Origin of the sequence: Isoptericola sp. NPDC056134 (assembly GCF_042264825.1) — a bacterium.
Lineage (GTDB): Bacteria > Actinomycetota > Actinomycetes > Actinomycetales > Cellulomonadaceae > Isoptericola > Isoptericola nanjingensis.
The window spans coordinates 1-56,090 of record NZ_JBHJVM010000019.1 but is presented as its reverse complement, the minus strand read 5'-3'; the positions used below and the strand labels follow the sequence as shown (position 1 = coordinate 56,090).

Here is a 56,090-nt window from a genome sequence, read left to right as displayed (position 1 = left end):
GGCCGTCCGGTGCGCTCATCCGAGGGTGAGCAGGTCGTGGGCGAGGCGCTCGCGGCCGGCGGCCCCGCCCATGATCGTGTCGGTGACGAGCACCTCGACCCCCAGCTCGCGGATCGGGCCGGCCAGGTCGGCGTCGGCGTCGTCCACGACCATGACGTCGACCAGGTCCGCGTACAGCCGGGCCACCCCCAGCGCGGACACCTCGTGCCCCAGCGTCTCGAGGATCTGCGCCGCCGGGCCCTTGATCGCCTGCCCGCCGACGATCGGGCTCACGGCCACGCGCCGTGCGGGCGAGGCCAGGACGGCGTCGCGCACCCCGGGCACGGCCAGCACCGGCTCCACCGACAGGAACGGGTTGGACGGCGCGACCACGAGCAGGTCGGCGCGCGCGATCGCGTCGAGCACCCCGGGCGCGGGCCTGGCTGTGGCGACGCCGTCGAGCTCGATCCCCAGCACCGCGTCGGCGTGCTGCCGCCGCACGAAGTACTCCTGGAACGCGACCCGGCCGGACGGCGTGTCGACGAGCGTGCGCAGCCGGTCGTCGGTCACCGGCAGCAGGCGGGCGTGCACGCCCAGCGACGCCGCGAGCCGGGCCGTGACGGCGTGCAGCGGCTGCCCCTCGCGCAGCGCGGCCGTGCGCACCACGTGCGTGGCGAGGTCCCGGTCGCCCAGCGTGAACCACGTGTCCTCGCCGAGCCGGGCGAGCTGGTCGAGCGTCGTGTACGTCTCGTCGGTCAGCCCCCAGCCGCGGGTCTCGTCGTTCAGGCCGGCGAGCGTGTACATGACCGTGTCGAGGTCGGGGGAGACGAGCAGGCCGTGCCGCTCGGTGTCGTCGCCGACGTTCACGACGACGGTGAGGCCGCCGTCGGGCGCCGGGGCGCCGTCGTCGGGCAGGGCGAGGGCGAGGCCGTGCGCCAGGCGGGCGCCGCCGACCCCGCCGGCGAGAAGGGTGACGCGTGTGCTCACCCGACGAGCCTACGGTCCTCGTGGACCGACGTGGGCGGAGGTGGACGTGCAGGATGGGGGCATGGCCGTCTTCGCTTTCTCCGTCGCCCCGCTCGGCGCGGGCGAGTCCGTCGCGGACTCCGTCGCCGCCGCCGTCCGCATCGTCCGCGAGTCCGGGCTCCCCACCCGCACCACCGCGATGTTCACCGAGATCGAGGGGGACTGGGACGAGGTGATGCCGGTGATCCAGCGCGCCACGGAGGCGGTGGGCGCGGGCGGGCACCGGGTGTCGCTGGTGCTCAAGGCGGACATCCGGCCCGGGTACACCGGGCAGCTGGACGCGAAGGTCGCGCGCGTCGAGGAGCGGCTCGCCGACGACGGCGGCACCGGGCACGCGTAGCCCCGCGGCACGTCGCCGGACCTCTCCGCGGGCGGCCTGTTGCGCCGACGCGCGCCTGGGAGCCCGCTGTGGTACACGCCACGCCGCAAGGGCCTTAGGCTTGCCCCGGGATCCGGCCGCCGGGGTCGGGTCCGATCCAGGAGTGGTGTGCAATGCCCCTGTTCGAGGTCGATGCCCAGAGGCCCCTCCTCGTCCAGTCCGACCGGTCGCCCGCAGCAAGCGCGCAGGGGGTCGGGACCACCGCCCACCGGGTGGTGGACAGCCATATCGACGGCCTGCTCGGCGAGCAGATCTTCCCGGTGAGTCCCGGCGTCGGCCCGGACGAGCCGCACCTGCTCGCCCTCGACGCGACCGGCTCGCCCGTCGTCGTCGAGCTCGTCGCCGACCTCGACCGCGCCGCCCTCACCCGCGCGCTGGACCACGCCGGAGCCGCCGGCCGACTGACGCGCGGCGCCCTCGCCGAGCGGTACCACGGCGGGCCGTCGGCGTTCCACCGCGACGTCGCGGCGTTCTACGACAGCGTGCCCATCACCCGGTCGCAGCCGGGCCGCAGCAGCGCGCGGCTCATCGTCATCTGCCAGGAGGCGAGCGAGGAGATCCTCAACGCCGTCGACTTCCTGCGTCAGCCCACCATGCCCGTCGAGGTGCTGAAGATGGGCGTGGTGCACAGCGCGGACGGGCGCCGCTTCGTGGACGTCTCGCCGCTGGTGATCCACCCCGCGTCCGCGCCGTCGGCCCCGAGCCTGTCCGCGCCCGCCGCCCCGGCGGCGCCGACGGACACCGTCGCCGCGTCCGACGACGACGCCGCGCGGGCGTCCGACGCGCCCGACCGCGTCGACCCCGAGACCTTCGCCGAGGGCGTGGCCGTCGGGCTCGCGCTGGGCGGGAAGATGCCCGCCACGGTGCAGGCGCCTCGCGACAGGGCGGAGTCGGCGGCCCCGCCGTCGCGGACCCGCCGCCGGGCCGCGCGCCCGCGGTCGGCCGAGGCCGGCCCGTCGGATGCCGCGCTCCCCGGAGGCCCGCTACCCGTCCCGGCCGCCGAGCCCCTGCCGCCCGTGCCGGCCCCGCACGCTCCCGTGCCTCCGCCGTCCTCGTCGCCGATCCCGGCGCCCGCCCCGAGCCGCGCAACGGGTCTCGACGACGACCGCGACATCACCCGCGAGCGGCCGCCGCTCCCCGACGGGGCCCCGCGCCGCCGCTCGCGCTCGGACCGCTTCACGTCGCGACCGGAGCTCGACGTGCCGTCGCCGGACCTCGGTCGGCAGGACTTCGGTCGGCAGGACGTCGGTCGGCAGGACTTCGGTCAGGCGTTCGCGGAGGTCGCCGCTCCCGCGTTCGACCTGCCGGTGCCGGAGCCGCGCTGGTCCGGCGTCGAGGACGACCTCCCCCGCCTGCAGGTGCCGCCGCTCGAGCCGCCGCGTCTGCGCACGCCGCCGTCGGACCCGTTGGAGCTCGGCTGGACGCCCGCGCCGCACGACCACGGCTACGACCCGCTCACGTCGCCCGTCCCGCCGCCGCCGGAGCCGCTCGCGGCGTCCGGGTCGTGGGCGCCGCCCGCCGCGGGCGACGACGAGGTGGACCCGGACCTCGTCGCCCTGGCCGGCACGCTGGTGCACCCGACGACGATCGTCTGGTCGCGCCCGCGACGCCGCCAGTACTTCGAGGCCGTGCTGCACCAGGACGGCGCCATCCAGCTCGCCGACGGCTCACGCTACTGGCACCCGGACCACGCGGCGTCCGCCGCCTCGGGCTCGCCCACCGCCGACGGGTGGAGCGTCTGGCGCCTCGGCGCCGAGGGCCCGACCCTGATGGACGCCTTCCGGCACCGCTTCGCCTGAGCCTGGGGGCTGTTGTGAGCGTGACGTTGGCCCTGTTTCGGTTGCGAAACAGGGCCAAGATCACGCTCACAACAGGGCGGGGTCAGGGCAGGACGACGATCTTGCCGGTCTGCTCGCCGGCCGCGAGACGCGCCAGCCCCTCGCCGACCCGCGCGAGCGGCACCACGGAGTCGATGACGGGCCGCACGCCGGTGCGGGCGACGAACCGGGTCAGCGCGGCCAGGTCGTCGCGCGAACCCATCGTCACGCCCTGCACCCGGATCTCGTTGAAGAAGACGCGGGTCAGCTCGGCGGGCGGGGCGTCGCCCGACGTCGCGCCGCAGACGACGATCGTGCCGCCCGGCCGCACGGAGCGCACCGAGTGCGCCCAGGTGGCCTGACCGACGGACTCGATCACCGCGTCCACACGGGCCGGCACGCGGGCGCCCGTCTCGACGGCGTGCGCCGCGCCCAGCTCCAGCGCGCGCTCCCGGCGCTCCGCGGAGCGCGAGGTCACCGTCACCTCCAGGCCGGCCGCGGCGCCGAGCACGATCGCCGCGGAGGCGACGCCGCCGCCCGCCCCCTGCACCAGCACCCGGTCGCCGGGGGCGAGGCCGGCGGCGCCGAACAGCATCCGGTAGGCGGTGAGCCAGGCGGTCGGGAGGCACGCGGCCTCCTCCGACGACAGGTCGTCGGGGAGGGGCACCAGGTTGTGGGTCGGCACCGCGACGTACTCCGCCAGCGTGCCCGGGTAGTGCTCCGACAGCAGCGTGCGTCGCTCGGTGGGCCCGACGCCGTGCCCGTCGGCCCCGATCACGCCGTGCAGGAGCACCGGCGTGCCGTCCGCGGCCGTGCCCGCGGCGTCGGTGCCGAGGATCATCGGGAGCTGCTCGGGCCGCAGGCCCACGCCGCGCAGCGACCACAGGTCGTGGTGATTGAGCGTCGCGGCGCGCACCCGCACGGTGGTCCAGTTCTCCCGCGGCTCGGGCTCGGGGCGTTCACCCACCTCGAGGCCGTCGAGGGGGGAGTCGGGCGAGAACCGGGCGACGGTGGCGGCGAGCATGCGTCCCAACCTACTGTCCCGCCCTCCTGGTGGTCGGCCCGCGCGGACCGACCTGGAGGTCGGGGCCGGAGATGCCCTAGGTTGTCCGCCATGCCTACCGGTGGGGTCGAGGAAGAGCTGGCCGCGGCGCGCGCGGCCGTCGTCGAGCACGCGCAGCAGTCGGCGCGGCGTCAGGTCGCGGGCCGGGAGCTCGCCGCGGCGGAGGAGGCTCTGGCGGACGCGCGGGCCTCGCTCGCCGACGAGGCGGCCGACGTCGCGCGGCTGGAGTCCCTGAGCCTCGCGCGCGTGTGGGCGGGGCTGCGCGGCGACCGCGCGCAGCGCCTCGACGCCGAGCGCGCCGAGCAGCAGGCCGCGGAGTACGTCGCCGCGACGGCGGAGGCGCGGCGGGACGCCGCGGAGCGCGAGGTGCGCGCCGTCGACGCCGGTCTGGCGGCGCTCGGCGACGTGCGGGCCCGGTGGCGCACCGCGCTCGCGGCGAAGGAGGAGTGGGTGCACGGCGCGGGCGGCCCCGGGGCGGCCGAGCTGGCCGCGGTGGCCGAGCAGGTGGGCGGGTGGCGTGCCCAGCAGGTCGAGATCGATCAGGCCCAGGCGGCCGCCGAGCGGGCCGCGCGGGCGCTGGCCGCGGCGGAGGTCGAGCTCCGCGGCGCCGACGGCTGGTCCACCTACGACACGTTCTTCGACGGCGGCATGCTCGCGAGCATGGTCAAGCACGACAAGATGGACCGCGCCGCGGGCCTGCTGCGTGAGGCGGACGGGGCGCTGCGGCACCTCACCGTCGAGCTGGGCGACCTCGGCGAGCAGGGGGTCGGCGGGGTCGGCGTCGACGGGCTCACCCGCACGCTCGACGTCTGGTTCGACAACATCTTCACCGACTGGTCGGTGCGGAACCGGATCGCCGAGGCGCGCGACCGCGTCGCGGCGGCGAGCCGCGCCGTCCACGGGGTCCGGCAGCGCCTCGCCGAGCGGTCCGCGGCAGCCGAGGCGGAGATCGCGGCGCTCGCCGCCCGGCGGGAGAGCCTGCTCGTCGCGTGACGGTCGCCGTCAGGGGGCGCCGACGTCGAACATCCAGGTGATGCCGTACCGGTCGGTCACCTGGCCGTAGAAGTCGCCCCACGGCGCCTTGTCGAACGGCATCGCGTCGCTGCCGCCCTCGGCCAGCTTCGCGTACGCGCCCGCGACGTAGTCGTAGTCCTCCGGCCCGCCGGTCAGCGCGACGGTGACGCCGCTGGTGGGTGCGACGTACGGCATCATCGAGCCGGTGTCGGCGGCCATGAGCGTGAGGCCGGACGGCGTCTCGAGCTGGCCGTGCATGACGAGGTCCTTGTCGGAGTCCGCGATCGGCATGCCCGAGTCGGCCGGCATCCCGCCGAACGTGCTGACGTCGAGCTCGCCGCCGAGCACCGACCGGTAGAACTCGAGGGCCTCGCGGGCCTGGTTCTTGAAGCTGAGATACGGGTTGAGCCGGACCATGGGGGCCTCCAGCAGCGCTGCGGGGTGGCTGGCCGCGCGGGTCGGCGGCCGGTCACCACGCTAGGCACGGCCCCTGACACACGCGCGGGCGGCGGGCACCGCGGGCCGGCGGCGGGTCCCCTCAGAGCATGTCGAGCGGCACGGGGCCGCTGGGCGGCGGGAAGGCGGCGTCGAGCTCGGCGAGGTCCTCGGCCCCGAGGCGAAGGTCGCGAGCCGCGGCGTTCTCGCGCACGTGCGCGGCGGACCCGGACCGCGGGATCGCGACGACGCCCTCTCCCGCCAGCACCCACGCGAGCGCGACCTGCGCCGGGGTGGCGCCGTGCCGCCGGGCGACCTTCCGCAGCGCGGGGTCGCCGAGGATGCGCCCCTGCTCCACCGGCGAGTAGGCCATGGCCGCGAGGCCGCGCTCCCGGAGGATGGGGAGCAGGTCGTGCTCCGGCCCACGCCGGGACAGGTTGTAGAGCACCTGGTCGGTCTGGCACGCGCTGCCCAGCCCGCCGGCGACGCCGTCGAGCTCGCGCAGGTCGTCGACGTCGAGGTTGCTGACGCCCCAGCCGAGCACGTCGCCCGCCTGCACCAGCGCGTCGAGGGCGGCCGCCGTCTCCGCCAGCGGCACCCCGCCGCGCCAGTGCAGCAGGTAGAGGTCGAGCCGGTCGGTGCCGAGGCGGCGCAGGCTGGCCCGGCACGCCGCGACCGTGCCGCGGGCGTCGGCGTTCCACGGGTACACCTTGCTGACCAGGACGACGTCGTCGCGTCGTCCGGCGACGGCCTCGCCCACCAGCTCCTCGGCCGCGCCCTCGCCGTACATCTCGGCCGTGTCGATCAGGGTGAGGCCCAGATCGAGGCCGGTGCGCAGCGCGGCCAGCTCGTCGGCGCGGCGGGACGGCGTCTCGCCGAGGAACCAGGTGCCCTGGCCCAGCGCGGGGACCGCGCGACCGTCGGGCAGCGTGACGGTGGTGGTCATACGCCGATCATGCCCCGGCCTCGTCCTCCTCGACGCTCGCGCCGGCGAGGAAGTCGGCGACGATGGGCCCGAGCTGGTCGAACTCGATGAGGAAGCCGTCGTGGCCGAAGTCGGACGTGACGATGCGCAGCGGTTCCGCCCCCGGCACCCAGGCGGCGATGCGGCCCGCCTGCTCCGGCGGGAACAGCCGGTCGGAGTCCACCGCCACGACCAGCGCGCGGGCCGTGATCTGCGACAGCGCCGACTCGACGCCGCCGCGGTCGCGGCCCAGGTCGTGGCTCAGCATCGACTCGGTGAGCACGAGGTAGGAGTTGGCGTCGAAGCGCCGGGCGAGCTTGTCCCCGTGGTGGTCGAGGTACGACTGCACGGCGTACCGGCCGTCCTCGAGCGGGTCCTCGCCGCCCTGGGGCAGCCGCCCGAACCGGACGTCGAGCTCGGCCGCCGTCCGGTACGTCGTGTGCGCGATCTGACGGGCGATGGCGAGCCCGGTGTCCGGGCCGTCGCCGTCGGCGGCGTCGTAGTAGTCGCCGCCGCGCCAGCGCGGGTCCGCCCGGATCGCGCCGAGCTGCGGGTGCGCCCACGCGATCTGGTCGCCCGACGTCTGCGCCGTCGTCGCGATGGCGGCGATGCCGTCCACCGCGATCCCGGCCTCGGGGCCGAGCAGCGCCCACTCCAGCACGCGGAGCCCGCCCATCGACGCCCCGACGACCAGCGACCAGCGCTCGACGCCGAGCTGCCGGGCGAGCTCGATCTCCGCGGCCACCTGGTCGCGCGTGGTGATGCGGGGGAAGCGCCCGCCCCACGGCCGCCCGTCGGGGGCGGTGGACGCCGGCCCCGTGGTGCCCTGGCAGCCGCCCAGCACGTTGGGCGCGACGACGAAGTACCGGTCGGTGTCGATGGGCGCGCCGGGGCCGATCATGTCGGCCCACCAGCCGGCGGTCGGCTGCCCCGGCCCGGCGGGGCCGGTGACGTGCGCGTCGCCGGTCAGCGCGTGCAGCACGAGGACGGCGTTGGTGCCGTCGGGGGCCAGCTCGCCCCACGTCTCGTAGGCCACCCGCACGTCGGGCAGCACGCCGCCCGCCTCGAGCTCGACCGCGCCGACGTCGACGAACGCCCGGTCGGCGGCCGGGTCGCCCTCGCGCCACGCGCCGGTGGCCGGCACCGGCGGCTTGACGCGGTCCCGCGAGACCGGCGTGGGGCGGACGGTGGGGGCGGCCTGGTGGCGGCCGCCCACCGACGGCACGGTGGCGGCGACGCCGCCGCCGCACCGCGCGGACGGGCCGGGCACCGCGGTCACGCGGCGGCCTCGTCGTCCGACGTCGTGCCGCCCGCGACCACGTCCGCCGCCGCGGCGAAGCCGAGCTCGAGGTCGGCGAGGATGTCCTGGATCCCCTCGAGGCCGACCGCGAGCCGCACCAGGGCCGGCGTCACGCCGGACTGCGCCTGCGCCTCCGGGGTGAGCTGCGCGTGGGTGGTCGACGCCGGGTGGATGACCAGCGACCGCACGTCGCCGATGTTCGCGACGTGCGAGTGCAGCTGCAGCGCCGAGACGAACGCGCGGCCCGCGGCGTTCGCGAGCTCCGGGTCGGCGACGTCGAGCTCGAACGCGATCACCGCGCCGGCGCCCTTCGGCGCGTACTTCCGGGCGTTCTCGTGCCACGGCGACGAGGGGAGGCCGGCGTAGTGCACGAGGCGCACGTCGGCGCGCCCCTCGAGCCACTCGGCCACGGTCTGCGCGTTGGCGACGTGCCGCTCCACGCGCAGCGACAGGGTCTCGAGGCCCTGCGCGAGCAGGAAGGCGTTGAACGGGGCGACGGCGGGGCCGAGGTCGCGCAGCAGCTGGACGCGCGCCTTGAGCACGAACGCGAGGTTGGCGCCGAGCGCGGAGCCCACGCCGAGGTCGCGGGCGTAGACGAGGCCGTGGTAGCTCTCGTCCGGCTGGTTGAAGCCGGGGAAGCGCTCGGGCTGCGCGGCGTAGTCGAAGGTGCCTCCGTCGACGATGACGCCGCCGATGGCCGCGCCGTGCCCGCCGAGGTACTTCGTGGCCGAGTGCACGACGACGTCCGCGCCGTGCTCGATCGGGCGCACCAGGTACGGGGTGGCGATCGTGTTGTCCACGATGAGCGGCACGCCCACCTCGTGGGCGACGGTCGAGACGGCGGCGATGTCCAGCACGTCCGCGCGCGGGTTGGGGATGGTCTCGGCGAAGAAGGCCTTGGTGGTCGGCCGGGCCGCCGCGCGCCAGGACTCGGGGTCGTGCGGGTCGTCGACGAACGTCGTCTCGATGCCGAGCCTCGGCAGCGTGTGGCGCAGCAGGTTGTAGGTGCCGCCGTACAGGCTGGGGCTGGCGACGACGTGGTCGCCGGCCTGCGCGACGTTGAGGATCGCGAGCGTCTCGGCGGCCTGCCCGGACGCGACGAGCAGCGCGCCGACGCCGCCCTCGAGGTCGGCGATGCGTGCCTCGACGGCCTCCTGCGTGGGGTTGCCGATGCGGGTGTAGATGGGGCCGAGGTCGGCGAGCGCGAAGCGGTCGGCGGCGACGTCGGCGCTGGGGAACTCGAACGAGGTGGTCTGGTAGATCGGCAGCGCGCGGGCCCCGGTGACGGGGTCCGGGGTCTGGCCGGCGTGGATCTGGCGGGTCTCGAAGGTCCAGCTGGAGGTCATGACGTGCTCCTGGGCGGTGTCGGGCGCGGTTCGGGCTCGGTCGGCGGTGATCGGGCCGCGGCGGGAACCAGGAGGCCTGCGCGTCTGGGGCGGGCCGCGGCGGTCGGCTGCGCACGCGGAGCGGATGGCTGGGTCGACGAGCGGCCGCAGGCAGGCGAACGTGCGCGGTGGTCAGCGGCACATTCGACGGGTCATGCGGACGACCGTAGCCCGGCGGCGTAGCGCGCGGCACCCGTGTCTCGCCATTCGGGACCAGAATATGGACGGCGTGTCGGCTTGCCTGGCGTGTCCTGCGCGCACTCTCCGGTGGCGCTCCTGGCCGGCCGGGGTGAGTCTGGGCGAGGTTGCCCGGAGCGCGCCCGCCGGCGCGTCAGCCCACGGAGGAGCAGACCATGCCTCGCACCCGCCGTGCCGCCAGGGTCACGTCGTGGACCGTCGTCGTGCTGCTCGCCTGCACGCCCGTCGTCGCCGGCGGGGTCGCGTGGGCGGAGCCCCCGTCCGACGACGACGTCGCGGCCGCGCACGCCGCGGCGGACGCCGCCGCCCTCGACGTCACCGGCGCCCAGGCGCGGCTGGACGCGATCCGCGCCGAGCTCGGGCGGGCCGAGGCGGCGGTCCAGACCGCCGCCGAGGACTACGCGGAGGCCCGCGAGGCGCTCGCCGCCGCGAAGCGCGGGACGGCGGAGGCGCGCGAGCGGGCCGACCGCGCCCAGCAGGCCGAGGACGATGCCCGGGGGACGCTCGCGGAGGCGTACCGCACCACGGCGCGCGCGAACGAGAACGGTCTCGGGCCGCTCGACGTCGTCACCGGGGCGCGCGAGGTCGGCGACGTCGTGTCGACCGAGGCCGCGCAGCGCGCGGTGGACCGGAAGGTCGCGGGCGCGCTCGCCCGGCAGGCGGACGTGCGTTCCGCGGCGCGCAACGCCGACGCCCGCTGGCAGGCCGCCCGCGACGCGCAGCAGGAGGCCAGCGCGGCGGCCGAGGCCGCCTTCGCCACCGCGCGGCGCGCGGCCGACGACCTCACCGCCCGCACCGCCGCGGCCGAGGGCGAGCGCGACCGCCTGTTCACGCGGCTGGCCGACCTGCGCAGCACCAGCGTGGAGCTCGAGCGGCAGCGCGAGGCCGACCGTCAGGAGAAGGTCGTCGCCGCGCGCGAGGCCGCCGCGCGGGACCGTGCCGAGGACGCCTCGTCGTCGGGCGGTTCGTCGGGCGCGTCCGACGGGACCGCCGACCGGGCGGACGCCGCCGGGCAGGCCGGACCGGAACCCGAGCGCCCGCGGTCCGGGGGCACGGACGGCGCGCGGGCCGACGCCGAGCGGGCGCCCGAGCCCGACCCGCAGCCGACGCGCACCCGCGAGCCCGCCCCGGACCCGGCGCCGCGGCCCGACCCGAAGCCGGACCCGAGGCCCGAGCCCCCGCCGGTCAGCGGCGTCGGCCAGGGCAGCGCCGCGCAGGGCCGCGAAGCGCTGGCGTGGGCACGCTCGAAGATCGGCACGGCCTACCAGTGGGGCGGCGACGGCAACCCGGGCTACGACTGCTCCGGCCTGACGTCGGGCGCGTGGAACGCGGCGGGCGTGTGGATCACCCGCACGTCGCGGTCGCAGTACCTCACGGTCGGCAAGGTCTCCTACGACCGGATGCGCCCCGGCGACCTGATCTTCTACGCCAACGACACGTCCGACCCGTCGACCATCCGGCACGTGGCGATCTACGCCGGCGGCGGGATGATGGTCGAGGCCCCGCGCCCCGGCATCGACGTCCGCGAGACCCCGGTCCGCTGGGACGAGGTCATGCCGTATCCTGTCCTCCTGGGGTTGTTGGGAGCGTGCTTCTGCCCCCGCTTTTTCGAGGCTCGGGACAAAACCCCCCCCCACAACGGTGGGGGTCAGGGGCGCAGCAGCACCTTGGTGGCGCGGCGCTCGTCCATCGCGGCGTAGGCCTCGGCGACGTCGGCGAGCGGCAGCTCCAGGTCGAAGACCTTGCCGGGCACGATCGCCCCGGACAGGACCTCGGGCAGCAGCGTCTCCATGTAACGGCGGGCGGACGCCATACCGCCGCCGATGGTGACGTTGCGGTCGAACAGGCGCCGCACGCTCAGCTCGGGGCCGCCGTTCGGGACCCCGACGAAGCCGACGCGGCCGCCGCCGCGCACGACGTCGAGCGCGGTGTCCATCGACTGCTTGGTGCCGACGCACTCGAGCGCCGCGTCCGCCAGGTCGCCGCCGAGCAGGTCGCGGACGGCCGCGAGGCCCTCCTCGCCGCGCTCGGCGACGACGTCGGTGGCGCCGAACTCGCGGGCCAGGGCGGCCCGGTCGTCGTGGCGGCTCATGGCGACGATCCGCTCCGCGCCCAGGAGGCGCGCGCCGATCACGCCGGACAGCCCGACGGCGCCGTCGCCGACCACGACGACGGTGTCGCCCGCGGAGACGCCCGCGGAGAACGCCGCGTGGTACCCGGTGGACATGACGTCGGCGAGGGTGAGCAGGTGCGGCACCAGCCCCGCGGCCTCGAGCTCGGCCTCCGGCCGGCCCACGGGGAAGAGGGAGTGCTGCGCGAGCGGGATGCGCACGCGCTCGCCCTGGGCGCCGTCGACCGGGTTCCCCCAGCGGTCGGTGGAGCCGAAGCCGGTGACGAGGTCGCAGGCCGCGGGGTAGCCCGCCCGGCAGGCCTGGCACTCGCCGCAGCTCATGGTGAACGGCAGGATCACGAAGTCGCCGACCCGCGCCGACGTCACGTCGGCGCCGAGCTCCTCGACCACGCCCACCAGCTCGTGGCCGATGGGGCGCGGCCGCTTCACGGTCGTGACGCCGCGGTACGGCCACAGGTCGGAGCCGCACACGCAGGCGGCGACGACGCGGACCACCGCGTCGCCCGGGGTGAGGATCTTCGGGTCCGGGCGGTCCTCGACGCGGACGTCGCGGGGCCCGTGGATGACGGCTGCACGCATGGGTTCACGGTAGACGCCTCCGCACGGTCCGGGGACGACGACGGCGCCGCACCCCCGGTGGGGTGCGGCGCCGTCGCGGGGCCGGGCGGTCAGTGACCGTCGTAGTAGCCGGTGTCCTTGGCGCGCTGGAAGGAGCGCTCGATCTCGGCCTCGGCGTCGGCGCGGCCCACCCAGTGGGCGCCCTCGACGGACTTGCCGGGCTCGAGGTCCTTGTAGACCTCGAAGAAGTGCTGGATCTCCAGGCGGTGGAAGTCGGAGACGTCGTCGATGTCCTGCCGCCACGCGGCGCGCTGGTCACCGAGCGGCACGCAGAGCACCTTGTCGTCGCCGCCGGCCTCGTCGCGCATGCGGAACATGCCGAGGGCGCGGCAGCGGATCAGGCAGCCGGGGAACGTGGGCTCCTCCAGCAGCACGAGCGCGTCCAGCGGGTCGCCGTCCTCGCCGAGGGTGCCCTCGATGAACCCGTAGTCGTCCGGGTAGCGGGTCGAGGTGAAGAGCATGCGGTCGAGGCGGATGCGACCGGTCTCGTGGTCGACCTCGTACTTGTTCCGCTGGCCCTTCGGGATCTCGATCGTGACGTCGAACTCCACTGTTCCTCCATGCTCGGGACGTGCTCGGGGAGATGCTTCGGACATGCTCGCTGCGGGCATGCTCGGTGCGGACGCCCTGTCAAAGTGTGCCATGCGCGGGCACGCCCGCCCGGTCCGGTGCGGCGGCGTCGAACCGCGGACGGACGTGGGAAGATACGCACGGAGCGCGCCACGGGGTCCGGGCTGTGACGATGCTCACGGACGACTCACGGACGACTCACGGACGACTCACGGACGACTCACGGGGCGCGGGAGGACGACATGGGGTGGCGGGCCAGCGTCGGCGCCACCGTCACGACAGTGGTCGTGCTCTTCAGCGGCTATCTCGTGGCGGACGCCCTCGACGTCGTCCCGGGCATGCTCACCACGGCGCCCCCGCCCGCACCGGCGGCCCCCTTCCCGACGGCACCCGGCGCCACCACCGGCCCGACCCCCGAGCGCTCGCTGCCCGACCTGCCCTCCGACGCGCCGGAGCCCGCGGCGTCCGCCGTCGGCAAGCTCGTCACCGGGCTGACGAAGGACGACCGCCTGGGCAAGCGGGTCGGCGCCGTCGTCGTCGACGCCGCGTCCGGCGAGACGCTCGGCGCGGCCGCCCCGGACCGGCCGATGATCCCCGCCTCCACGCAGAAGCTCTTCACGGCCGTGGCCGCGCTCGCCGGCCCGGGCGGCGACACGACGCTCCCGACGACGGCGGTGCTCGACGACGAGACGCGCCTCGTGCTGGTGGGCGGCGGCGACATGATGCTCGCGGCCGGCTCCGGCGACCCCGACGCGGTGAACGGCCGTGCCGGCCTGGGCGACCTCGCGGACCAGGTGGCCGCGCAGGTGCTGGACGCCGGGCAGGACACGGTGACCCTCGGCCTGGACGACACGCTGTTCTCGGGCCCGGCCGTGCCCGCCGACGTGCCCGCCGCGGACGTCAGGGACGGCTACACCGCCCCGGTCGCCGCCCTCGCCGTCGACGTCGCACGCACCACGGACGAGGAGTACGCGCCGCGCGAGAAGGATCCGGCGATGGCGGCCGCACGCACGTTCGCGAAGGCGTTGGAGAAGCGGGGCGTCGCCGTGCGCGGCGAGGTCTCCCGCGAGGAGGCGCCGTCGTCGGCGCGCGAGGTCGGCCGGGTGGAGTCCGCGCCGCTGCGCGACGTCGTCGGCGACATGCTGCGCCGCTCGGACAACACCATCACGGAGGTCGTGGGCCGCATCGTGGCGCTCGACGCCGGCGAGCCCGGCACCGGCACGGCCGCGATCCAGGCCGTGACCGCGCAGGTCGAGGAGCTCGGCGTCGACATGGACGGCGCCAGGCTCGTGGACCTGTCCGGCCTGGGTCGCGGGTCGCGGGCGACGCCCAGCCAGCTCGCCGCGGTGCTGACGCTCGCCGTGGACCCCGACCACCCCGAGCTGCGCGACGTCGCCGACGGCCTCGCCGTCGCGGGCCTGAACGGCACCCTGCACGACCGCTACCCGACGTCGAACCCCGGCCGTGGCTACGTCAACGGCAAGACGGGGAGCCTGCCGAAGGTCACGGGCCTGGCCGGCACCGTCGTCACGGCCGACGACCGGCTCCTGGTGTTCGTGACGCTCGCGGACAAGGTGCCCGAGGGCGGTTCCGCCGGCGCGCGGGTGATCTTCGACGACTTCGCGGGGAAGCTCGCCGACTGCGGCTGCCGGTAGGCCCCGTCGACGCCGGCGGTACGCCCGGCGATGGTTACCGTGGTCCCGTGACCACGCCAGCCCCCGCCGCCGAGCCCCTGCTGGACTGGACGGCGGCGGCGCAGATCGCCGGGCGGCTCGCGCGCCCGGGCGCCACGGCCCCCCGCGACGACCTCGACGCCCTGGTCGCCGGGCTGCGCTCCGCGGCCGGGGACGCCGTCGGGCACGTGCTGGAGGTCACGGGCATGACGCCGGCGACGCCGCGCGCGGAGGGCGTGCTCGGCGACGTGCACGTGGTGGACCGGGCCGGCTGGGCCCGCGCCAACGCGCAGTCGATGCGGGCCATGACCGACCCCGTGATGGCGGTGCTGGCCGGGGAGATGCCGGCCACGTCGTCGGCGGCGCGGCTGGCCGGGGCGGCGGAGGTCGGAGGCCTGCTCGCGCTGCTGTCGGGCCGCGTGCTCGGGCAGTTCGACCCGTACGGTGCCGGCCACGCCCCCGGTCACGGCCGGCTGCTCCTCGTGGCGCCCAACGTGCTGCAGGTCGAGCGGGCGCTCGGGCTGCGCCCCGGGGACTTCCGCCTGTGGGTGTGCCTGCACGAGCAGACGCACGCCCTCCAGTTCGCCGCGGCGCCGTGGCTCGCCGACCACCTGGTGGGGCGCGTCGGCGACCTGATGAGCGGCGTCACCCGCGGCTCGGTCGCGATGGCGCACGCCCCGCTGCGGGAGAAGGCCGCGGTGGTCGGCCGCACCGTGCTGCGGGCGGTGCGCGGCGAGCTCGTCACGCCGCTCGACGGCATCCTCGGACCCGAGCAGCGGCGTGAGCTCGAGGAGATCACCGCCGTCATGGCCCTGCTCGAGGGGCACGCCGACGTGATGATGGACGCCGTCGGGCCGCGCGTCGTGCGCTCCGTGCGCACCATCCGCGCCCGGTTCGAGAAGCGGCGCGACGGCGAGGGGGCGCCCGCGCTGGACGTCGTGCTGCGGCGCGTGCTCGGCATGGACGCCAAGCTCGCGCAGTACCGCGACGGCGCCGCGTTCGTGCGGGCCGTCGAGGAGCGGGTCGGGCGGGACGGGCTCAACGCCGTCTGGTCGGGGCCCGGGTTCCTGCCGTCCGCCCGCGAGATCGCCGACCCGCGCGCCTGGGTGCGCCGCGTGCACGGCTGACGACGGGCGGACGACATGGCCCGCGTCGACCCGGCGCTCGCGGCGGCCCGCGCGGCCGTGCGGGCCGAGCTGGCGGACCTCGCGCGCGACGGCGGGCTGGCGGCGGGCGACCTGGTGCTCGTCGCGTGCTCCGGCGGCGCGGACAGCCTCGCGCTGGCGGCGGCCGCGGCGCTCGAGGCGCCGCGGGTGGGCCGGTCGGTGCGCTCGGCGGGGTTCGCGGTGCGGGTCGGGGCGGTCGTCGTGGACCACGGGATGCAGGAGGGCTCGGACGTGGTGGCGGCCACGGCGGCCGCGCGCTGCCGCGACCTCGGCCTCGACCCGGTGCTGGTGCGTCGGGTCCGGGTGGACGCCGGCCCGGGCGCGGACGGCCCGGAGGGTGCCGCCCGCGCCGCCCGGTACGCCGCGCTCGACGGCGTGGCCGACGAGACCGGGGCCGTCGCCGTCCTGCTCGGCCACACGCTCGACGACCAGGCGGAGTCCGTGCTGCTCGGGCTGGCGCGGGGGAGCGGGGCGCGGTCGCTGGCGGGGATGCCCCGGCGCCGGGGCCGCTACCGCCGGCCGTTCCTCGGCCTGCGCCGTGCGCAGACCGAGGCGGTGTGCGCCGCCGTCGGCGTCGACTTCTGGACCGACCCCACCAACCTGATGCCCGACGGCGCGGAGGGCGTCGACGGCGAGGGCGGTGCCGCCGTGCCCGCCCGCACGCGGGTGCGTGCCGCCGTCGTGCCGGTGCTGGAGGACGCGCTGGGGCCGGGCGTCGTCGAGTCGCTCGCGCGCACCGCCGGCCAGCTGCGCGCCGACGCCGACGCGCTCGACGCCCTGGCCGCCGACCTGCTCGCCGCGGCCACCCTCCCCACCGGCGAGCTGTCGGACGTCCAGCCCACCGGGGCGCACCAGGCCTCTGACCGCACCCTGGTGCTCGACGTCGGCCCCCTCGCGGAGGCGCACGCCGCGCTGCGTCGTCGTGCCCTGCGGTCGGCGGCGCTGGCCGTCGGCTGCCCACCCGGAGCGACGACGGCGCGGCACGTGGACGCGCTGGACGCGCTCGTCGTCTCGTGGCGTGGGCAGGGAGACGTCCACCTGCCGGGCGACGCCCGAGCGCTCCGCGCGTGTGGCAGGCTCTACCTGCGCCCCGCCGAGCCGCACCCCGCCGGGGCGGCGCACCCCCCAGCCCCAACCCCGCCCCTCGAGGAGTGACCGTGGACCAGTCGGACGTCGAAGGCGACCTCGCCAACATCCTGCTCACCGAGGAGCAGATCGGCAGCAAGCTCGACGAGATCGCCGCACGGATCGACGCGGAATACGCGGGCCAGGACCTGCTGCTCGTCGGCGTGCTCAAGGGCGCCGTCATGGTCATGGCGGACCTCGCGCGCCGCCTGCACCACCCGGTGCAGATGGACTGGATGGCGGTGTCCTCGTACGGGTCGGGCACCAAGTCGTCCGGCGTCGTGCGCATCCTCAAGGACCTCGACGCCGACCTCACGGGCCGCAACGTGCTCATCGTCGAGGACGTCATCGACTCCGGGCTCACGCTCTCGTGGCTCGTCGCGAACCTGCGGTCCCGCGGCCCGGCGTCGGTGGAGATCGCCACCATGCTCCGCAAGCCCGACGCCGCGAAGGTGGACGTCGACGTGCGCTACGTCGGCTTCGACATCCCGAACGAGTTCGTCGTCGGCTACGGCCTCGACTACGCCGAGAAGTACCGCAACCTGCCGTTCGTCGGCACGCTCGCGCCCCACGTCTACTCCTGACGAGCGCCGTCGCGCCCTGGGCGAACACCCACGGTTCGTCCACACTCGGCGTGTAGCGTCGTGAACCACACGTTGCCCGACGGAAGGGAAGCGGGGAACCGTCCCCGTCGCCGATGAACATCAAGAAGATCCTGAGCGGCCCGATCATCTGGATCGTGGTCGGCCTGCTGCTCGTCTCGCTGGCCTTCAGCGCGTTCAACACCGATCGGGTGTCGCGGATCGAGACCTCCCAGGGCCTCGAGCTGCTCGCCGGCGACACGGTCGACCACGCCCTCGTCGTGGACGGGGAGCAGCGCGTCGAGCTGGAGCTGAGCGAGAAGTACGTCACCGGCGCGGGCACCGAGAGCGAGCAGGACCACGGCACGAAGGTCGAGTTCTTCTACGTCGAGCCGCAGGGCGACACCGTCGCGACGGCCGTCGAGAAGGCGGACCCCCCGAAGGGCTTCGACTCCGAGAACCCGCAGCCCAGCTTCTGGAGCTCGATCCTCGGGTTCCTCATCCCGTTCCTGCTCATCGGCGTCGTGTTCTGGTTCATCCTGTCGAGGGCGCAGGGCGGCGGCCGCAACGGCGTCATGGGCTTCGGCAAGTCCAAGGCCAAGCTGATCAGCAAGGACATGCCGCAGGTGACCTTCGCCGACGTCGCGGGCGTGGACGAGGCGGTCGAGGAGCTCCACGAGATCAAGGAGTTCCTCGAGGACCCGGCGAAGTTCCAGGCCGTGGGCGCCAAGATCCCCAAGGGCGTGCTGCTGTACGGCCCGCCCGGAACCGGCAAGACCCTCCTCGCGCGCGCCGTCGCCGGCGAGGCCGGGGTGCCGTTCTACTCGATCTCCGGCTCGGACTTCGTCGAGATGTTCGTCGGCGTCGGCGCCTCCCGTGTGCGCGACCTGTTCGAGCAGGCGAAGAACAACTCGCCCGCGATCATCTTCGTCGACGAGATCGACGCCGTCGGCCGCCACCGCGGTGCCGGCATGGGCGGCGGGCACGACGAGCGCGAGCAGACCCTGAACCAGATGCTCGTCGAGATGGACGGCTTCGACGTCAAGACGAACGTCATCCTCATCGCCGCCACCAACCGGCCCGACATCCTCGACCCGGCGCTGCTGCGGCCCGGCCGCTTCGACCGCCAGGTGGCCGTCGAGGCCCCCGACCTCAAGGGCCGCGAGCACATCCTCAAGGTGCACGCGCAGGGCAAGCCGATGGTCGAGAGCATCGACCTGGCCGTCGTCGCGCGCCGCACGCCCGGCTTCACCGGTGCGGACCTGGCGAACGTCCTCAACGAGGCCGCGCTGCTCACCGCGCGCAGCGGCGCCCAGCTGATCGACGACCGTGCGCTGGACGAGGCCATCGACCGCGTCATCGCCGGCCCGCAGAAGCGCACCCGCGTGATGAAGGTCAAGGAGCAGAAGATCACCGCGTACCACGAGGGCGGGCACGCCCTGGTCGCGGCGGCGATGCGCTACACGGACCCCGTCACCAAGGTGACGATCCTGCCGCGCGGCCGGGCCCTCGGCTACACGATGGTGATGCCGATGGAGGACAAGTACTCCACCACCCGCAACGAGCTGCTCGACCAGCTCGCGTACGCGATGGGCGGCCGCGTGGCCGAGGAGATCGTCTTCCACGACCCGACCACGGGCGCGAGCAACGACATCGAGAAGGCCACGGCGACCGCGCGCAAGATGGTCACCGAGTACGGCATGAGCGAGAAGGTCGGCGCGATCAAGCTCGGCAGCGGGTCCGGCGAGCCGTTCCTGGGCCGCGACATGGGCCACCAGCGCGACTACTCCGAGGCCGTCGCCGGCACCGTCGACCACGAGGTGCGCAAGCTCGTCGAGGCGGCGCACGACGAGGCGTGGCAGGTGCTCACCCAGTACCGCGACGTGCTCGACGACCTGGTGCTGCGCCTGCTGGAGAAGGAGACGCTCAACCAGGCGGAGCTCGCCGAGGTCTTCGCCCCCGTCGTCAAGCGCGAGCCGCGCGACGTGTGGCTGTCCAGCGAGCAGCGCACGGTGCACACGCGCGGCCCGATCATGACGGACGCCGAGCGCGCCGCGTCCAACGGCAACGGTCAGGCCGTCGTGCCTCAGGACGAGGCCGCCATCGTGGGCAACGAGCACGACCTGCAGGAGGCCGGGCCCGGCCTCGGCAGCGACACCGAGCCGCCGGCGGCGGGGGACAACCGGTGACCGACCCGGTGACGGACCTGGGCATGCGGGCTCCCGTCGACGTGCCGCCGTACGACGCCGCCCGCGCGGAGGCCGCGGTCCGCGAGCTGCTGCTCGCGGTCGGCGAGGACCCGGACCGCGAGGGCCTCAAGGAGACGCCGGCCCGCGTGGCCCGCGCGTACCAGGAGATCTTCGCGGGGCTCCGCCAGGAGCCGGAGGACGTGCTCACCACGACCTTCGACATCGGCCACGAGGAGATGGTGCTGGTCCGCGACATCGAGGTGTACTCGACGTGCGAGCACCACCTCGTGCCGTTCCACGGCGTCGCGCACGTGGGCTACATCCCCAACACCGACGGTCGCATCACGGGTCTGTCGAAGCTGGCGCGCCTCGTCGAGGTGTACGCCCGCCGCCCGCAGGTGCAGGAGCGCCTGACGACGCAGGTGGCGGACGCGCTGGTGCGCATCCTCGAGCCGCGCGGCGTCCTCGTGGTGGTGGAGTGCGAGCACCTGTGCATGTCGATGCGCGGGGTGCGCAAGCCCGGCTCGCGGACCGTCACGTCGGCGGTGCGCGGCATCATGCAGAACGCGACCACGCGCGCCGAGGCCATGAGCCTCATCACGGGACGGTGACCCGGGCATGACGGCGCACCCGCGCGACGCGGTGGTCGCCGGGCTCCCGGAGCTGTCCGGCGTGGGCCGGTGCCTCGTCATGGGCGTCGTGAACATCACGCCCGACTCGTTCTCCGACGGCGGCCGGTGGTTCGACGCCGACGCGGGCGTGCAGCACGGCCTCGACCTGCTGGCGGACGGCGCCGAGATCCTGGACGTGGGCGGCGAGTCGACCCGGCCGGGCTCGGCCCGCGTGGACGAGGCGGAGGAGCTGCGCCGCGTGGTCCCCGTCATCGAGAGGCTGGCCGCGCACGGCGCCGTCGTGTCGGTGGACACGACCCGCGCGTCCGTCGCCGAGGCGGCCGTCGCGGCAGGGGCGCGGATCGTCAACGACGTGTCGGGCAGCTACGCGGACCCCCGCATGGGGCACGTCGTGGCGGAGACGGGCGTGGCGTACGTCGCGATGCACTGGCGCGGCCACGCGGACGTCATGGACAGCCTCGAGGTGTACGAGGACGTCGTCGCGGAGGTGCGCGACGAGCTCGCCGCGCGCATGGACTCGCTGGTCGCGGTGGGGGTGGACCCGGAGCAGCTCGTGCTCGACCCGGGCCTGGGCTTCTCGAAGGCCGGGGTGCTGAACTGGCCGATCCTCGCGCATCTGGACGCGCTGAGCTCCCTCGGTCGTCCGGTGCTGGTGGGCGCCTCGCGCAAGCGCTTCCTGGGGCACCTGCTGGAGGGCACGCGCGGCCTGTCCGCCGACGAGCCCGCGCCGCCCCTCGAGCGCGACGACGCCACCGCCGCGATCTCCGCGCTGTCCGCCGCCGCCGGCGCGTGGGCGGTGCGGGTGCACGCCGTGCGCGCCAGCGCCGACGCCGTCCGGGTCGCGGACGCCTGGACGTCGGCCTCCCGCGACGTGTTGGATGCCGGGATGACCGCACCGGTACACCCCACCCACGCCGTGGGCGGAGCAGGAACCGCCGCTGATGAGGAGGGCCCCTCGTGACGTTCGCCGCAGCCGTACCGGGACCGGACGGACAGCCGCTCGACCAGATCCGCCTCGCCGGCGTCACGGCGACGGGGCACCACGGGGTGCTCGCGCACGAGCGCGCCGACGGCCAGGTCTTCAGCGCCGACGTCGTGCTGCACCTCGACACCCGGGCCGCCGCGTCGTCGGACGACCTCGGTCAGACCGTGAGCTACGCGGACGTCGCCCAGGACGTGCACGACGTCCTCGCGGGCTCCCCGGCCGACCTCGTGGAGACCGTCGCCGAGCGGATCGCCGCCGTCGTGCTCAGCCACGCGGCCGTGCAGGCCGTCGACGTGCGCGTCCACAAGCCGCAGGCGCCGATCCCGGTCCCGTTCGACGACGTCGCGATCGTCGTGCGTCGCGACCGCGCTCGCACGCCCGTGGTCGACGCGGCCCCGGCCGCCGAGCCTGCCGAGACTGCGGTGCCCGTCGCGGCGGCCGTGCCCGTCCCGCCGCTCGAGCCGGCGGTGGCGCACGCGCCCGTGCCGCCGGCCCCGGTCGCGGCGGTGCCGGTCGAGCCCGCCGATGCCGCGGCCCCCGCCGAGGCGCCCGCGCCGCCCCCGGCGGACCTGCTGGACGCCACCCCCGCCGAGCCGGTCGACGTCGTGCTGGCGCTCGGGGCGAACCTCGGGGACGCGCAGGTCACGCTCCGCCAGGCCGTGACGGACGTGGACCGCCTGCCGGGCGTGCAGGTCATGGAGGTCTCGCCGCTCGCCCGCACCGCCGCCGTCGGGGGGCCGGAGCAGCCGGACTACCTCAATGCGGTGCTCGTCGTGCGGACCACCCTGTCGCCGCGCGACCTGCTGCGCAGCACGCAGCAGGTGGAGGCCCAGCACGGTCGCGTCCGCGAGGAGCGCTGGGGACCGCGGACCCTCGACGTCGACATCGTGCAGTACGGGTCGCTCGTCGTGACGGCGCCCGACCTCGAGCTGCCGCACCCGCGCGCGAAGGAGCGGGCCTTCGTGCTCGTGCCGTGGGCCGAGGTGGCGCCGGACGCGGTGCTCGGCGGGCCCGGCGGCGGCCCGGTCGGCCAGCTCGCGGTGACCGCCCCCGACCGGGCCGGCATCCGCTGGCTCGCCCTCGACTGGCTGACCGGCCCGACGCAGAGCACCGGTCAGGTCTCCGCGGCGGCGGCCGACGCGGCGCCGTCCGCCCCGGTGCCGCAGTCCGCACCGGCGGCGCCCGCCGACCAGCCTGACGACCAGGCTGCCCACCAGCCCGCCGACCGGCCCGGGCACGACCCCGCCGACGAGGCCCAGGCGTCGTACGCGCCGGAGGCCTACGCCGAGTCGTACGCGCCGGAGTCCTACGCCCCTGAGGCCTACGCGCCGGAGGCGTACCCCGCGGAGCCCGCACAGCCCGCCGAGCCCGCGTCGGGCGGCAGCCCGGTCGTGGAGCAGCAGTACGCGCCCGAGCAGTACGCGCCGGAGCCGTACCTGCCGGTGCCCCCGGCGGCCGAGCCGCCCGTCGTCGAGCCCCCGGTCGTCGAGCCGGCTGCCGTGCCGGAGCCGCGCCGGGAGGACCCGCCCGCACCGGGGGCGCGCGCCGTCGTGCCCGACCCGTTCGGCCCCGACCCCGACCAGCCGGTCATGCCGCGCCCGTTCGCACCCGTCGGGCCGCCCGCGCCGATCCCCGCGGAACCGCGCGGCGACGCCCCGGAGCCCCCGCACGCCCCGGTGCCCCCGGCCCCGACGGGCCCGTTCCCCGCGCCCGCCGCGTCGTCGTTCGCCCCGCCGCCCCCGCGGCACGACCCGGTGCCGCCGGCCCCCGCGCCCGTCGCCGACCTGCCCGCCTTCCCGGACCCGTTCGCCCCGCTGCCGGACGCGCACCCCGGCCCGCTGCCCGGTCGCGCCGCCCCGCAGGAGCGGCTCGGGGAGGACGGCCGCTGAGATGCGCCGCACCTCCGTCCGCCTCCTCGCCGCCGTCGCCGCCGTGGTGGCGGTCGGCGGTGCCGGGCTGCTCCGGCTGCTCGAGTCGCGCGGCGTCTACCTCCCCACCGTCGCGTGGGTGGAGGACGTCGCGATGCTCGCGCTGGCGGGCGTCATCTTCTGGATGGGCTGGGCGGTGCGCGCGTACCAGAAGGGCGACCGCCCGGACCTCGACCCGATGCGCGCGGCCCGCACGTTCGTGCTCGCCAAGGCGGGGGCGCTGACCGGCGCCCTGCTCGCCGGGAGGTACGTCGCGAGCGTGCTCGTCGTCCTGGGTCAGCTGCAGATCGAGGCCCGCCGCGACCAGGCGGTCGCCGCCGCCATCGCGGCGGCGTGCGCCGTGGTGCTGTGCGTCGTGGGGCTGGTCGTGGAGAAGTTCTGCCAGCTGCCGCCGTCCGACGACCCCGACGGGGGCGACACCGAGGAGCACGCGGACCCCCTGCCGTCGTGACCGGCACATACCGGTGTCGTCCGGAGGTCGGACGCCAGACGGTGCGCAAGGGCCGGTCGGACGATGTGGCCGGCGGGGCCCCGGATGGAAGGATGGACCCATGACCAGCATCCCCGCGGGCGCCGACCCGTCGACCACGCGGCAGACCGGTCCCTTCGACCCGCCCGGCGTCGCCTGGCAGGGCGTGTCGCCCCGGCTCGTCCCGGCGCGCCTCATCTCGACGTCCGCGACGCTGGCCGTGCCGATCGTCGCGGGCGTGGTGCTCGCCGTCCTCGTCTCGCCGTGGTTCTGGCTGCTCGCCGGGGTGCCGGCCGCGCTGCTGGTGTGGGCGCTGCTTCTGGTGCCGCGCCAGGTCCGCGCGATCGGGTACGCGGAGCGCGACGACGACCTGCTGATCCGCAAGGGCATCATGTTCCGCACGCTCGTCGTCGTGCCCTACGGCCGCATGCAGTACGTGGACGTGGAGGCGGGTCCGCTGGACCGCAGGCTCGGCATCGCGAAGGTGCAGCTGCACACCGCGTCGGCCAGCACCGACGCGGACATCCCCGGCCTCGTGCCCGACGAGGCCGAACGCCTGCGTGACCGCCTCACCGCGCGGGGCGAGGCGAGGCTGGCGGGCCTGTGAGCGAGCCGAGCCCCGAGCGGGCCCCTGAGGCGGGTCACGCGCCGACGCACGAGCCGGCCGGGCAGGAGCAGGAGTGGCGCCGCGTGCACCCGGTCACGCCGTTCGTGCGGGGCTGGGCGGCCGTGGTGGCGATCCTGGTCATCGGCGGGCAGCAGGTGCTCGACGACGTGTCGAACGCGGTCAGGGCGGTCGACTCGATCCGCAGCCTGTGGTGGGCGGTGATCCTCGCGCTGGTGCTGCTCGTCGCGATCATCTTCGGCTACGCGGCGCTGGCCTGGCGCATGACGGCGTACGCGGTGGACGACGACGCCGTGCGGCTGCGCAAGGGCATCCTGTTCCGCCAGCAGCGGCACGCCCGCCTCGACCGGCTGCAGGCGATCGACGTGCGGCAGCCGCTGCTCGCGCGGCTGTTCGGGCTGGCGGAGCTGCGCCTGGAGGTGGCGGGCGGCTCCGACTCGGGCGTGGCCATCGGGTTCCTCAAGGAGGCGGACGCGCAGCGCCTGCGTGCCGACCTGCTCGCGCGCGCGGCCGGGGTCAAGGCGGCCCGTCGCACCGACCTGTCCGACGCACGGCCCACCGGAGCACGCCCAGGGTCCGACACCGTGTCGGCGCCCGGGGACGCGTCCGACGCCCAGCCCGCCGGAGCAGCCCACGCGTCCGACGACGGGCAGGACGGCGTCGCGCCCGAGGCGCCCGAGCGCCAGGTGTACGAGGTGCCGGCCACGCGCCTGCTGCAGTCGCTGCTGCGGATGCCGGGGGTGTGGATCGGCGTCCTGGTGCTCGTCGGCGTCGGGGTGGCCGTCGCCGTCACCCGCGAGGTGAGCATCCTGTTCTCCGCGCTGCCCGCCATCCTCGGCGTCGGCGGCTACATCTTCCAGCGGTTCGCGGGGGAGTTCGGCTTCCGGGCCGCGCTGTCGCCGGACGGCATCCGGCTGCGCCACGGCCTGCTGGAGACCCGTGCGCAGACGATCCCGCCGGGCCGCGTGCAGGCGGTGTCGCTCACGCAGGGCCCGCTGTGGCGTGGGCCCGACTGGTGGCGCGTCAAGGTCAACGTGGCCGGCTACGGCGGCGGCGAGGGCCAGCAGCAGGGCGAGCAGCAGCACGTGCTCCTGCCGGTCGGGCCTCGCGAGGAGGCGCTCACGGCGCTGTGGCTCGTGCTGCCCGACCTCGAGGTCGAGAACCCCGACGACACGCTGGCCCTGCTCGACGAGGCCCTCACCGGCGACGCCCGCACCGACCGCTGGTTCGTCACCAGCCCGCGCAGCGCCCGCCTGCTCGACCCGTGGAGCTGGCGCCGCAACGGCTACGCGGTCACGGGCCGCGCGCTGCTGGCGCGCGGGGGCCGCTTCGTCCGCTCGCTCGAGGTGGTGCCGCACGAGCGCACCCAGTCCCTCGGGATCGAGCAGGGTCCGTGGCAGCGCCGGCGCGGCCTCGCGTCGTTCGTGCTGCACTCGACGCCCGGCCCGATCAGCCCGGCCGTCCACCACCTCGCCGAGGACGAGGCCGCGCGCCTGCTCGGCGAGCAGTCCGCCCGGGCCCGCGCCGCCCGCGCCCACGCGGGGCCGGAGCGCTGGATGGAGGGGCAGACGGAGGCGCAGATGGAGGGGCGAGGGTGAGCGTGCCCGACGGCGGCCGCCCGGACTCCGCGCCGCCGTCCGCGCGGCCCGGCCGCCTCGGCGTCGGCGTCGTCGGCGCCGGCCGGGTGGGTGCCGTGCTCGGCAGCGCGCTGCGCGCGGCGGGCCACACGGTGGTGGGCGCGAGCGGCGTCAGCGAGGAGTCGCGGGAGCGGATCGCGACACTCCTGCCGGGCGTGCCGCACCTCGAGGTGACCGACGTCGTGGAGCGTGCCGAGATGGTGCTGCTCGCGGTGCCCGACGACGCGCTCGCGGAGGTCGTGAGCGGCCTGGCGGCGCTCGGCGCGTGGCAGCCCGGGCAGCTCGTCGTCCACACGTCCGGCCGGTACGGCGTGGGCGTCCTCGACCCGGCGCGGAAGGCCGGTGCCATCCCGGTGGCCCTGCACCCGGCGATGACGTTCACGGGCACGTCGCTCGACCTGCACCGGCTGGAGGGCTGCACGTTCGCGGTCACGGCGCCGGCGGCCGTGCAGCCGATCGGCCAGGCGCTCGTCGTCGAGGTCGGCGGGGAGCCGGTGATCGTCGCGGAGGAGGCCCGCGGGCTCTACCACGCGGCCCTCGCGCACGGCGCGAACCACCTCGTGGTGCTGGTGGCGCAGGCCGCCCAGGCGCTCGCGGCGGCCGGCGTCGAGCAGCCGGGGCGCGCGCTCGCGCCGCTCCTGTCCGCCGCGCTCGACGGCGCGACGCGCGCCGCCGACGTGGCCGACGGCCCGGGGGCGATCACGGCCCTCACCGGCCCGGTGTCGCGCGGCGACGTCGGCACGGTGCGCACGCACCTCGACGCCCTGCGGGCGCTGGCGGCCGGGACGGGCGCCACCGACGTGCCGGCGTCGTACACCGAGCTGTCGCGCGGTGCCACGAGCCGTGCGCTCGCGGCCCACCGCATCGACGACCGCGCGGCGCGCGAGCTGCTCGACGCCCTCGCGCCGCCGCCCGCGTCCCACCCCGACGACCCGCAGGAGCCCCGATGACCACCACCCCGCACACGCCCGCCGTCGTGAGCTCCCGGGCGGACCTGCACGACGCGCTGGGGGCATGGACGCTGTCCGGCCCGGAGCCGACGGACCGCCGCGCCGTCGTCATGACCATGGGCGCCCTGCACGAGGGGCACCTGCAGCTGGTGCGGGCGGCCCGCGAGGCGGCCGGCCCCACCGGCCAGGTGATCGTGACGATCTTCGTCAACCCGCTGCAGTTCGGGGCGGGGGAGGACCTGGACCGCTACCCGCGCGACCTGGGCGGCGACGTCGCGAAGCTGGCGGGCGTCGGCGCGGACGTCGTCTTCGCGCCCACCCCGGACGTCGTCTATCCCGACGGCGACCCGATCGTGCGGGTGTCGGCGGGCCGGGTCGGCGAGGTGCTGGAGGGCGAGACGCGCCCCGGCCACCTCGACGGCGTGCTCACCGTGGTGCTCAAGCTCATGCACCTGACGCGCCCCGACGTCGCCCTGTTCGGGGAGAAGGACGCCCAGCAGCTGTTGGCCGTGCGCCGCATGGTGCGCGACCTGGACGTGGACGTCGAGGTGCTCGGCGTGCCGATCGTGCGCGACGCCGACGGGCTCGCGCTGTCCTCGCGCAACGCCTACCTCTCCGACGACGAGCGGGCCTCGGCGCTCGCGCTCTCGAGGGCCCTGCGCGCGGGCGCGGACGCGGCCGGCGGGGGTGCGACGGCGGTCGTGGAGGCGGCCTCGGGAATCCTTGAGGCGGAAGCCGGTGTTGAGGTGGATTACCTCGCACTCGTCGACCCGACTACCGTGGACCCGGTGCCCGCGGACTTCCGCGGCCCCGCCCTCCTCCTCGTGGCGGCGCGTACGGGCGCCACCCGACTGATCGACAACCAGGCCGTGGACCTCGCCGGCAGCCCTGCCACCAGCGCGGATCCCCAGGAGAACGCCAGTGACTGAGCACGCGAACCGCCCTGCCTCCCTGCAGCGGCCGATGATGATCGGCAAGATCCACCGCGCCACGGTGACGCAGGCGGACCTGCACTACGTCGGCTCGATCACCATCGACGCCGACCTCCTCGACGCGGCCGACCTCTACCCGGGCCAGCAGGTCGACGTGGTGGACGTCACCAACGGCGCCCGCCTCACGACCTACGTCATCCCGGGCGAGCGCGGCGGCCGCCAGGTGAGCATCAACGGCGCGGCCGCGCACCTGGTGCACCCGGGGGACACGGTCATCGTCATCGCCTACGGGATGCTGTCCGACGCCGACGCGCGCACCTACTCGCCGGCCGTCGTGTTCGTCGACCCGGAGAACCGGATCGTCGAGCTCGACGACGACCCGGGCCAGGTGCCCGACGGCTTCGGCCTGGAGTCCAGCGGCGTGCCCTTCGCGGCCGTCCGGTGACGCCCCCGGTGAACCGTCCGTGACCGGGCCGCGGCTGGCCCGCGCCCTCGCCGCCCCCGCCCCCGGCTGGACGACGGCCGCCGACGCGATCGTCGTCGGCACGGGCATCGCCGGGCTGACCGCGGCGCTGGAGCTGCGCTCGCGCGTGCCGCGCGTGCTGCTGGTCACCAAGGGCGCGCTGTCGTCCGGCTCCACGGTGTGGGCGCAGGGCGGCATCGCCGCGGCCCTGCACCCCGACGACACCCCCGACGCCCACCTCACGGACACCTTGGCGGCCGGCGGCGGCCTCAGCGACCCGGAGGCCGTGCGCGTGCTCGTCACGGAGGGCCCGGACCGCGTGCGCGAGCTCGTGGCCCGCGGCACGTCGTTCGACGTCGGCCCGGACGGCGGCATCGCCCTCACCCGCGAGGGCGGGCACCGCGCCGACCGCATCGCGCACGCCGGCGGCGACGCGACCGGGGCCGAGATCTCCCGCGCCCTGGTCGCGCAGATCGAGGCGGTGCGCGACGACCCGGGCATCGAGGTGCTCGAGAACGCGCTCGTGCTCGACGTCCTCACCGGCGCCCCGGGCCGCGACGGGCGCCGCTCGGTCGCCGGCGTCACGCTGCACGTGCGCGGCGCGGGCAGCCGCGACGGCGTCGGCGCCGCGCTGGCGCCGGTCGTGGTGCTCGCGACCGGCGGCATCGGCCAGGTGTTCCGCTCGTCGACCAACCCGCCCGGCGCGACGGGGGACGGCATCGCCGCCGCGCTGCGCGCGGGCGCGGCCGTGGGCGACCTGGAGTTCGTCCAGTTCCACCCCACCGTGCTGTGGCAGGGCATGGGCGCCAAGGGGCAGCTGCCGCTCATCAGCGAGGCGGTGCGCGGCGAGGGCGCGCTGCTGCTCGACGTCGACGGCGCCCGCTTCATGCCGGCCGAGCACGAGCTGGCCGAGCTGGCGCCGCGGGACGTCGTCGCGCACGCCATCGTGCGGCGGATGGCCGCGACGAACGCCGATCACGTGCTCCTCGACGCCCGCCACCTCGGGGCGGGCTTCCTGCGCCGCCGCTTCCCGACCATCACGGCCCGCCTGCTGGCGCAGGGCATCGACTGGACCGAGGAGCCGGTGCCGGTGGCGCCCGCGCAGCACTACCACTCGGGCGGCGTCGTGACCGACCCGCGCGGCCGCACCTCGGTGCCCGGCCTGTACGCGGTCGGGGAGGTGGCGTGCACGGGCGTGCACGGCGCCAACCGGCTGGCCTCCAACTCGCTGCTCGAGGGCCTGGTCTTCGCGCACCGCGCCGCGCGCGACGTCGTGCGGCAGGTCGAGGACGGAGGGCCGCGCCGGGCCCCCGAGCCCGAGGAGCGTCCGGGCGGGGCGGCGCTCGTCGCGGCGGCGGCGCGCTCGCGCGTGCAGCGCGCGACGTCGGACGGCGCGGGCCCCGTGCGGTCGGCCGAGTCGCTGGAGCGCGCCGCGCAGGCACTGGCCGGGGTCCGGACGGACGCCCACCGCGCGACCGACGTCGTCGCCGACCCGCAGGTCGCCGAGTGGGAGACCACCACCGTGCACCAGGTCGCCAGCGCGCTGGTGCACGCCGCCGGCGTGCGCGAGGAGTCCCGCGGCGGGCACTTCCGCACCGACTTCCCCGCGCCGGACCCGGCGTGGCGGCGCCGCGTCACGCTCGCCCTCGACGAGGACGGCATCCTCCACGAGGTCGTACGAGCCCGCGAGGTAGTACCGAACCTGCCGAGGTAGTACCGAACCTGCCGAGGTAGTACCGGACCTGCCGAGGTAGTACGAGATTCCGCGAGGGAGCACTACCTGGGCAGGTCCGGTACTCCCTCGCGGACGGTAGCGTTGCGCATCGTGACCGACCTGCGCCCGGAGCTCTCCCGCGACCTGCCCGTGCACGACCAGCCGTCCTCCGTCGAGCCGGGGCTGGACGGCGCGTGGGTCGCCCGCGTCGTCGAGACCGCGCTGGACGAGGACCTCGGCGCGGCGCCCGGCCGCGACGTCACGACGCAGGCCACGGTGCCGGCGTCGGCCACGGGCACCGCGGATCTCGTGGCCCGGTCGACGGGCACCGTCGCGGGGCTCGTCGTGGTGGCGGAGGTGCTGCGCCAGGTCGCCGGCCGTCTCGGGCTCCCGGCCCCGACCGTGACGTTCCACGCGCAGGACGGCGACGCCGTCGCGCCCGGGCAGGTGCTCGCAGCCCTCGCGGGCCCCGTGCAGGTGCTGCTCGTCGCGGAGCGGACGCTGCTCAACCTCGCCTCCCGCGCCTCGGGGGTCGCGACGGCGACGGCGGCCTGGTCGCGCGAGCTCGCCGGGACGGGAGCCCAGGTGCTCGACACCCGCAAGACGACGCCGGGCCTGCGGGCCCTGGAGAAGTACGCCGTCCGCGCCGGCGGCGGCACCAACAAGCGCATGGGCCTGCACGACGTCGCGATGGTCAAGGACAACCACGTCGTCGCGGCGGGCTCGGTGCGCGGCGCGATCGCCGCCGTCCGCCGCACCTTCCCGGACGTGCCGGTCCAGGTCGAGGCCGACACCACCGCCCAGGCGATGGAGGCGCTCGACGCCGGCGCGGACTTCCTGCTGCTCGACAACATGCCCACGCCCGTCCTCGCCGCGACCGTCGCCGCGGTCCGCGAACGCCAGGGGCGCGACGGCGTGCCCGCGCACGTCGAGCTGGAGGCGACGGGCAACCTCACGCTCGACCGCGCCCGCGAGGTGGCCGGCACCGGCGTCGACCACCTGTCCGTCGGCGCGCTCACGCACTCCGCCCCGATCCTCGACCTGGCGCTCGACCTGCGCCCCGCGGCGGGCTGAGCCCACCGGGCGGGTGTGAGGTGCGTCGCCCGTAGAATCGACGGGTGACCACCCCGCAGAACCCCGCCTCCGCCGTGCCCGCCGTCGACCCCGCGATCGACTCCGCGGCCACGGACGACCTCCCGGAGCAGATGCGCGTGCGCCGGGAGAAGCGCGACCGGCTCCTGGAGCAGGGCGTCGAGCCCTACCCGGTGAGCCTGCCTGTCACGCACTCGATCGCCGAGGTCCGGGCCGGCTACGAGCACCTCGAGGCGGGCCAGGAGACGGACGACGTCGTCGGCGTCGCCGGCCGCGTCGTGTTCCTGCGGAACACCGGCAAGCTGTGCTTCGTCACCCTGCAGGACGGCGAGGGGCGTCGCCTGCAGGCGATGCTCAGCCTCAAGGAGGTCGGCGATGAGTCGCTGGCGTCGTTCAAGACCGACGTCGACCTGGGCGACCACCTGTACGTGCACGGCCGGGTGGGCTCCTCCCGGCGCGGCGAGCTGAGCGTGTTCGCCGACACCTGGGCGCTGGCGGCCAAGGCCCTGCGCCCGCTGCCGGTGCTGCACAAGGACCTCTCGGAGGAGGCGCGGGTCCGCCAGCGGTACGTCGACCTCATCGCGCGGCCCGCGGCCCGCGAGATGGTCCGCACCCGCGCCGGCGTCGTCCGCTCGATGCGCGACAACTTCCACGACCGCGGGTTCCTCGAGATCGAGACGCCGATGCTGCAGACCATCGCGTCCGGCGCCTCCGCGCGCCCGTACCGCACGCACATGAACGCGTACGACATCGACCTCTTCCTGCGGATCGCGCCGGAGCTCTTCCTCAAGCGCGCGGTCGTCGGCGGTATCGAGAAGGTTTTCGAGATCAACCGTAACTTCCGTAACGAGGGTGCGGACTCGACGCACTCGCCGGAGTTCGCGATGCTCGAGGCCTATGAGGCGTACGGCGACTACAACACGATCGGCGCGCTCACCCAGGATCTCGTCCAGAAGGCCGCTCTCGACGTTCTCGGCACCACGACGGTGACCCTTCCGGACGGCGAGGAGTACGACCTCGGCGGCGAATGGACGCAGATCACGATGTACGGATCCCTCTCGGAGGCGATCGGCGAGGAGATCACGCCCGAGACGACCGTCGACCACCTTCTCGCCCTCGCCGAGAAGGCCGAGATCTCGGTGGACCCGAAGAAGACGAACCACGGCAAGCTCGTCGAGGAGCTGTGGGAGCACCACGTGGGCGACGACCTCGACGCGCCGACGTTCGTGCGCGACTTCCCGGTCGAGACCTCTCCGCTGGTGCGCGCGCACCGCACGATCCCCGGCGTCGTCGAGAAGTGGGACCTGTACGTGCGCGGCTTCGAGCTGGCCACGGGGTACTCCGAGCTCGTGGACCCCGTCGTCCAGCGCCAGCGGTTCGAGGACCAGGCGCGCCTCGCCGCCGCGGGCGACGACGAGGCGATGGCGCTCGACGAGGACTTCCTCACCGCGATGGAGCACGCGATGCCGCCGTCGGGCGGCATGGGCATGGGCATCGACCGGCTCCTCATGGCGCTCACCGGCCTCGGAATCCGCGAGACCATCCTTTTCCCGCTCGTCAAGCCGACGGCCTGAACGAAAGTCATCCTATGGACACCTTTCTCGCGATCATGAGCGGGCTCGCCCCGTCGGTCGGCGTGGGCCTGCTGTTCTGGCTCGCGATGCGCAAGATCCTGCACGCGGACCGGAACGAGCGGATCGCGCTCGAGAGGATGGACGCGGAAGAGGCGGCGGCGGCTGCGGCCGCCTCTTCCGAAAGTGAAACTCGCTGAATTCTGTCGCGCGATTCCCGTGCCGGGGATTCGGATTGACAATCGAGTGATCCGAGGGGCATTCTCACTTCTGTCCGAATGTCGTGACCGAGGGGAATCCACGTGGTCCAGAAGCAGCAGATCGTCCTGATCGACGATATCGACGGGGGCGACGCCGACGAGACGGTCACCTTCGCGCTCGACGGGGTCTCGTACGAGATCGACCTCACGGCCAAGCACGCGGCCGAGCTCCGGGACGCCTTCGCCACCTGGATCGGTCACGGTCGCAAGACCACGACGCGGCTGGGCGGCGGCACGCGGAGCGCCGCCCGTCGCACGGGCACCGACCGCGCGCAGCTCGCCAAGATCCGCGAGTGGGCCCGCGAGAACGGCCACAAGGTGAGCGACCGCGGCCGCATCCCCAGCTCCGTCCTCACCGCGTACGAGGCCGCGCACTGACGGTCGCACCCGCACGCCCACGACCCCCGACCGGGCTCCGGTCGGGGGTCGTGCGCGTTCCGGGGCGGCGGTCGTGCGGTCATAGGCTGAGGCCATGACGGAACGGGACGCGCGGGCGCAGCTCTGGGTCGGCACCTACCCGCATCCGGGCGGTGGCCCCGGCAGCGGGGAGAGCATCTGGCGGGTCGCGCTGGGCCCGGACGGCGCGGTGGAGGCGGCGGCGCCGGCCGTGGCCGCCACGTCGCCCTCGTTCCTGGCGCTGCACCCGACGGGGCGCACGCTCTACGCGGTGGGCGAGATCCCCGCGGGGACGCTCTCCGCGTTCCGCGTGGAGGACGCCGCCGACGGCGTCCGGCTCGCGGCGTCGGGCTCCCTCTCGGCGGGCGGCGACGACCCGTGCCACGTGCTGGCCCTCGAGGGCACCGTGTGGGTCGCGAACTACGGCGACGGCGTCGCCGCGTCCGTGGACGTCGACCCGGCGACGGGTGACCTCGCCGCGGAGGGCGTCGTCGCGCACCCCGGCGTGGGCAGCGGTCCCGTCGTCGAGCGGCAGGCCGGCCCGCACGCGCACTTCGTGGCCGAGGCCGGCGACGGCGTGCTGGTGTGCGACCTGGGCGCCGACGTCGTACGGCGGTACCCCGCCGGGGGCGCCGAGGCGGGCGTCGCGGCTGACGTCGCCGCGGTCCTGCCGCCCGGCACCGGGCCGCGCCACCTCGTCACGCTGCCGGACGGCTCGCTCGTCGTCGTCGGGGAGCTCGACGCCCGCGCGCACGTGCTGGTGCGCGACGGCGCCGGGTGGACGGCCGCGGCGGCCGTGCCGGTCTCCCCGGCGGCGGAGGCGGGCCGCGACTTCCCCGCGCACGTCACGCTGAGCGCCGACGGCGCGCGCCTGCACGTCGGCCTGCGCGGCGCGGACGTGCTCGCCGTGCTCGCGGTGGCGACGGACGGCGGGACGCCGGTCCTGCGGCACCTCGCCGACGTCCCGCTCGGCGACGGCGCGTGGCCCCGCCACCACGCCGTCCTCGGGTCCGCGCAGCCCGGCACGGACGCCGACGGCGCCGAGACCGTCGTCGTCGCGCTGCAGGGCCGCAGCGAGCTCGCGACGGTCCGGGTCGACCCCGCGACGGGCACCGGCGAGGTGGTGGCGCGGCACGCGCTGCCGACGCCTCCCGCCTGCGTGCTGGAGTCCTGATGACCACCCCCGGCGAGCGGCCCGGTCCGCGGGTGGCGATGCTGTCGGTGCACACGTCGCCGCTCGACCAGCCCGGCACCGGGGACGCGGGCGGCATGAACGTCTACGTCATGGAGCTGGCCCGCGCCCTGGCCCGCCGGGGGGCGGAGATCGAGATCTTCACGCGTGCGACGGCGTCCGCGCAGCCGCGCTGGGTCGACGTCGAGCCGGGGATACGGGTGGTGCACGTGTCCGCCGGTCCGTACGAGGGGCTGGACAAGAACGACCTGCCCGGCCAGCTCTGCGCGTTCACCGCCGGCGTGCTGCGGGCCGAGGCCCACCGCCCGCCGCACTGGTACGACGTCGTGCACAGCCACTACTGGCTGTCGGGGCAGGTGGGCTGGCTGGCCGCCGAGCGGTGGGACGTCCCGCTCGTGCACACCATGCACACGATGGCGCGCGTGAAGAACGCGGCCCTGGCCCCGGGGGACACCCCGGAGCCCGTGGGCCGGGTCGTCGGGGAGGAGCAGGTGGTCGAGGCCGCCGACGGCCTGGTCGCCTCGACCCGCGAGGAGGCCCGTGACCTCGAGGGGGAGTACCGCGCCGACCCGGACCGCGTGCACGTCGTGGCGCCCGGCGTCGACCTCGAGGTCTTCCGCCCGCTCGAGCCCGCGGCCGGGCAGGACGACGGGCGGGATGTCGATGCGGCCCGCCGCGCCCTGCGCGAGCGGCTCGGCCTGCCCACCGACCGGAAGATCGTGCTGTTCGCGGGCCGCGTCCAGCTCCTCAAGGGCCCGGACGTCCTGGTCCGCGCGCTCGGGGTGCTGGCCGACCACGCCAGCTCGGGCGACGCCGCCGAGCCCGAGGCGTGGTGCGACGGCGGCGGCTCGCGCGTGCCGACGCTCGTCGTGCTGGGCGGCGCCAGCGGCCGTGCGACGGCGGTGCGCGAGCTCGAGGCGCTGGCGCACCAGGTCGGCGTCACCGACCACCTCGACGTGCGCCCGCCGGTGCCGCGCGAGGAGCTGGTCGACTACCTGCGCGCTGCGGACGTCGTCGCGGTGCCGTCGCACAACGAGTCGTTCGGCCTGGTGGCCGCCGAGGCGCAGGCGGCGGGGACCCCGGTCGTCGCGGCCGCGGTGGGCGGGCTGCAGACGGTCGTGGTGGACGGGACGTCCGGCGTCCTCGTGCCCGACCACAGCCCGTGGACGTGGGCGCGCGAGCTCGGCGACCTCCTCGCCGACGACGAGCGCCGCGCCCGCCTCGCCGCCGGCGCCCGGCGCGCCAGCGAGCGCTTCAGCTGGGACCGCGCCGCCGCGGCGATGCTCGACGTGTACGCCCAGGCGGCGAAGGTGCACCGGGCCCGCTCGTCACGGTAGCCCCGGGAATGGATCGCGCGGGCAGGGAATTGCACGTGGCATGCCGATCACCGGAGAGTACGTCCCCAGCCCCTCCACCCGCGCCGCGAACCAGGTCGAGCAGTACGAGAGCTCGGGCGGCACGAAGGGCACGACGATGCGCGGGATGCCCGTCGTCATCCTCACGACCGTCGGCGCGAAGACCGGCGCGCTCCGCAAGGCCCCGCTGATGCGCGTGGAGCACGACGGCACGTACGCCGTCGTCGCGTCGCTGGGCGGCGCCCCGAAGCACCCGGTCTGGTACTACAACGTCCTGGCGAACCCGCGGGTGGAGCTCCAGGACGGCCCGGAGAAGCACGAGTACGTCGCGCGCGAGGTCACCGGCGACGAGAAGGCGCTCTGGTGGGAGCGGTCGGTCGCCGCGTACCCCGACTACGCGGACTACCAGACGAAGACCGACCGCGAGATCCCCGTGTTCGTGCTGGAGCGCGCGGACTCCTGACCCGGCCGCTCGATCCGGCCGCTCGGTCCGGCCACTCGATCCGGACGGCGCGAGTCCGGGATCCGACCCGCGGTGCGGGCGGCGCCGGGCAGCAGGCAGGATGGACCCCATGACCTACACCCTCGTGCTGCTCCGCCACGGCGAGAGCGAGTGGAACGCGAAGAACCTCTTCACCGGCTGGGTGGACGTGCCGCTGTCGGAGAAGGGCACCGCGGAGGCGAAGCGCGGCGGCGAGCTGCTCAAGGAGTCGGGCGTCACCCCCGACGTCGTGCACACGTCGCTGCTGCGCCGCGCCATCAACACGGCGAACCTGGCCCTCGACGCCGCCGACCGCCACTGGATCCCGGTCAAGCGCAACTGGCGCCTCAACGAGCGCCACTACGGCGACCTGCAGGGCAAGGACAAGAAGCAGGTGCGCGACCAGTACGGCGAGGAGCAGTTCATGCTCTGGCGCCGCTCCTACGACGTGCCGCCGCCCGAGATCGAGCTGGGTTCCGAGTTCTCGCAGGACTCGGACGTCCGCTACGCCGGCGAGCCCATCCCGCGCGCGGAGGCCCTCAAGCAGGTGCTCGACCGGGCCCTGCCGTACTGGGACGGCGAGATCGTTCCGGACCTCCAGGCCGGCAAGACCGTCCTCGTCGCCGCGCACGGCAACTCGCTGCGCGCCATCGTCAAGCACCTCGACGGCGTCGACGACCAGACCATCGCCGGGCTGAACATCCCCACGGGCATCCCGCTGGTGTACGAGCTCGACGAGGAGACGCTGAAGCCGACCAACCCGGGCGGCACCTACCTCGACCCCGAGGCCGCGAAGGACGCCATCGCGGCGGTCGCGAACCAGGGCAAGTGACGCTCGCCCGCTGACGTTCTGGCACGGCCCGGCCGACGACGAACCCCCGGTCCCGACAAGGGTCCGGGGGTTCGCCGTTCTCGCTGGCAGCATGGCGACGTGACCACCGGCATCGACCTCTCCCGCGCGTACCACGACGACGTCGTCCGCCCCCTGCTGCTGGGGTGGCGTCCCGGCCTGCCGTACGCCGCGGGTCGGCTGGGCAGCGGGTCCGACGTCCTGGGGCTCGACGACGCGACGTCGCGCGACCACGACTGGGGGCTGCGGCTCACGCTGCTGGTCGACGAGCGGGACGTCGCGGCCGTCGACGCCCACCTGGAGGCCGCGCTGCCGGCCGAGCACGCGGGCCTCCCGGTGCGGTTCGCCACGACCTGGGACCCGGTGGTGCGCCATCGCGTCGAGGTCGCGACCCCGCGCGGGTTCGCGAGGTCGCGGCTCGGGATCGACCCGACGACCGACCTCGACGCCGCGGGCTGGCTGGCGCTCACCGGGCAGAGCGTGCTGGAGGTGACCGCCGGCGCCGTCTTCCACGACGGGCCGGGGGAGCTCGCCGCGGTCCGGGACCGGCTCGCCTGGTACCCGCACGACGTGTGGCTGCACGTCCTCGCGGCCGAGTGGGCGCGGGTCGGGCAGGAGCTGCCGTTCGTCGGGCGTACCGGGGTGCGGGGGGACGACGCCGGCTCGCGGGTGCTCGCGGCCCGGCTGGCGGGGTCGCTGCTGCGGCTCGGCCTGCTGCTGGAGCGGCGGTGGCCGCCCTACCCCAAGTGGCTCGGCACCGCGTTCGCGGGCACGCCCGCGGCGACGACGGCGGGCCCGCGCCTGGACCGGGCGCTCGCGGCCGAGACCTGGCAGGAGCGGGACGCCGCGCTCGGCGCCGCGTGCGACGCGCTGCACGAGCGCCAGCGCGAGCTCGGGCTGCCGAGCCTCGACGGCCCCGCGACGGAGCCGTTCTTCGACCGCCCGTCCCGCGGGCTGGGCGCGCTGCCCGAGCTGTTGCGGGACGCCGCCGGGGACGCCGTGCGCGGCCTGCCCGCCGCCGTCGAGCAGTGGGTGGACGCCGTCGACGTCCTCATGGACGGTCCGCGCCGCGTCGCGCTGGTCCGCGGCCTCGTCGGCGCCGCACCCCCCGTGCCGAGGTAGTACCCCTCCCGCCGAGGTAGTACGAAGCACGGCGAGGTAGGACGAAGAATGCCGAGGTAGTACCAGAGACCGCGAGGTAGTGCCCTTCTGGCGGAGGCAGAGGACCACCTCGGCCAGAAGGGCACTACCTCGCGGTGAACCTGACTACCTCGCGGTGTTGCGTACTACCTCGCCGAGAGGATGACTCCCTCGTCCAGGACGGGGCGGGTCAGGCGTCGGCGCGGGCGTGCTCGTCGTCGAAGTTGCCGGTGACGAGGAACGTGATCCGGCGCGCGACGGAGACGCCGTGGTCGCCGAACCGCTCGTAGTAGCGGCCGAGCAGCGTGACGTCGACGGTCTCCTGCGTGGTGCCGGGCCACTCCGGGTCGAGCGTCGCGGCGAAGGTGTCCTGGTGCAGGGCGTCCAGGAGGTCGTCGTCCTGCTGCACCTCCGCGGCGAGGGCGACGTCGCGCGTGGCGAGCAGCGCCGTCGTGCGCTGCGCGACGTGCACCGCCGCGCCGTGCATCTTGACGAACGTCTCGCGGGCGGGCGCGGGCACGGCCTGGGCGGGGTACCGCCCGCGGGCGATCTCGGCGACGTGCCGGGCGAGGTCGCCCATCCGCTCGAGCGAGGCGCTGATGCGCAGCGCGGAGATGACGACCCGCAGGTCGGTGGCGACGGGCTGCTGCTGTGCCAGCAGGTGCACGCAGCGCTCGTCGAGCTCGCTCTCGAGCCGGTCGATCGCGTGGTCGGAGGCGATCACCTCCTGCGCGAGCTGGTGGTCGGCCTCCAGCAGGGCGTCGCCCGCGCGCCGGATGGCCGACTCGACGAGCCGGCTCATCTCGATGAGGTCGTCGCCGACCTGGCGCAGCTCGGCCTCGAAGATCTCTCGCATCACAGTCCTCTCGGGGTAATAGGTCTGCTACCAGCCTGACACGGCCCGTGGACGGGCCGGGGGCGCCCAGGTGAACTCCGGGAGGGTCGGAGGTGAACAGTGGGCGACGGCTCGCTGAGCAGTTCCGCTCCGCGACGGATTCCCGGGGCACCGCGACCTACGCTTGCCTCGTGGACGGAATCATCCAGGGCGTGACCGCGGTCGTCGCGGGCATCTTCGGGGTCGTGGTGGGCGTGATCGCGACCCTCGCCTTCCGCTTCTCCGAGCGTGTCCAGCGCCGGTCGCCCGAGGCAGCCCCCGCCGAGCTCGACGAGGGGCTCGTCCGCGTGCTCGCGGTGCTGCGGTCGGCCGCGGTGGTCCTGGACGAGGACGACGACGTCGTGCGGGCGTCCCCGCCGGCGTACGCGCTGGGCGTCGTGCGCAACGACGCCCTGCAGCACCCGGCGATCGTCGACCTGGTGCGCGAGGTGCGTCGGGACGGCGTGATCCGCGAGAAGGAGCTGGAGCTGCCGCGTGGCCCGATCGGGTCGGGCACGGTGCTGTTGCAGGTCCGGGTGGCGCCCGTCGGGCCGGACAAGCTGCTCGTGCTCGCCGAAGACCGCACCGAGGCCCGTCGCGTCGAGGCCATCCGCCGCGACTTCGTCGTCAACGTCTCGCACGAGCTCAAGACGCCGGTCGGGGCGCTCGCCCTGCTGGCGGAGACGGTGCAGGACGCCGCGGACGACCCGGTCGCGGTGCGGCGGTTCGCCGAGCGCATGCAGGCGGAGGCGCAGCGGCTGTCCGCCCTGGTGCACGAGATCATCGAGCTGTCCCGGCTGCAGGTGGCGGGGGCGCTGCAGGAGGTCACGACGATCCCGGTGCGCGACGTCGTCGCCGAGGCCGTGGACCGCGCCCGCACCACCGCGCAGGCGAAGAACATCACGATCACGGTCGGCGGCTCGGCCGACGTCCTCGTGTACGGCGACCACAACCTGCTCGTCACCGCGGTGCGCAACCTGCTCGACAACGCCGTCGCCTACTCGCCGGAGAACACCCGCGTGGGGCTGGGCGTGCGCGTGCGCCGCGGCCTGGTCGAGATCGACGTCGTCGACCAGGGCGTGGGCATCGCCGCCGACGAGCACGACCGGGTCTTCGAGCGCTTCTACCGCGTCGACCCGGCACGCTCCCGCGACACGGGCGGCACCGGCCTGGGACTGAGCATCGTCAAGCACGTGGCGGCCGACCACGGCGGCGACGTGCAGATCTGGTCCGAGCCGGGCAAGGGCTCGACGTTCACCCTGCGCATCCCCGCGGCCGACGTGCCGCAGGAGCTCGCGCAGGGCGACCCGGAGCTCACCCCGGGTCGCACCGAGCAGCACAACCATCAGCACAACCATCTGCACATCCATCAGCACAACCGAGGCACGACGGACGAGGAGGTAGGTGCGTGACGCGCATCCTGGTGGTCGAGGACGAGGAGTCCTACCGGGACCCCCTGACATATCAGCTCACCCGCGAGGGTTTCGAGGTCGTGGAGGCCTCGAACGGGGTCGACGCGCTGGCCGCCTACGACGACGGCGGCGCCGACCTGGTGCTGCTCGACCTCATGCTGCCCGGCCTGTCCGGCACGGAGGTGTGCCGGGAGCTGCGGCAGCGCGGCGACGTGCCCGTCATCATGCTCACGGCCAAGGACTCCGAGATCGACAAGGTCGTGGGACTCGAGCTGGGCGCCGACGACTACGTCACCAAGCCGTACTCCTTCCGCGAGCTGCTGGCCCGCATGCGTGCGGTGATGCGCCGGCGCGGCCCGGCGGCCCCCGAGGCGGCCTCGAACGGGCACGACGACGACGGCGAGCCCGTGCTCGAGGTCGGCCCGGTGCGGATGGACGTGGAGCGGCACACCGTCACGGTGGGCGGCGACGCGGTGTCGCTGCCGCTCAAGGAGTTCGACCTGCTGGAGCTGCTGCTGCGCAACGCCGGCCGGGTGCTCACCCGCGGGCAGCTCATCGACCGGGTCTGGGGCGCGGACTACGTGGGCGACACGAAGACGCTCGACGTTCATGTGAAGCGCATCCGCTCCAAGATCGAGGCCGACCCGGGGGCACCGCAGCTCCTGCTCACCGTCCGCGGCCTGGGCTACAAGCTCGCGGACGACGACGCCTGACCCGCCCGCCGAGGTGGGACGAGATCCGCCGAGGTGGTACGGACCCCCGTACCACCTCGGCGGATCTCGTCTTGCCTCGGCCTTTTCCTGCCTGCCACGGGTGCTCCGGTCACCGAGGTGACCAGGCGCCCCGCACTGTTCACCCCTCGTTCACCTGCTCCTGGGTCCCGAGCCACCTTGCGTGCCTAGCGTTCCCGACGAACGCCGGTACTTCGCCGGTGTCCCTCCGTGTGAACAGGATGGAACGAGACGTGAAGCTCAGCCGATTCTCCCGTGCTGGAACCGCCGTGGCGGTCGGCGCGCTGGCCCTGACCCTCGCCGCGTGCGGCTCGGACCCGGCCGCGCCGGGCGCGGAGTCCACCGGTGGTTCGCAGGACGGCGGCTCGTCCCTCTCGGGCGAGCTCAGCGGCGGCGGCGCCTCGTCGCAGGAGTCCGCCCAGGAGGCGTGGCGCGCCGGCTTCCAGACGGCCAACCCCGACGTCACCGTCAACTACGACCCCGTCGGCTCCGGCGGTGGCCGCACCGGCTTCACCGACGGCTCGTACGCCTTCGCCGGCTCCGACGCGGCGCTGGACGAGGACGAGATGAAGGCGGCCGAGGCCCAGTGCGGCGAGGGCGGCGTCATCGAGTTCCCCGGCTACGTCAGCCCGATCGCCATCGCGTTCAACCTCGAGGGCGTCGACTCGCTGAACCTCAAGCCGGAGGTCATCGCGAACATCTTCTCGGGCAAGATCAAGGCCTGGAACGACGACGCGATCGCCGCCGACAACCCGGACGCCGAGCTGCCGGACACCGCGATCACCGTGGTGCACCGCTCGGACGACTCGGGCACCACCGAGAACTTCCAGGCCTACCTGTCCGAGGCCGCCCCCGACGCCTGGGACCACGAGCCCGAGGGCGTCTGGCCGATCGAGGGCCAGGAGTCGGCCCAGGGCACCTCCGGCGTGGTCTCGGCCGCGCAGTCCGGCGACGGCACCATCACCTACGCCGACGCCTCCCAGATCTCCGACCTGGGCACCGTGGCGGTCGGCGTGGGCGACGAGTTCGTGCCCTACAGCGCCGAGGCGGCCGCCGAGGTGGTCGCCCAGTCGCCGCGGGCCGAGGGCACCGCGGACGGCGTGTACTCGATCGAGCTGAAGCGCGACGTCGCCGGCACGTACCCGGTCGTCCTGGTCTCCTACCTCCTGGCCTGCGGCACCTACGCCGACCAGGCGCAGGCGGACCTGGTCAAGGGCTACATGTCCTACCTCGTGAGCGAGGAGGGCCAGCAGGTGGCCGCCGACGCGGCGGGCTCCGCCCCGCTGTCGGCCGACATCCGCGACGCGGTGCAGCCGTCGATCGACGCGATCACGGCCGGCTGACCGTCCTCGCCCTCGCCGGTCGAGCCTGTCGAGACCACGATCCGCGGTCTCGGCAGGCTCGGCCGGCGGTCTCGACAGGCACAACCAGCGGCACGACAAGGAGTACGAGTGACCACCACCGTCAGCCCGCCCCCGCAGCGGGTGCCGGGCAGACCGCGCCGACGCAAGCGGACCACCGACCGCGGCTTCAACCGGGCCTTCCGCTGGATCGCCGTCGGCGCCGGCGTCCTGATCCTCGCGGTGCTGGCCGCCGTCGCGGTGTTCCTGCTGCAGCAGGCCTGGCCGGCGCTGACCGCCGGGTCGGACGAGCTGGCGGCCTCGGTGCCGCGCTACCCCGAGGACACGTCGCTGCTCGAGTACGTCGGACCGCTCGTGTTCGGCACGCTGCTCGCGGCGGCGCTGGCCCTCGCGATCGCGACGCCGGTCGCCATGGGGATCGCCCTGTTCATCTCGCACTACGCGCCGCGGCGGCTGTCCCAGCTGCTCGGCTACCTTGTGGACCTGCTGGCGGCCGTCCCGTCCGTCATCTACGGCCTCTGGGGCATCTACGTGCTCGGCCCGGCCGCGCTGCCGGTGTGGGAGTGGCTCAGCTCCTGGTTCGGGTGGTTCCCGCTCTTCGCCGGCCCCGTCTCGCCCACGTCCCGGGTGCTTGCCACGGTCGCGGTGGTGCTCGCCGTGATGATCCTGCCGATCATCACCGCCGTCGCCCGCGAGGTCTTCCTGCAGACGCCGAAGCTCCACGAGGAGGCGGCGCTCGCGCTCGGCGCGACCCGCTGGGAGATGGTCCGCACCGCCGTGCTGCCCTTCGGCCGGTCCGGCGTCATCTCCGCAGCCATGCTCGGCCTGGGCCGCGCGCTCGGCGAGACGATGGCCGTGCTGATGATCCTGTCGCCCGGGTTCCTGTACTCGTTCAAGATCCTCGACAGCGCGCAGCAGCAGACCATCGCCGCGTACATCGCGCTCGACTTCCCGGAGGCGAGCGGGCTCGCGGTGAACACGCTGATCGCCACGGGCCTCGTGCTGTTCGTCATCACGCTGGCCGTCAACATGGCCGCGCGCGCGATCGTGGCGCGCCGCAAGGACTTCTCGGGGGCCAACTGATGAGCACGACCACCCTCTCGGACCCCGCGGGCCCCACCGACGCCACCGCCCGCACGCGCGCGGCGCTGACCGGCGCCGACGGCGCCCGGCGCCGCAAGGACCGCACGATGACGGTGCTGGTCTGGGCCGCGTTCGTCGTGGCCATGGCACCGCTCGTCTCCCTGGTCTGGACGGTGCTGAGCAACGGCGCCGGCCGCATCAGCATGGACTTCCTCACCCTGTCGATGCGCAACATCTTCGGCGGCGACCCGAGCGGCGGCATCTACCACGCCATCGCGGGCACGCTGATCATCACGGCCCTGGCCACGGTGATCTCGGTGCCGATCGGCCTGCTCACCGCGATCTACCTCGTGGAGTACGGCAAGGGCGCGCTGGCCCGCTCGGTGACCTTCTTCATCGACGTCATGACGGGCATCCCGTCGATCGTGGCGGGCCTCTTCGCCGTCTCGCTGTTCACCCTGATCCTGGGGCCGGGCGTGCGGATGGGCGTCATCGGCGCCGTCGCGCTCTCCGTGCTGATGATCCCCGTGGTCGTCCGCTCCTGCGAGGAGATGCTCAAGCTCGTCCCGAACGAGCTGCGCGAGGCGTCGTACGCGCTGGGCGTGCCCAAGTGGCTGACGATCGTCAAGGTCGTGCTCCGCACGTCCGTCGCGGGCCTGACGACGGGCATCCTGCTCGCCGTCGCCCGCGTCATCGGGGAGACGGCGCCCCTGCTCGTGACCGTCGGCGTCACCGACTCGATCAACTTCGACCCCTTCGAGGGCCGCATGATGACGCTCCCGGTGTTCGCCTACCGCCAGTACAGCCAGGGCCTGGCCACCTGCCCGGGCGGCGAGTCCGCCTCCTGCGTGGCGGACATCGCGATCCAGAACGCGTGGGGCGCGGCGCTCGTGCTCATCGTCCTGGTGCTCGCCCTCAACCTCGTCGGCCGGCTGGTGAACCGCTGGTTCTCCCCGAAGCTGCGCTGACCCGCAGCCGCCGCCCGCCGCAGCCCACCAGAAAGAGACGACACGATGGCACAGCGCATCGACGTGAAGGACCTCAACATCTACTACGGCGACTTCCTCGCCGTGCAGGACGTGTCGATGACGATCGACCCGAAGTCGGTGACCGCGTTCATCGGCCCGTCCGGGTGCGGGAAGTCGACCTTCCTGCGCACGCTCAACCGGATGCACGAGGTGATCCCGGGGGCCCGCGTGGAGGGCACCGTGGAGATGGAGGGCGTCGACCTGTACGGCGACGACATCGACCCGGTGGCCGTGCGCCGCAACGTGGGGATGGTCTTCCAGCGGCCCAACCCGTTCCCGACCATGTCGATCCGCGACAACGTGCTCGCCGGCGTGCGGCTGAACAACCGCCGCATCAGCAAGGCGGACGCCGAGGAGCTGGTCGAGGGCTCCCTGCGCGGCGCGAACCTGTGGAACGAGGTCAAGGACCGTCTCGACCGGCCGGGGTCCGGCCTGTCGGGCGGGCAGCAGCAGCGCCTGTGCATCGCGCGCGCCATCGCGGTGAAGCCGCAGGTGCTGCTCATGGACGAGCCGTGCTCGGCCCTCGACCCGATCTCGACCCTCGCGATCGAGGACCTCATCGGCGAGCTCAAGCAGGACTACACGATCGTCATCGTGACGCACAACATGCAGCAGGCGGCGCGCGTCAGCGACCGGACGGCGTTCTTCAACATCGCGGGCACGGGCAAGCCCGGCCGCCTCATCGAGATGAACGAGACGTCGACGATCTTCTCCACCCCGTCCGAGCAGGCCACCGAGGACTACGTCTCCGGCCGCTTCGGGTGACCGGGCGCTGACCCGGGACGGACGAAGGGGCGGGCCGCAGCAGCTGCTGCGGCCCGCCCCTTCGTCGTGCGGGTCAGACGCCCGAGGCGCTCGGCACCCAGGCCGCGTACTCGGGGAGCGTGCCGTCCATGACGGGCAGGAAGAAGTCCTCGTCCACGCCGGCGCCGGACAGCGTCGCGTCGAGGTCGCCGCCCGGGTGGGTGGCGACGGCGCCGAGCTGGGCGTCCACGGCCTGGTCGCCCTCCTGGTCGGCGCTCAGGTAGACGGTCTGCCCGGCGGGCACGGTGAGCGAGATCGGCTCGGCACCCTCGGCGGCGAGCACGAAGTCGACGTCCTCGGCGGAGGTGTTCGCGAGCGCGCCGAGCACGGCGCCGGGCTCGCCCTCGCCCTCGGAGACGACCATGAGGTTGATGCCGCGCACCTGGTCGGTGAGGTTGACCCGGATGCCGTCGGACGGGGCGTAGGGCTTGGTGGTGATCGTGGGGGAGCAGGCGGCCAGCAGCAGGGCGCCCGCCATGACGCTGGCGGCGGCGACGAGGCGTGCGGGGCGGGCGGAGCGGGACACGAGCTCTCCTTCGAAGGCGTCGGCTCGCGGGCGCGGGTGGCCGCGCGGGCGCGGGGCATCAGGGTTCCCCCACGTCAGGCGGGGGAGGGCGGGCCTGCAGGGGACCCGTCGACATCCTAGCGACGCCCGGCGCGGGCTGCGCCCATGATTGCGCTTCCAGGCCTCTGACCTGCGCAAACGGGTTCGTCACAGGGGTGCCGGGAGGGCGCGGGGCAGGGGAGTGTCGGCCTCCCCGTGATAAACTTGTCGACTGGGAAAGGGGACATCTGCAGATGACGTTCACAGTAGGCGAGACGGTTGTCTACCCGCATCACGGTGCCGCGCTGATCGAGGAGATCAAGACGCGCAAGATCCGTGGCGAGGAGAAGATGTACCTCAAGCTCAAGGTCGCCCAGGGCGACCTGACGATCGAGGTCCCGGCGGAGAACGTCGACCTCGTGGGTGTGCGCGACGTGGTCGACCAGCAGGGGCTGGACCGCGTCTTCGAGGTGCTGCGCGCGCCCTACACGGAAGAGCCGACGAACTGGTCGCGCCGGTACAAGGCGAACCTCGAGAAGCTCGCGTCCGGCGACGTGATCAAGGTCGGCGAGGTCGTGCGCGACCTGTCGCGCCGCGACGCGGACCGTGGCCTCTCGGCCGGCGAGAAGCGCATGCTCGCCAAGGCTCGCCAGATCCTCGAGTCCGAGGTCGCGCTCGCGGAGGGCGTCGACGAGGAGAAGGCCGGCGCCATCATCGACGAGGTCCTCGCCTCCTGAGGCCTCCAGTCACCAGCGCTGCACGACGGCGACCCACGGCTCCGGCCGCGGGTCGCCGTCGTCGTTCCGGTACCGTGACGCCGTGACGACGCTCGCGATCCTCACCGCCGCGGGGTCCGGCACCCGCCTCGGCCGGGACCTGCCGAAGGCCCTGGTCGACCTGGCGGGCTTCCCCCTCGTGGTGCATGCCGCACGCCGCCTCGCCGCCTCGGGCGTCGTCGACGCCCTCGTCGTCACGTGCCCTCCGGGCCTCGACTCCGCGGTGCGCGACGTCGTCGCGCAGGACCCGCACGTGGACGTGCCGGTCCGCGTGGTCGAGGGCGGCGGCACCCGGCAGGCGTCCGTCGCCGCCGGCCTCGCGCTCGCCGGCCCGGACGACGACGTGGTCCTCGTGCACGACGCCGCACGCCCGCTCGCGCCGCCGCGCCTGGTGCGCCGCGTCGTCGACGCGGTACGTGCCGGCCACGGCGCGGTCGTCCCGGGGCTGCCCGTCACCGACACGGTGAAGCGCGTCGGGCCAGCATCGTCCGGGAGCGGGCCGGACGTCGAACGCGTCGTCGAGACCCCGGACCGCGCCGTGCTGCGCGCGGTGCAGACGCCGCAGGGCTTCGACCGCGCGGTGCTGGAGCGCGCGCACGCGCAGGGCGCGGCCCGCGCGACGGCGGAGGGGTCGGCGGCGACGGACGACGCGGGGCTGGTCGAGGCGCTCGGCGAGCCCGCCTACGTCGTCACCGGCGAGGAGGCGGCCATGAAGATCACCACCGAGCGCGACCTGAAGGTGGCCGCGCTGCTGCTGGAGGAGGAGTCGTGACCGCGCTGCCCGCAGGCCTGCCGCGCACCGGGCTCGGCGTCGACGTGCACGCCTACGCCCCCGAGGGCTCCGACCGCGAGCTGTGGCTCGGGGGCCTGCGGTGGCCGGGGGAGCGGCCGCTCGCCGGCCACTCGGACGCCGACGTCGCGGCGCACGCCGCCGCCGACGCCCTGTTCTCCGCCGCCGGCATCGGCGACCTCGGCTCGCACTTCGGCACCGGCGAGCCCGAGTGGGCCGGGGCGGCGGGGAGCACCCTGCTCGCCGAGGCGGCCCGCCGCGTGCGGGCGGCGGGGTTCGAGATCGGGAACGTCGCCGTGCAGGTGGTCGGCAACCGGCCGAAGGTCGGCCCGCGCCGCGCGGAGGCCGAGGCGGCGCTCACGGCCGCGGCCGGCGCGCCCGTCTCCCTGAGCGCCACCACGACCGACGGCCTGGGGCTCACCGGCCGCGGCGAGGGCGTCGCGGCGATCGCCACGGCGCTCGTGGTCGCCGTCGGCTGAACCGCTCGGCGCGGGACCCACCGCACCGGGCCGCTCACTGCTGCAGCCGCGGGTCCTGCGAGGGGTCGGCGTACGGCTCCGGGCAGCCCTGGTCGACCGCGTCGGGGCGCAGCTCGACGTGCCACGGCTCGTTCGCGTACACCCGGCACAGTCCGTACGCGGCGCCGTGGTCCGCCACCCACTGGCTGCCGCCCGTCTGCTGCAGGTCGACCGCGTCGCCGGTGACGTGCGACGACGTGTCCGCGGACGCGACCCAGCGGGCCGCCTCGGCCGCGGAACCGTACTGGGCGACCGCCTCGCGCAGCAGCTGGTCCTGGTACGCCGCCGAGCGCCAGGCGCTGTTGACGAAGAAGGTGACGCCGTCCTGCTCGGCGTCCGTCGCGGCCGCCTGCAGCGCCGCGAGCAGCGCGGGGTCGAGGTTCGCCAGGGCCGGGAGCGCGTCGTCGAACACGGTGGTGCCGTCGGGGACGTGGCCGGCGGACACGCCGTCCCGCGCGCCGCGGTCGGGTCGGTCCGCGGGGGCGGTCGCCGGAGCGACCGACGTCGTCGCGGGCGGGGGCGACGACCTCTGGCAGGCCGCGAGCCCGGCCAGCGCGGCGGCGGCCAAGGTGAGCGCGAGCGCGGTGCGGGCCGGTCGGAGGGGCGCGCGCTCGGGTGCGGGGACGTGTCGGTGGTGGAGCATGCCTTCAGTCGAGCCGGGGCGGCGTTGCCCGGGCGTATGCGCTCCTCGATACGCGGACGATAGGCGCCGCTCCGTAGCATCGAGGGCATGCGCGTGCTGATCGTCGAGGACGAGCCGTACCTGGCCCAGGCCGTCCGCGACGGGCTGCGGCTGGAGGCCATCGCGGCGGACGTCGCCGGCGACGGCGACACCGCCCTCGAGCTGCTGAGCGTGAACTCCTACGACGTCGCCGTGCTCGACCGTGACATCCCCGGCCCGTCGGGGGACGAGGTCGCCGCGAGCATCGTCGCCTCCGGGAGCGGCCTGCCGATCCTCATGCTCACGGCCGCCGACCGTCTCGACGACAAGGCCACCGGGTTCGAGCTCGGGGCCGACGACTACCTCACCAAGCCGTTCGCGATGCGGGAGCTCGTGCTGCGGCTGCGCGCCCTCGACCGGCGTCGCGCGCACAGCCGGCCGCCGGTGCGCGAGCTCGCGGGCCTGCGCGTGGACCCGTTCCGCCGCGAGGTCTACCGGGACGGGCGCTACGTCGCGCTCACCCGCAAGCAGTTCGCCGTGCTGGAGGTGCTGGTCGCGGCCGACGGCGGCGTCGTCAGCGCGGAGGAGCTGCTGGAGCGGGCGTGGGACGAGAACGCCGACCCCTTCACCAACGCCGTGCGCATCACGGTGTCGGCGCTGCGCAAGCGGCTCGGCGAGCCGTGGGTGATCGCCACCGTGCCCGGGGTGGGCTATCGCATCGCGGCCCCGCCCGAGGGCGAGACCGGGCACGAGGACGGGCGCGCGGCCCGGAGCGGCGAGGCCCGGCATGGCTAGGAGCCCCGGCCCGAGCGTCCGGCTGAAGCTCACGCTCAGCTACGCCGGGTTCCTCGTGGTGGCCGGCGCGCTGCTCCTCGCCGTCGTGTGGGTCTTCCTGCTGCGGTACGTCCCGGACACGATCATCGTCGACGTCGCGCCGTCCCGTCCCGGACCCGGGCAGTTCGTCCCCAACCGCTCCGACCTGGAGCGCGCCTTCGCCCCGAGGGTCGCCTGGGCGATGGTCTTCCTCCTGGTGCTCGGACTCCTCGGCGGGTGGTTCCTCGCCGGGCGGATGCTCGCCCCGCTGGACCGCATCACCGACGCCACCCGCCGGGCCGCCGAGGGGTCCCTGTCCCACCGGATCCGGCTCCCTGGACGCCAGGACGAGTTCCGCGAGCTCGCCGACGCGTTCGACGCGATGCTGGCCCGGCTCGAGGCGCAGGTCGCCGAGCAGCAGCGGTTCGCGGCGAACGCCTCCCACGAGCTGCGCACCCCGCTCGCGGTGACGCGGACGCTGCTCGAGGTGGGTGCGCAGGACCCGGACCGGGACACGGACGAGCTCCTGCGGCGTCTCGAGGCCGTCAACGCGCGCGCGATCGACCTCACCGAGGCGCTGCTCCTGCTCAGCCGCGCCGACCGCGGGACGTTCGCGCGCGAGCGCGTCGACCTGTCCCTCGTCGCGGAGGAGGCGGCCGAGACTCTGCAACCCCTCGCGGACGGCCGGGGCGTCGACCTGCAGGTCGCGGGCGACGTCGCCCCCGCGGTGGGGTCGCACGCGCTCCTGCTGCAGCTCGCCACGAACCTCGTGCACAACGCGATCGTGCACAACCTCGCGGAGCACGGCACGGTGCGGGTGGAGACCGCCGTCCGCGGCGACGACGTCGTGCTCACCGTCGAGAACACGGGCGGGCCGCTCGACCCGCGCCTCGTGCCGACGCTCGTCGAGCCGTTCCAGCGCGGCGGCGGGCGCACGCACGGGGAGCACGGGGGCGTCGGGCTCGGCCTCGCGATCGTGCGGAGCATCGCGGAGGCGCACCACGGCACCCTCGCGCTCGCCGCACGGGGCGACGGCGGGCTGCGCGTCACGGTGCGCCTGCCGGGGGAGCGGGCCGCCCCGGTCGCGTGGTGGCCCTCCGCCTAGCCCGCGCCGTCAGGCCGTGGCGTCAGTCCGCCGCCGAGGACGGTGTCGGTGTAGCCGTTGCGGAAGACGCCGCCGGGATCGACGGCGGCGCGCACGCGGGCGACGTCGGCCAGGGGGTAGTGGTCGGCGAGGTGCTCCGCCGTGCGGGTGTGCATCTTGCCCCAGTGCGGCCGCCCGCCCGCCGCGGCGAAGATCTGCTCGGCCGCGCTGAAGTACCGCTGGTGGGGCATCGGTGCGTACTGGTGCACCGCGACGTACGCCGTCTCGCGACCGTGCGCCGTCGAGAGCCAGACGTCGTCGGCGGCGGCGAAGCGCACCTCCACCGGGAAGGGGACGGGCTCGCCGGACGCGCGCAGCCAGGCGTCGAGCTCGTCGAGCACGTCCCGCAGCGCGGCGCGCGGCAGGGCGTACTCCATCTCGACGAACCGGACCCGGCGCCGGGTGACGAAGACGTCGGCCGACGGCGCCACGTACGTCTTCGCGCCCAGCGCCCGCGCGCTCACCGCGTTGAGGCGGGGGACCAGCCCGGGGGCGGCGAACGCGAGGCGGTTCACCACCTCGAAGGCGCCGTTGGACAGCACCTCCTCGTCCAGGAGGGCGCGGGCCCGGGAGCCGGCGGTACGCACGGCGCCGAGGCCTCCGGCACGGGCCGCCGCCCAGGCCTCGATCTCCTCGGCCGTCGCGCGGTTGTTCCGCTTCGTCAGCGCCCGGCGGGTGCCGGGGAACCAGTAGAACTCCGCGTGGTCGTTGCCGTCGACGTACTCGTCGAGCTGCTCGAGCACGCGGTCCAGCGGCCACGGCTCCTCCTGAGCGCGCAGCCAGAACGCGGGCACCACCTCGAGCGTGACCGCCGACAGCACGCCCGCGACGCCGAGGCCCAGCCGAGCCACCTCGAACAGCTCGCGCTCGGGCGATCCCGGGGCCGCAGCGTCCGACGCCGACCGGACCGCGCCGTCGGCGCCGACCACGCGGACGCCGCGCACCTGCGTCGCGAGGCCGCCCAGCCGGGCGCCGGTGCCGTGCGTGCCGGTCGAGATCGCGCCCGCGACCGACTGGCGGTCGATGTCGCCGAGGTTGCGCATCGCCAGCCCGAGCGCCGCGAGCAGGCGGTTGAGGTGGTGCAGGCGGGTGCCCGCCCGGACGGTGACGAGCGACGTGCCGTCCGGCTGGGGCGCCACCGCCTCGATACCGCTGAGGTGGTCGAGGCCGAGGTGCACGCCGTCGGTCACGGCCGCGGCGGTGAAGGAGTGGCCCGCGCCCATCGCCCGCACCCGCGTCCCGTCGGCGGCTGCCCGGGCGACGACGGCACCCAGCTCGCCCTCGTCGCGCGGCGCCAGGCGGCGCGCAGGCTGCCACGAGTGCGTGCCGCCCCAGGTGCGCAGCGGGGCGTCGGGGGTGGCGGGGGCCGGTGTGCGGGCGACGGTGCTCGGAGTCACGCGGCACACTCTGCCACGGGCGGCGGCCCGCGCGGATCCCCCTCCGGGTGGATCGTCGGCGACCCGTCGGACCGCCCGTCAGATCACCCGTCGGATCACCCCGCCCGGCCGTCCGACGACGCCCGGCGCCCGGTGTAGCGTGCGGTCATGACCCAGACGGAGCGGCTGGCCCGCGCCACCGCGCACCTGCCGGCTCCCGTGGCCGTGGTCGACCTCGACGCCTTCGACGCCAACGCCGCGGACCTGCGCCGCCGCGCCCGGGGCGTCCCCGTGCGGGTGGCGAGCAAGTCCGTGCGGGTGCGCACGCTCGTCGGCCGGGCGCTCGACGCCGGGTTCCAGGGCGTCATGGCGTTCTCCCTGGCCGAGGCGCTGTGGCTCGTGCAGGAGGGCGTGCGCGACGTGCTCGTCGGCTACCCCACCGTGGACCGGGACGCGCTCGCGCGGCTCGCCGCCGACGACCGCGCGCGGCGTGAGATCACGCTCATGGCGGACGACGCCGCCCAGCTCGCGCTCCTGGACGCCGCTCTCTCGTCCGCCGCGGTGCCGGCCGGGACGGGCGGCCTCGCCGACGTCGCCGTCTGCCTGGACGTCGACGCGTCGCTGCGCCTCGACGCCGGCCCGCTGCACGTGCACCTGGGCACGCGGCGCTCGCCGCTGCGCACCCCGGACGACGTCGCAGCGCTCGCCCGCCGCGTCGAGGCGCTGCCCGGCGTCCGGCTGCGCGGGCTGATGTTCTACGAGGCCCAGGTGGCCGGGCTGCCCGACACCAACCCGGCCGTCCGGCTGGTCAAGAAGCTGTCGGTGGCCGAGCTGTACGGCCGCCGGACGGCCGTCGTCGAGGCCGTCGGCGCCGCCGTCGGGCACGCCGTGGAGCTGGTGAACTCCGGCGGCACCGGCTCGCTCGAGACGTCGTCGGCAGGGCCGGCGGTCACCGAGGTGACCGCGGGCTCCGGGCTGTTCGTCCCCGGCCTGTTCGACGGGTACCGCTCCTTCGACCCCCGGCCCTCCGCGTTCTTCGGGCTCGACGTCGCGCGGGTGCCCGCCGCGGGCTGGGCGACGGCGTTCGGGGGCGGGTACGTGGCCTCCGGGCCGGCGGGGCGCTCGCGGCTGCCGCGGGTCGCGACGCCCGGCTGGTCGCTCACCGGAACGGAGGGCGCGGGGGAGGTCATGACGCCGCTGCGCCGGCGGGGCGGAGCGCCGCCCCTCGCCGTCGGGGACCGCGTGTGGCTGCGGCACGCCAAGGCGGGCGAGCTCATGGAGCGGTTCGACGTCGTCCACCTGGTGCGCGGCGACGAGATCGTCGAGTCCGTCCCCACGTACCGCGGCGAGGGACGCACCTTCGGCTGAGGGACCGGCCGGTACGCTGGACCGGTGAGCCTGCACCTGTACGACACCGCGACGCGCGACGTGCGCGCCTTCGTCCCCCTGAACCCGGGCGAGGTCGGTATCTACCTGTGTGGCGCCACCGTGCAGGCCCCGCCCCACATCGGCCACCTCCGCCCCGTCATCGCGTTCGACGTGCTGCGGCGCTGGCTGGAGCGCTCGGGCCTGCGGGTCACGTTGATCCGCAACGTCACCGACATCGAGGACAAGATCCTCGCCAAGGCGGCCGCGGCCGGCGTCGAGTGGTGGGCGCACGCCGCCACGCACGAGCGGATGTTCACGCGGGCCTACGACGCGCTCGGCGTCATCCCGCCCACCTACGAGCCGCGCGCCACCGGCCACGTGCCCGACATGGCGGAGCTCATGCAGCGGCTCGTCGACCGCGGGCACGCCTACGCGACCGGCCCCGGCGACGTCTGGTTCGACGTGCGTTCCTGGCCCGCGTACGGCGAGCTCACCCGGCAGCGGCTGGAGGACCTCAACCCCGAGCCCACCGGCGACGACGCCGCGGCGTCCGCCAAGCGCGACCCGCACGACTTCGCGCTGTGGAAGGCGCCCAAGCCGGGCGAGCCGGAGACGGCGTCCTGGGAGACGTCGTTCGGCCGGGGCCGCCCGGGCTGGCACCTCGAGTGCTCGGCCATGGCGCGCCGCTACCTGGGCGACGCGTTCGACATCCACGGCGGCGGCCTCGACCTGCGGTTCCCGCACCACGAGAACGAGCAGGCGCAGTCGCGCGCGGCCGGGTACGGCTTCGCGCAGCGCTGGATGCACTGCGCGTGGGTCACCCAGCAGGGCGTCAAGATGAGCAAGTCGCTGGGCAACGGGCTGCTGGTGAGCGAGTTGCTCGCCCAGGCGCCCGCGCCCGTGATCCGCTACGCGCTCGCGGCGGTGCAGTACCGCTCGATGCTCGAGTGGTCGCCCGACACCCTGGACGAGGCCCGCACCACCTGGGAGCGGCTGTCCGGCTTCGTGGACCGCGCCACCGAGCGCGTCGGCGGGGTGCCCGCCGACGAGGTCGCGAAGGCCGAGCTGCCGGCCGGGTTCGTCGAGGCGATGGACGACGACCTCAACGTGCCCGCAGCGCTCGCCGTCGTGCACGAGCACCTGCGCGCCGGCAACAGCGCGCTGGCGTCGCGCGACGACGCCGCGGCGCGCGAGGAGCTCGTCGCGCTGCGTGGCATGCTCGACGTCCTGGGCCTCGACCCGCACGACCCGCAGTGGGCCTCGGGTGCCGACGACTCCGCCGCGCGCGCGGCCCTGGAGTCGCTGGTCGCCGCTGAGCTCGACGCGCGGGTCGCCGCGCGCGCCGCGAAGGACTGGGCCACGAGCGACGCCATCCGTGACCGCCTCGCGGACGCCGGCGTCGTCGTCCAGGACTCCGCGGACGGCGCCCGCTGGACGCTGACCGACTGACCCGCTCGACCACCTGAGAAGAGACACCATGGCAGGCAACACCCGACGTCCCGGCGCCGTCCGCAAGGCCGGTAGCAAGAAGGGCGCGCAGGTCGGCACCGGCGGGCACAGCCGCAAGGCGCTCGAGGGCAAGGGCCCGACGCCGAAGGCCGAGGACCGTACCTACCACCCGGCGCACAAGCGCAAGGTGGCGGCGGAGAAGAAGCAGGCCGCGCAGTCGCAGAAGGGCGCGAGCAAGGGGGTCGTGCGCGGCACGCGCCGCCCGACCGGCGGCGCCGAGGTGGTCGCGGGCCGCAACGCCGTGCTCGAGGCGCTGCGCACCGACGTGCCGGTCACCGCCGTGCACCTCGCCGCGCGCATCGACCACGACGACCGCACGCGGGAGATCCTCGAGCTGGCCTCGACCCGCTCCGTGCAGCTGCTCGAGGTGAGCCGCACCGAGCTGGACCACCTCACCGAGGGCTCCGTGCACCAGGGCGTCGCCGCGCAGGTGCCGCCCTACGACTACGCGGACGTCGAGGACCTGCTGGACGCCGCCGCCGAGGCGGGCCAGCCGCCCCTGATCGTCGCGCTCGACGGCGTCACCGACCCCCGCAACCTGGGCGCCGTGCTGCGGTCCGCGGGGGCCTTCGGCGCGCACGGCGTCGTCGTGCCGTCGCGCCGCTCGGCCGGCGTCACCGCGTCGGCGTGGAAGGTGTCGGCCGGCGCCGCGGCGCGGGTGCCCGTGGCCAAGGTGACGAACCTGGCGCGGACGCTCGCCGACCTGAAGAAGTCCGGGGCCTTCGTCGTCGGCCTGGACGCGGGCGGTGACACCACCGTGCGCGACCTCGCGTTCGCCACCGACCCGCTCGTGCTCGTCGTCGGGTCCGAGGGTCACGGACTCTCCCGCCTGGTGCGCGAGACCTGCGACGCCGTCGCATCCATCCCCATCTCGTCCGACGTCGAGTCGCTGAACGCCGGCGTCGCCGCGGGCATCACGCTCTACGAGGTGGCCCAGGCCCGCCTGACTGCCGCGAGATAGAGAACCCCGAGCCGCGAGATAGAGAAGCTCGGACGAGACCGCAACCGGTTGC

The 56,090-nt window shown here is 75.2% G+C and carries 55 protein-coding genes (1 of these 55 running past the window's edge); 42 read left to right on the top strand and 13 right to left on the bottom strand.

Annotated features, from left to right (window positions below; all coding sequences use genetic code 11):
• Positions 1–19 carry the start of a 2-phospho-L-lactate guanylyltransferase gene (gene cofC, locus ACFCZN_RS16705; protein ID WP_430557487.1) on the bottom strand. It extends 740 nt beyond the left edge of the window, so only the first 19 of its 759 coding nucleotides appear in the window; its start codon is at positions 17–19; the stop codon falls past the left edge of the window.
• Positions 16–966, bottom strand: coding sequence for a 2-phospho-L-lactate transferase (gene cofD / locus ACFCZN_RS16700; protein WP_430557486.1), 951 nt, complete (start codon positions 964–966; stop codon positions 16–18). The genes cofC and cofD overlap by 4 nt, the downstream gene beginning before the upstream one ends.
• A gap of 61 nt (positions 967–1,027) precedes the next feature.
• Here cofD and ACFCZN_RS16695 point away from each other — a divergent pair, with 61 nt between their 5' ends.
• Together ACFCZN_RS16695 and ACFCZN_RS16690 are read left to right on the top strand one after the other, a co-directional pair.
• A complete protein-coding gene (locus ACFCZN_RS16695; protein WP_429733876.1) occupies positions 1,028–1,345 on the top strand; it encodes an MTH1187 family thiamine-binding protein in 318 nt (105 codons plus the stop codon).
• A gap of 152 nt (positions 1,346–1,497) precedes the next feature.
• Complete coding sequence (locus tag ACFCZN_RS16690; protein WP_430557485.1) at positions 1,498–3,183, top strand: hypothetical protein; 1,686 nt, start codon at positions 1,498–1,500, stop codon at positions 3,181–3,183.
• A gap of 82 nt (positions 3,184–3,265) precedes the next feature.
• Here the strand turns inward: ACFCZN_RS16690 and ACFCZN_RS16685 are convergent, their stop codons facing one another.
• Entirely contained in the window at positions 3,266–4,225 is a 960-nt protein-coding gene (locus tag ACFCZN_RS16685) for a zinc-binding dehydrogenase (protein ID WP_429766756.1), read from the bottom strand.
• 90 nt (positions 4,226–4,315) lie between these two features.
• Here ACFCZN_RS16685 and ACFCZN_RS16680 point away from each other — a divergent pair, with 90 nt between their 5' ends.
• Positions 4,316–5,257, top strand: coding sequence for a hypothetical protein (locus ACFCZN_RS16680; RefSeq protein ID WP_430557484.1), 942 nt, complete (start codon positions 4,316–4,318; stop codon positions 5,255–5,257).
• Between the two features lie 9 nt (positions 5,258–5,266).
• On the opposite strand, the gene ACFCZN_RS16675 is transcribed toward ACFCZN_RS16680, so the two are convergent.
• From ACFCZN_RS16675 to ACFCZN_RS16660, 4 genes are all read right to left on the bottom strand, one after another.
• Complete coding sequence (locus tag ACFCZN_RS16675) at positions 5,267–5,695, bottom strand: VOC family protein (protein ID WP_429766758.1); 429 nt, start codon at positions 5,693–5,695, stop codon at positions 5,267–5,269.
• 121 nt (positions 5,696–5,816) lie between these two features.
• Entirely contained in the window at positions 5,817–6,659 is an 843-nt protein-coding gene (locus ACFCZN_RS16670) for an aldo/keto reductase (protein WP_430557483.1), read from the bottom strand.
• Positions 6,660–6,666: 7 nt separating this feature from the next.
• Positions 6,667–7,956 carry a homoserine O-acetyltransferase gene (locus ACFCZN_RS16665; protein ID WP_430557482.1) on the bottom strand — a complete coding sequence of 430 codons (1,290 nt, stop codon included), beginning with the start codon at positions 7,954–7,956 and terminating at the stop codon, positions 6,667–6,669.
• Positions 7,953–9,374, bottom strand: coding sequence for a bifunctional o-acetylhomoserine/o-acetylserine sulfhydrylase (locus tag ACFCZN_RS16660; protein ID WP_429766828.1), 1,422 nt, complete (start codon positions 9,372–9,374; stop codon positions 7,953–7,955). Before ACFCZN_RS16660 ends, ACFCZN_RS16665 begins: the two co-directional genes overlap by 4 nt.
• A 341-nt stretch (positions 9,375–9,715) precedes the next feature.
• Here ACFCZN_RS16660 and ACFCZN_RS16655 point away from each other — a divergent pair, with 341 nt between their 5' ends.
• Positions 9,716–11,260 carry an NlpC/P60 family protein gene (locus ACFCZN_RS16655; RefSeq protein ID WP_430557481.1) on the top strand — a complete coding sequence of 515 codons (1,545 nt, stop codon included), beginning with the start codon at positions 9,716–9,718 and terminating at the stop codon, positions 11,258–11,260.
• Here the strand turns inward: ACFCZN_RS16655 and ACFCZN_RS16650 are convergent.
• Complete coding sequence (locus ACFCZN_RS16650) at positions 11,209–12,270, bottom strand: zinc-binding dehydrogenase (protein WP_430557480.1); 1,062 nt, start codon at positions 12,268–12,270, stop codon at positions 11,209–11,211. The two genes, ACFCZN_RS16655 and ACFCZN_RS16650, sit on opposite strands and share 52 nt — an antisense overlap.
• Before the next feature lie 89 nt (positions 12,271–12,359).
• Positions 12,360–12,860, bottom strand: coding sequence for an inorganic diphosphatase (locus ACFCZN_RS16645; protein ID WP_416344998.1), 501 nt, complete (start codon positions 12,858–12,860; stop codon positions 12,360–12,362).
• 261 nt (positions 12,861–13,121) lie between these two features.
• Between ACFCZN_RS16645 and dacB the strand changes: the two genes are divergently transcribed.
• The 24 genes from dacB (at position 13,122) to ACFCZN_RS16525 (ending at position 38,267) form a co-directional block, all read left to right on the top strand.
• Positions 13,122–14,534 (top strand): D-alanyl-D-alanine carboxypeptidase/D-alanyl-D-alanine-endopeptidase, encoded by a 1,413-nt coding sequence (gene dacB, locus ACFCZN_RS16640; RefSeq protein ID WP_430557479.1) that lies wholly within the window; start codon positions 13,122–13,124, stop codon positions 14,532–14,534.
• A 47-nt stretch (positions 14,535–14,581) separates the two neighbouring features.
• Positions 14,582–15,679: a zinc-dependent metalloprotease gene (locus tag ACFCZN_RS16635; RefSeq protein WP_429766768.1), complete on the top strand. Its 1,098-nt coding sequence runs from the start codon at positions 14,582–14,584 to the stop codon at positions 15,677–15,679.
• 15 nt (positions 15,680–15,694) lie between these two features.
• Positions 15,695–16,873 (top strand): tRNA lysidine(34) synthetase TilS, encoded by a 1,179-nt coding sequence (gene tilS / locus ACFCZN_RS16630; RefSeq protein ID WP_430557478.1) that lies wholly within the window; start codon positions 15,695–15,697, stop codon positions 16,871–16,873.
• 2 nt (positions 16,874–16,875) lie between these two features.
• The gene (hpt, locus tag ACFCZN_RS16625) at positions 16,876–17,427 is read left to right on the top strand and encodes a hypoxanthine phosphoribosyltransferase (protein ID WP_430557477.1); all 552 of its coding nucleotides are present in this window, start codon (positions 16,876–16,878) and stop codon (positions 17,425–17,427) included.
• 113 nt (positions 17,428–17,540) lie between these two features.
• Positions 17,541–19,613 carry an ATP-dependent zinc metalloprotease FtsH gene (gene ftsH / locus ACFCZN_RS16620; RefSeq protein WP_429766773.1) on the top strand — a complete coding sequence of 691 codons (2,073 nt, stop codon included), beginning with the start codon at positions 17,541–17,543 and terminating at the stop codon, positions 19,611–19,613.
• Between the two features lie 23 nt (positions 19,614–19,636).
• Positions 19,637–20,224, top strand: a complete 588-nt coding sequence (gene folE / locus ACFCZN_RS16615; RefSeq protein ID WP_429766830.1) for a GTP cyclohydrolase I FolE — start codon at positions 19,637–19,639, stop codon at positions 20,222–20,224.
• A 7-nt stretch (positions 20,225–20,231) separates the two neighbouring features.
• Positions 20,232–21,206, top strand: coding sequence for a dihydropteroate synthase (gene folP, locus ACFCZN_RS16610; protein WP_430557476.1), 975 nt, complete (start codon positions 20,232–20,234; stop codon positions 21,204–21,206).
• Complete coding sequence (gene folK, locus ACFCZN_RS16605) at positions 21,203–23,119, top strand: 2-amino-4-hydroxy-6-hydroxymethyldihydropteridine diphosphokinase (protein WP_430557475.1); 1,917 nt, start codon at positions 21,203–21,205, stop codon at positions 23,117–23,119. The genes folP and folK overlap by 4 nt, the downstream gene beginning before the upstream one ends.
• A gap of 1 nt (position 23,120) precedes the next feature.
• A complete protein-coding gene (locus ACFCZN_RS16600) occupies positions 23,121–23,609 on the top strand; it encodes a DUF3180 domain-containing protein (protein WP_429766779.1) in 489 nt (162 codons plus the stop codon).
• Between the two features lie 100 nt (positions 23,610–23,709).
• Entirely contained in the window at positions 23,710–24,234 is a 525-nt protein-coding gene (locus ACFCZN_RS16595; protein ID WP_429766780.1) for a PH domain-containing protein, read from the top strand.
• Positions 24,231–25,850 (top strand): PH domain-containing protein, encoded by a 1,620-nt coding sequence (locus ACFCZN_RS16590; protein WP_430557474.1) that lies wholly within the window; start codon positions 24,231–24,233, stop codon positions 25,848–25,850. Before ACFCZN_RS16595 ends, ACFCZN_RS16590 begins: the two co-directional genes overlap by 4 nt.
• The gene (locus ACFCZN_RS16585; RefSeq protein ID WP_430557473.1) at positions 25,847–26,839 is read left to right on the top strand and encodes a Rossmann-like and DUF2520 domain-containing protein; all 993 of its coding nucleotides are present in this window, start codon (positions 25,847–25,849) and stop codon (positions 26,837–26,839) included. Before ACFCZN_RS16590 ends, ACFCZN_RS16585 begins: the two co-directional genes overlap by 4 nt.
• Entirely contained in the window at positions 26,836–27,768 is a 933-nt protein-coding gene (gene panC / locus ACFCZN_RS16580; protein WP_430557472.1) for a pantoate--beta-alanine ligase, read from the top strand. The genes ACFCZN_RS16585 and panC overlap by 4 nt, the downstream gene beginning before the upstream one ends.
• Before the next feature lie 34 nt (positions 27,769–27,802).
• Positions 27,803–28,216, top strand: coding sequence for an aspartate 1-decarboxylase (gene panD, locus ACFCZN_RS16575; RefSeq protein WP_429766833.1), 414 nt, complete (start codon positions 27,803–27,805; stop codon positions 28,214–28,216).
• 19 nt (positions 28,217–28,235) lie between these two features.
• Positions 28,236–29,948, top strand: coding sequence for an L-aspartate oxidase (locus ACFCZN_RS16570; protein ID WP_430557471.1), 1,713 nt, complete (start codon positions 28,236–28,238; stop codon positions 29,946–29,948).
• A 120-nt stretch (positions 29,949–30,068) separates the two neighbouring features.
• Entirely contained in the window at positions 30,069–31,022 is a 954-nt protein-coding gene (gene nadC / locus ACFCZN_RS16565; protein ID WP_430557500.1) for a carboxylating nicotinate-nucleotide diphosphorylase, read from the top strand.
• A gap of 131 nt (positions 31,023–31,153) precedes the next feature.
• On the top strand, positions 31,154–32,614 hold the full coding sequence (lysS, locus tag ACFCZN_RS16560) for a lysine--tRNA ligase (RefSeq protein ID WP_430557499.1): 1,461 nt from the start codon (positions 31,154–31,156) through the stop codon (positions 32,612–32,614).
• Positions 32,615–32,628: 14 nt separating this feature from the next.
• Positions 32,629–32,811 carry a hypothetical protein gene (locus ACFCZN_RS16555; RefSeq protein ID WP_429766786.1) on the top strand — a complete coding sequence of 61 codons (183 nt, stop codon included), beginning with the start codon at positions 32,629–32,631 and terminating at the stop codon, positions 32,809–32,811.
• Between the two features lie 102 nt (positions 32,812–32,913).
• Entirely contained in the window at positions 32,914–33,249 is a 336-nt protein-coding gene (locus tag ACFCZN_RS16550; RefSeq protein ID WP_429766787.1) for a histone-like nucleoid-structuring protein Lsr2, read from the top strand.
• Between the two features lie 94 nt (positions 33,250–33,343).
• Entirely contained in the window at positions 33,344–34,441 is a 1,098-nt protein-coding gene (locus tag ACFCZN_RS16545; RefSeq protein WP_430557470.1) for a lactonase family protein, read from the top strand.
• Entirely contained in the window at positions 34,441–35,796 is a 1,356-nt protein-coding gene (mshA, locus tag ACFCZN_RS16540) for a D-inositol-3-phosphate glycosyltransferase (RefSeq protein WP_430557469.1), read from the top strand. The genes ACFCZN_RS16545 and mshA overlap by 1 nt, the downstream gene beginning before the upstream one ends.
• Before the next feature lie 40 nt (positions 35,797–35,836).
• Positions 35,837–36,277: a nitroreductase family deazaflavin-dependent oxidoreductase gene (locus tag ACFCZN_RS16535; RefSeq protein ID WP_430548225.1), complete on the top strand. Its 441-nt coding sequence runs from the start codon at positions 35,837–35,839 to the stop codon at positions 36,275–36,277.
• Positions 36,278–36,386: 109 nt separating this feature from the next.
• Complete coding sequence (locus tag ACFCZN_RS16530; RefSeq protein ID WP_429766794.1) at positions 36,387–37,127, top strand: phosphoglyceromutase; 741 nt, start codon at positions 36,387–36,389, stop codon at positions 37,125–37,127.
• A 99-nt stretch (positions 37,128–37,226) separates the two neighbouring features.
• A complete protein-coding gene (locus tag ACFCZN_RS16525; RefSeq protein WP_430557468.1) occupies positions 37,227–38,267 on the top strand; it encodes a DUF4037 domain-containing protein in 1,041 nt (346 codons plus the stop codon).
• 208 nt (positions 38,268–38,475) lie between these two features.
• Here the strand turns inward: ACFCZN_RS16525 and phoU are convergent, their stop codons facing one another.
• Complete coding sequence (gene phoU, locus ACFCZN_RS16520) at positions 38,476–39,141, bottom strand: phosphate signaling complex protein PhoU (protein WP_380318419.1); 666 nt, start codon at positions 39,139–39,141, stop codon at positions 38,476–38,478.
• Between the two features lie 170 nt (positions 39,142–39,311).
• On the opposite strand from phoU, the gene ACFCZN_RS16515 reads away from it, so the two are divergent.
• The 6 genes from ACFCZN_RS16515 to pstB all read left to right on the top strand — a co-directional run bounded on the left by ACFCZN_RS16515 (position 39,312) and on the right by pstB (position 45,539).
• Positions 39,312–40,571, top strand: coding sequence for a sensor histidine kinase (locus ACFCZN_RS16515; protein ID WP_430557467.1), 1,260 nt, complete (start codon positions 39,312–39,314; stop codon positions 40,569–40,571).
• A complete protein-coding gene (locus ACFCZN_RS16510; protein ID WP_429766800.1) occupies positions 40,568–41,284 on the top strand; it encodes a response regulator in 717 nt (238 codons plus the stop codon). The genes ACFCZN_RS16515 and ACFCZN_RS16510 overlap by 4 nt, the downstream gene beginning before the upstream one ends.
• A 251-nt stretch (positions 41,285–41,535) precedes the next feature.
• Positions 41,536–42,645 carry a phosphate ABC transporter substrate-binding protein PstS gene (locus ACFCZN_RS16505; protein ID WP_430557466.1) on the top strand — a complete coding sequence of 370 codons (1,110 nt, stop codon included), beginning with the start codon at positions 41,536–41,538 and terminating at the stop codon, positions 42,643–42,645.
• A gap of 108 nt (positions 42,646–42,753) precedes the next feature.
• Positions 42,754–43,746 (top strand): phosphate ABC transporter permease subunit PstC, encoded by a 993-nt coding sequence (pstC, locus tag ACFCZN_RS16500; RefSeq protein ID WP_429766802.1) that lies wholly within the window; start codon positions 42,754–42,756, stop codon positions 43,744–43,746.
• Positions 43,746–44,714 carry a phosphate ABC transporter permease PstA gene (gene pstA / locus ACFCZN_RS16495; protein ID WP_429766804.1) on the top strand — a complete coding sequence of 323 codons (969 nt, stop codon included), beginning with the start codon at positions 43,746–43,748 and terminating at the stop codon, positions 44,712–44,714. The genes pstC and pstA overlap by 1 nt, the downstream gene beginning before the upstream one ends.
• Before the next feature lie 45 nt (positions 44,715–44,759).
• Entirely contained in the window at positions 44,760–45,539 is a 780-nt protein-coding gene (pstB, locus tag ACFCZN_RS16490) for a phosphate ABC transporter ATP-binding protein PstB (RefSeq protein ID WP_429733765.1), read from the top strand.
• A 73-nt stretch (positions 45,540–45,612) separates the two neighbouring features.
• On the opposite strand, the gene ACFCZN_RS16485 is transcribed toward pstB, so the two are convergent.
• Positions 45,613–46,104 (bottom strand): hypothetical protein, encoded by a 492-nt coding sequence (locus ACFCZN_RS16485; protein WP_429766806.1) that lies wholly within the window; start codon positions 46,102–46,104, stop codon positions 45,613–45,615.
• Positions 46,105–46,376: 272 nt separating this feature from the next.
• Between ACFCZN_RS16485 and ACFCZN_RS16480 the strand changes: the two genes are divergently transcribed.
• The 3 genes from ACFCZN_RS16480 to ispF all read left to right on the top strand — a co-directional run bounded on the left by ACFCZN_RS16480 (position 46,377) and on the right by ispF (position 48,167).
• Positions 46,377–46,859, top strand: a complete 483-nt coding sequence (locus ACFCZN_RS16480; protein ID WP_079570762.1) for a CarD family transcriptional regulator — start codon at positions 46,377–46,379, stop codon at positions 46,857–46,859.
• An 82-nt stretch (positions 46,860–46,941) separates the two neighbouring features.
• Entirely contained in the window at positions 46,942–47,670 is a 729-nt protein-coding gene (ispD, locus tag ACFCZN_RS16475) for a 2-C-methyl-D-erythritol 4-phosphate cytidylyltransferase (protein WP_430557465.1), read from the top strand.
• Positions 47,671–47,675: 5 nt separating this feature from the next.
• A complete protein-coding gene (ispF, locus tag ACFCZN_RS16470) occupies positions 47,676–48,167 on the top strand; it encodes a 2-C-methyl-D-erythritol 2,4-cyclodiphosphate synthase (protein ID WP_430557498.1) in 492 nt (163 codons plus the stop codon).
• A gap of 34 nt (positions 48,168–48,201) precedes the next feature.
• On the opposite strand, the gene ACFCZN_RS16465 is transcribed toward ispF, so the two are convergent.
• The gene (locus tag ACFCZN_RS16465; protein WP_430557464.1) at positions 48,202–48,849 is read right to left on the bottom strand and encodes a D-alanyl-D-alanine carboxypeptidase family protein; all 648 of its coding nucleotides are present in this window, start codon (positions 48,847–48,849) and stop codon (positions 48,202–48,204) included.
• 87 nt (positions 48,850–48,936) lie between these two features.
• Here ACFCZN_RS16465 and ACFCZN_RS16460 point away from each other — a divergent pair, with 87 nt between their 5' ends.
• Both ACFCZN_RS16460 and ACFCZN_RS16455 read left to right on the top strand, forming a co-directional pair.
• Positions 48,937–49,662, top strand: a complete 726-nt coding sequence (locus ACFCZN_RS16460; protein WP_430557463.1) for a response regulator transcription factor — start codon at positions 48,937–48,939, stop codon at positions 49,660–49,662.
• Positions 49,655–50,785, top strand: coding sequence for a sensor histidine kinase (locus tag ACFCZN_RS16455; protein ID WP_430557462.1), 1,131 nt, complete (start codon positions 49,655–49,657; stop codon positions 50,783–50,785). Before ACFCZN_RS16460 ends, ACFCZN_RS16455 begins: the two co-directional genes overlap by 8 nt.
• On the opposite strand, the gene ACFCZN_RS16450 is transcribed toward ACFCZN_RS16455, so the two are convergent.
• Complete coding sequence (locus tag ACFCZN_RS16450) at positions 50,782–52,221, bottom strand: D-arabinono-1,4-lactone oxidase (RefSeq protein ID WP_430557461.1); 1,440 nt, start codon at positions 52,219–52,221, stop codon at positions 50,782–50,784. The two genes, ACFCZN_RS16455 and ACFCZN_RS16450, sit on opposite strands and share 4 nt — an antisense overlap.
• A gap of 147 nt (positions 52,222–52,368) precedes the next feature.
• Here ACFCZN_RS16450 and ACFCZN_RS16445 point away from each other — a divergent pair, with 147 nt between their 5' ends.
• Genes ACFCZN_RS16445 through rlmB form a run of 3 tightly spaced genes read left to right on the top strand, consistent with a single transcriptional unit; the run spans position 52,369 to position 56,038 of the window.
• On the top strand, positions 52,369–53,568 hold the full coding sequence (locus ACFCZN_RS16445) for an alanine racemase (protein WP_430557460.1): 1,200 nt from the start codon (positions 52,369–52,371) through the stop codon (positions 53,566–53,568).
• A 24-nt stretch (positions 53,569–53,592) separates the two neighbouring features.
• On the top strand, positions 53,593–55,017 hold the full coding sequence (cysS, locus tag ACFCZN_RS16440) for a cysteine--tRNA ligase (RefSeq protein ID WP_429766813.1): 1,425 nt from the start codon (positions 53,593–53,595) through the stop codon (positions 55,015–55,017).
• Between the two features lie 28 nt (positions 55,018–55,045).
• Positions 55,046–56,038: a 23S rRNA (guanosine(2251)-2'-O)-methyltransferase RlmB gene (gene rlmB / locus ACFCZN_RS16435; protein ID WP_429766814.1), complete on the top strand. Its 993-nt coding sequence runs from the start codon at positions 55,046–55,048 to the stop codon at positions 56,036–56,038.
• Positions 56,039–56,090 lie beyond the last annotated feature (52 nt).

Bases quoted from the DNA above. Each gene is read 5' to 3' on its own strand.
- rlmB (WP_429766814.1), top strand. From the start codon at position 55,046: ATGGCAGGCAACACCCGACGTCCCGGCGCCGTCCGCAAGGCCGGTAGC.
- ACFCZN_RS16685 (WP_429766756.1), bottom strand. From the start codon at position 4,225: ATGCTCGCCGCCACCGTCGCCCGGTTCTCGCCCGACTCCCCCCTCGAC.
- ACFCZN_RS16595 (WP_429766780.1), top strand. From the start codon at position 23,710: ATGACCAGCATCCCCGCGGGCGCCGACCCGTCGACCACGCGGCAGACC.
- ACFCZN_RS16480 (WP_079570762.1), top strand. From the start codon at position 46,377: ATGACGTTCACAGTAGGCGAGACGGTTGTCTACCCGCATCACGGTGCC.
- ACFCZN_RS16650 (WP_430557480.1), bottom strand. From the start codon at position 12,270: ATGCGTGCAGCCGTCATCCACGGGCCCCGCGACGTCCGCGTCGAGGAC.
- ACFCZN_RS16675 (WP_429766758.1), bottom strand. From the start codon at position 5,695: ATGGTCCGGCTCAACCCGTATCTCAGCTTCAAGAACCAGGCCCGCGAG.
- pstB (WP_429733765.1), top strand. From the start codon at position 44,760: ATGGCACAGCGCATCGACGTGAAGGACCTCAACATCTACTACGGCGAC.
- ACFCZN_RS16655 (WP_430557481.1), top strand. From the start codon at position 9,716: ATGCCTCGCACCCGCCGTGCCGCCAGGGTCACGTCGTGGACCGTCGTC.
- folP (WP_430557476.1), top strand. From the start codon at position 20,232: ATGACGGCGCACCCGCGCGACGCGGTGGTCGCCGGGCTCCCGGAGCTG.
- panD (WP_429766833.1), top strand. From the start codon at position 27,803: ATGATGATCGGCAAGATCCACCGCGCCACGGTGACGCAGGCGGACCTG.
- ACFCZN_RS16530 (WP_429766794.1), top strand. From the start codon at position 36,387: ATGACCTACACCCTCGTGCTGCTCCGCCACGGCGAGAGCGAGTGGAAC.
- ACFCZN_RS16695 (WP_429733876.1), top strand. From the start codon at position 1,028: ATGGCCGTCTTCGCTTTCTCCGTCGCCCCGCTCGGCGCGGGCGAGTCC.
- ACFCZN_RS16460 (WP_430557463.1), top strand. From the start codon at position 48,937: ATGCGCGTGCTGATCGTCGAGGACGAGCCGTACCTGGCCCAGGCCGTC.
- ACFCZN_RS16600 (WP_429766779.1), top strand. From the start codon at position 23,121: ATGCGCCGCACCTCCGTCCGCCTCCTCGCCGCCGTCGCCGCCGTGGTG.
- ACFCZN_RS16465 (WP_430557464.1), bottom strand. From the start codon at position 48,849: ATGCTCCACCACCGACACGTCCCCGCACCCGAGCGCGCGCCCCTCCGA.
- ACFCZN_RS16670 (WP_430557483.1), bottom strand. From the start codon at position 6,659: ATGACCACCACCGTCACGCTGCCCGACGGTCGCGCGGTCCCCGCGCTG.
- mshA (WP_430557469.1), top strand. From the start codon at position 34,441: ATGACCACCCCCGGCGAGCGGCCCGGTCCGCGGGTGGCGATGCTGTCG.
- ACFCZN_RS16680 (WP_430557484.1), top strand. From the start codon at position 4,316: ATGCCTACCGGTGGGGTCGAGGAAGAGCTGGCCGCGGCGCGCGCGGCC.
- folE (WP_429766830.1), top strand. From the start codon at position 19,637: ATGCGGGCTCCCGTCGACGTGCCGCCGTACGACGCCGCCCGCGCGGAG.
- ACFCZN_RS16555 (WP_429766786.1), top strand. From the start codon at position 32,629: ATGGACACCTTTCTCGCGATCATGAGCGGGCTCGCCCCGTCGGTCGGC.
- ACFCZN_RS16445 (WP_430557460.1), top strand. From the start codon at position 52,369: ATGACCCAGACGGAGCGGCTGGCCCGCGCCACCGCGCACCTGCCGGCT.
- panC (WP_430557472.1), top strand. From the start codon at position 26,836: ATGACCACCACCCCGCACACGCCCGCCGTCGTGAGCTCCCGGGCGGAC.
- pstA (WP_429766804.1), top strand. From the start codon at position 43,746: ATGAGCACGACCACCCTCTCGGACCCCGCGGGCCCCACCGACGCCACC.
- ACFCZN_RS16455 (WP_430557462.1), top strand. From the start codon at position 49,655: ATGGCTAGGAGCCCCGGCCCGAGCGTCCGGCTGAAGCTCACGCTCAGC.
- lysS (WP_430557499.1), top strand. From the start codon at position 31,154: ATGCGCGTGCGCCGGGAGAAGCGCGACCGGCTCCTGGAGCAGGGCGTC.
- dacB (WP_430557479.1), top strand. From the start codon at position 13,122: ATGGGGTGGCGGGCCAGCGTCGGCGCCACCGTCACGACAGTGGTCGTG.
- tilS (WP_430557478.1), top strand. From the start codon at position 15,695: ATGGCCCGCGTCGACCCGGCGCTCGCGGCGGCCCGCGCGGCCGTGCGG.
- ACFCZN_RS16535 (WP_430548225.1), top strand. From the start codon at position 35,837: ATGCCGATCACCGGAGAGTACGTCCCCAGCCCCTCCACCCGCGCCGCG.
- ACFCZN_RS16545 (WP_430557470.1), top strand. From the start codon at position 33,344: ATGACGGAACGGGACGCGCGGGCGCAGCTCTGGGTCGGCACCTACCCG.
- phoU (WP_380318419.1), bottom strand. From the start codon at position 39,141: ATGCGAGAGATCTTCGAGGCCGAGCTGCGCCAGGTCGGCGACGACCTC.
- ACFCZN_RS16690 (WP_430557485.1), top strand. From the start codon at position 1,498: ATGCCCCTGTTCGAGGTCGATGCCCAGAGGCCCCTCCTCGTCCAGTCC.
- ftsH (WP_429766773.1), top strand. From the start codon at position 17,541: ATGAACATCAAGAAGATCCTGAGCGGCCCGATCATCTGGATCGTGGTC.